Origin of the sequence: Pseudomethylobacillus aquaticus, from assembly GCF_003730115.1 — a bacterium.
Taxonomy (GTDB): Bacteria; Pseudomonadota; Gammaproteobacteria; order Burkholderiales; family Methylophilaceae; genus Pseudomethylobacillus; species Pseudomethylobacillus aquaticus.
The window spans coordinates 1-57,671 of the sequence record NZ_RJVP01000005.1; the positions used below are offsets into that span (position 1 = coordinate 1).

Consider the following 57,671-nt stretch of genomic DNA (forward strand, 5'->3'; position numbering starts at 1 on the left):
TGACGCAGATGGACGAGGTGACGCAGCAGAACGCGGCCTTGGTGGAAGAGGCGGCCGCGGCGGCGGAATCGCTGGTGGAGCAGGCCAACCAGCTGATGGAGGCGGTCAGCGTGTTCAAGGTGGATGGCAAAGTCAGCGGCATGGCGGGCAGCCAGAACGCCACCCAACTGTCGCGGCGCGCGGCCTAGGCCATCATCAGGCTGGCGTAGCGCGTACACAGGGCATGCAGGCCCCGATCAAACCCCGGCGTGAAAGTGCGCTAGACCAGGAAAGCGACGATGAGCAAGGCCTTACACATACGTGAACGCGAATTCAGTTTCACCGAGCAGGATTTCCGCAAGATCTGCAAGCTGATCTATCAGCATGCCGGCATCTCGCTGTCCGACGCCAAGACCGACATGGTGTACAGCCGCATTGCCCGCCAGCTGCGGGCAGGCGACTTCGACTCGTTCAGTGTCTACCTGGACCATCTGGAACGCCACGGCACGCCCGCTGACTGGCAGGCGTTCACCAATGCACTGACCACCAACCTCACTTCCTTCTTCCGCGAAGCGCATCATTTCCCCATCCTGATGCAGCATCTGCGCAGCGTGCAGGCGCCCATCGAGCTGTGGTGCTCGGCGGCCTCCACCGGTGAGGAACCCTATTCCATGGCCATTGCGGCGTGCGAGGCCTTCGGTACCCTGAAGCCGCCGGTACGCATCCTGGCCACCGATATCGACACCAATGTGCTGGCTACTGCCAGCCAGGGCGTGTACAGCGACGAGCGCATCGAAAACCTGTCCGAACAACGCAAGAAGACCTATTTCCTGCGTGGTAAAGGCAGCCAGGAGGGCCTGGTGCGCGTGCGCGAAGAGTTGCGTCAGCTGATCAGCTTTCGTCCGCTCAACCTGCTGGCAGAGCAGTGGGGGATACGTAGCCGTTTCGATGCCATTTTCTGTCGTAATGTGATGATCTACTTCGATAAACCCACGCAGTCGCAGATCCTCAACCGCTTTCCGGGGCTCATGAAACCCGATGCCCTGCTGTTCGCCGGACATTCCGAGAACTTCATGTACGCCAGCAATGCGTTCCGCCTGCAAGGCAAGACCGTGTATGAGCTGCGTGCCCAGCCCGGCAATGAACTGCATACGCCACGGCCGCCGCGCCTTGCCGCCGGTGCGCATACTGGAGTCGCCAGATGAACCCCGCCATCGCTGAACAACTGGCCAGTAATTTCTATTACGACCGCACCTTTGACAAGGATGCCGCCAAGATCCTGCCGGGTGAATTCTATTGCACCAACCAGGACATGCTCATCGTCACGGTGCTCGGCTCCTGCGTATCGGCCTGCATCCGCGACCGCGTCAGCGGTATAGGCGGTATGAACCATTTCATGCTGCCGGAAGGCAAGGGCGATGCCGACAACCCGGTATCCGAGTCCATGCGCTACGGCACCTATGCCATGGAGATCCTCATCAACCAGCTACTCAAGATGGGCGCCAGACGCGAACAGCTGGAAGCCAAGATCTTCGGTGGCGGCAATGTGCTGCGCTCGTTCACGGCGCTCAATGTAGGCGAGCGTAACGCGACCTTTGTACGCAAATTCCTGGCGGCAGAGAAGATCCGTGTGGTGGGCGAGGACCTCAACGACGTCTATCCGCGCAAGGTGTATTTCTTTCCACACACCGGCAAGGTGCTGGTGAAAAAACTGCGCCAACTCAACAACCACACCCTGGTGAAACGCGAACAAAGCTATGCCAGCAGTCTGCGCAGCAACGAGGTTGCCGGCGAGGTCGAGTTGTTCTGAACCGGCAGTTCAGGGAGCAGCTGATGAACATGTCACGCAGCGAGGGGGGCCATCATGGCCGATGCAGACTATCCAATTGAAACGGCGCGCAGAACCGCGAGCAAAAGCAAGATACGCGTGCTGGTGGTGGATGATTCAGCGCTGATTCGCAGCCTGATGAGCGAGATCATCAACAGCCAGACCGACATGCAGGTGGTGGCTACCGCCCCTGACCCGCTGGTGGCGCGCGAACTGATCAAACAGCACAACCCGGACGTGCTCACGCTGGATGTGGAAATGCCCAAGATGGACGGGCTGGATTTCCTGGAACGGCTGATGCGCCTGCGGCCCATGCCGGTGGTGATGGTGTCCTCGCTGACCGAGCGTGGCTCGGAGATCACCTTGCGTGCGCTGGAGCTGGGGGCCATCGATTTCGTCACCAAGCCACGCATCTCCATCGCCGAGGGCCTGCAGGAATACACCCAGCAGATCACCGACAAGATCCGCACTGCAGCGCGCGCGCGCATAGGCCCGCGTCGGGTCAGCCCGGGTGGCAGCCTGCCTGCTTTGCGCGACCCCTTGTTGAGCTCGGAGAAGCTCATCATCGTGGGAGCCTCCACTGGCGGCACCGAAGCCATCCGCGAATTCCTGATCCGCATGCCGTCGGATTGTCCGGGCATCCTCATCGCCCAGCACATGCCGTCCGGCTTCACCAAATCGTTCGCCAACCGGCTCAACAGCCTGTGTGCTATCGCCGTGAGTGAAGCCGAGGGCGAAGAGCGCGTATTGCCCGGCCATGCCTTCATCGCCCCCGGCCATGCGCACCTGCAACTGGCACGCAGCGGCGCCAACTACATCACGCGCTTGTCAGATGCGCCGCCGGTCAACCGCCACCGGCCATCGGTGGATGTGTTGTTCGACTCTGCCGCTGCACAAGCGGGCAAGAACGCCATCGGCGTGATCCTCACCGGCATGGGCAAGGACGGCGCCCAGGGCATGCTGCGCATGCGGCAGGCGGGGGCCTGGAACTTTGCCCAGGACGAAGCCAGCTGCGTGGTCTATGGCATGCCCAAGGAAGCGGTCAGCGTTGGCGGCGTGCATGCGGTACTGCCCTTGCAGGACCTGGCGGCGGCTGTGCTGGAGCATGTGGCGGCCTATCAAACCGATCGCGCAGTACGGGTTTAGCGGCTTACGGCGCACCGCAGGCGGGTGCGCCCTACCGCGGTGGGGCATGCGCCCCGACAGGTGTAATTAAGGTGACGAGCTAGAGCGTCAACAGGGTAGGGCGTCAATAAGCGCAGCGCATTGCGCCGTATGGTGTACCTCTTTCTGGATATGCTTGGACAATGCCGACCGTATAGTGACTTGTGCCGTCGTTCCCGCGCAGGCGGGAACCCAGGTAATTATGCTAAACCGGGATGTCGATTACGAGGCTAGCTATGCTCCCGTTTGAATGACGGTATTTATATCTTGCCGGGAAGTGCATATCACAGGTGATTGGCCTTGCCTGGGTTCCCGCCTGCGCGGGAACGACGGCGAAGCAGGTAGGGCGGACTCGCTTCAGCAGTCCGCCGAAACTAACTGTGTGAGCCGGTCTCGCCCGGCAGGCGAGCTACTTTCTCTTGTTTGCCCAAGAGAAAGTAGCCAAAGAGAAGGGCACCCCCTGCCAAGGCCTGCGGCTACCCTGCGCGACTCGGCCCGTCTGGCGGCTGCGCGGCCTGGTCGCTCACACAAGACGTGAGCGCCTGCGGACTTCAGACAGTGCTCGCCGAAGACCCCAGACGGGTCTGCGTTGCTCGGCTTGGCAGCAGGGGAGGTAAGTCAACACCACCTGATGTCGTCGTTCCCGCGTAGGCGGGAACCCAGGCAAGCAAGTTGATACCTTGCACACACATTCATCCAAAGCGCTGAACTGCCGTGCTTTTCAGTCTGAGCTTCACACTTAAGTTTGCAGGCAGGCTGCCGATAATACGGATGAAGACGCACTTCGCGTGCTGCATGGATGGAGTTCTGAATATGGCAAGTCCCGATACCAAATTTCTTGTGGTGGATGATTTTTCCACCATGCGCCGCATCGTACGCAATCTGCTCAAAGAGTTGGGCTATACCAATGTGGACGAGGCGGAGGATGGCGTGATGGCGCTTTCCAAGCTACGTAACGGCAATTTCGATTTTGTGGTGTCGGACTGGAACATGCCGAACATGGACGGCCTGACCATGTTGCAGCAGATCCGCGCCGATAGCGCATTGTCTTCCTTGCCGGTGCTGATGGTCACGGCCGAAGCCAAGAAAGAGAACATCATCGCCGCCGCGCAGGCGGGTGCCAGTGGGTATGTGGTCAAGCCGTTCACGGCGGCCACCCTGGACGAAAAGTTGAGCAAGATCTTCGAAAAAATGGAAAAAGCCGGAGCCTGAGCATGGAACAAGCCCTCAGTGCGAACACGCAGGACGCGCACCGTCCCATGCATGGCATGGAGAGTCAGGAAGAGATGCTTAACCGCATCGGCCAGCTCACCCGCAATCTGCATGACAGTTTGCGCGGCCTGGGCATAGACGGGCTGCTGGAGAAAGCGGCGCAGGAGATCCCGGATGCACGCGACCGTCTGGAATATGTGGCGCGCATGACCGAACAGGCGGCACAACGTGTGCTGAATGCGACCGATGTGGCCATGCCCATGCAGGATGACATCACCAAAGGTGCCCAAAATTTACACTCGAAGTGGCAATTATTGTTAGATGCCCCAGGGTTCAAGCGTGAATACGACGCGCTGGCGCGTGACACCCAGGCCTATCTGTTGGCCACCCAGCAACAGGCTGAAGAGACGCGCCAATTGCTGATGGACATCATGATGGCGCAGGATTTTCAGGATTTGACGGGCCAGGTGATCAAGCGCGTGACCGAGATCGCCCACAACATGGAACAGCAATTGCTGCAGTTATTACTGGATTACAAGCCATCGCATGCAGTTGGCATGAATGTTGCCAATAGTGTTATTGCCAATAGCGTTACTGCCAGTGGCGTCATTAGCAGCGGCGTTATTGCGAATGCCGATGCGGCAAGTACGCGCTTGATGAACGGTCCGCAGATCGACCCGACCGCCAGCCCGGATGTGGTACAGGGCCAGGCGCAAGTGGACGATTTGCTAGAACAGCTAGGCTTTTGATCAGGGTCAGTCGGGGTTTGAGAGCCGACCGGGTGACGCAGTCAAACGCAGGAATTAGCCGGGTTTTATGCTTCTGTTCCGGCTTTGGATTTTCGGTTTGTGCAGAATAATGAATGAGCAGACGCCCATTCAGCAAGGTCACAGATCGGTGATGTGCAGTAAATGCAGTGGTGGTATGGCAGTCTGGTTCGGTGCTTTTTTCTTGTGTAGTGGGTGTGTTTTTTTAACTTAAATTTAAGGGGTTATCATGAATAAGTTCTTTTTTGCAGTAAAGCGTTTCCTGGCTGATGAAGAAGGCGTTACCGCCATTGAATACGGTCTGATCGCAGCACTGATCGCCGTGATCATCGTGGGTACCGTTGGTAGCGTTGGTACCACGCTGGATGGCGTGTTCCAGACCGTGCTGACCTCCCTGGGCGGCGGCGCTTAATCAGCTTCATTTGCAGGGATGGCGTACACACGCGTTACGTTATCCCTGCAAATTCCTTTTTCGGATACTCACCGCAGTCTGGTGAGGTATGGCGAGGCCAAGCCATACCTCACTTGATTGATGTTTATCAACGCACTGGATAGTCAGCGATGCAAACGGTCTACCTCTTCCTGCTGGGTTTTGTGCTGGTGGCTGCTGTCAGTGACCTGTGGCGTTACCGCATCCCGAACGCCCTGCTGGTACAGGGCCTGCTGTGTGCCATCACTTTGCATCTGTTCATGGATACCGGGATGAGCTGGCAACAGGTGCTGTGGGGCATGCTGACCGGCCTGCTGGTGTTGCTGCCGTTCTATCTGTTCCGTGCCATGGGCGCCGGGGATCTCAAGCTGATGACCATGGTGGGCGCGTTCACCGGGCCGATGCTGATGCCGGATATCGTCATCAGTACCTTCATCGTGGGGGGCGTGATCGCCGCTGTGATGCTGACTGGCCGCCTGATCGTCAGCTCGGCGCTGGCGCAGCGTCTGGATGAACGTCTGGGTACGGCGATCTACACGCTGGAGCCTCAAAAGAAACAGCGCCTCAAGAAACTGCCCTACGGCGTGGCCATCGCGCTGGGCACCCTGATCGCCGTCAACCACGCACTGGTCGTACCAGCGGTTTAACATCGCCCTGTGCATCATGCGGCGCATGCCATCAAAGCGAAGTGATCCCCAGCATGGATGATGTTGCCCCGCCTGTAGACCGTTTGCCGGTGGCCCCCAGAAAGCTGGAGGAGACCGGGCTGGACCCTATCCTGATCAGCGAGATCATCGCCAAGATCGTCTACCATCAAGGCAAGACCCAGCTGACCCAGATCGTCAGCAAGATCAAACTGCCTGCGCCCATCGTCAGCCAGTTGCTGGACGAGATGGTCATAGACCGCATGCTGGAAGTGGTCAAGCGCGGCGTCAACGACGCCGAAGTGATCTACCAGCTCACGGACGGTGGCAAACAACGCGCCGAAGAGTACATGTCACGCTGCCGTTATACAGGCGCCGCGCCCGTCACGCTGGACGATTATCGCCAGCAGGTACAGCGCCAGTCGGTGCGCAACAACCGCGTCACACAGCAGGATATCCGCCATGCCTACGCTGGCATCACCCTGAACCCGGAGGTGATGGATTGTGTAGGTGCGGCCATGAATTCCGGCAAACCCCTGTTCATCTACGGCCCGCCGGGTAGCGGCAAGACCTATATCGCCGAAAAGCTGGACAGGCTGATGCCTGGCCTGGTCGCCATCCCGCATGCCATCGTGGTGGATGGCGAGATCATCCAGGTGTTCGACCCCTTGCTGCATCTCCCGGTGGCCCCGGCTGAAGCGGGCAGCAGCATAGAACGCCGACGCGATGACGAGCGCTGGCTGCTGTGCCGCCGCCCGCTGGTGCTGACCGGGGGCGAGCTCTCGATCGAGATGCTGGATTTGCGCTATGACGCCCGCTCCGGTTTCTATCAGGCGCCTCCGCATTTCAAGGCCAATAACGGCATCTTCATCGTGGACGACCTGGGGCGGCAGCAATCGCCGCCCGAGCAGCTCATGAACCGCTGGATCGTGCCCATGGACCGCCAGTATGACCACCTGGCCCTGCACACCGGCTACAAATTCACCGTGCCTTTCGACGTGACGCTGGTGTTCTCCACCAATCTCGCCCCTGAAGCGCTTGCGGATGAAGCTTTTCTGCGCAGGCTGGGCTACAAGATCTACGTAGGCGAGATGGCCGAGGCGGACTACCGCGTTTTGGTGCAACAGGTCTGCCAGCGCCGTCAGGTGCCGTTCGATGAAGCGGGCTTCCGCTACCTGGTGGACAACCTGCACCGTCCGTCTGCGCGCCCCTTGATGGCCTGTTACCCGAATGACCTGCTGGGGCAGCTGGTGGATTATTCCCGTTATTACGCGCTGGACCCGCTGATGCAGCCAGACAGGCTACGTCAGGCCTGGGACACCTATTTCTCCACACCGGGTCGACGCATGTGATGCAGCGCGACGCTGGCCTGGTATCCATGGTGATTTTGCCATGGCACTTTTGCCATGGCGCTTTTGTCTGGTTCGTATCCCTTCTTTCTTCGCTTTCTTTGCTTTCTTTTCTGTGCCCAGCGTTAAACGTTGAGTTTCAAACAGCGCATGCAGACTGCAGGCGCGGCGATGTAAGCCGGAAAACCCCGTTTGTTCCACGCTTCGTTGTGCGTGCGCATCCTTTAGCATCCTATCCAATTGCCGATAAAACATGACCGGTCCAAGCGTGTGCCGGAACGGATGCCGGGATGGGGGAAACGATGAAAGATACACGCGCATTATTATTCTTGTTGTTTGCCATCGTGGCTGGCCTTGCCGCCGTTTACCTGGCTTCGCGCTGGCTGACCGAGCGCGCCAGTGACGTTAATCAGATCGCGGTCGCCGCTCAGGATATCAATCTTGGACAGCGCGTCACGGTTGAAATGGTGCGCATGGTGGAGTGGCCGATCAGCAGCCGTCCCGATGGCGCGGTGTCCGATATCAAGATGCTGGAAGGGCGTGTGCTCAAGACCAGTCTGCTGCGTGGCGAGCCCGTGCTTGAGGCCAAGCTGGCACCGCAGGGCACGCAGGGCGGCCTGTCTGCCGTGATCGCCGAAGGCAAACGTGCCATCACCGTGCGCGTCAATGACGTGATCGGCGTGGCCGGGTTTGCGCTGCCTGGCAATTTCGTCGATATCATCGTCAACACCCAGACCGACGAGAACGGCAACCCGGGCAAGGATATCTCCAAGATCGTGCTGGAACGTATCCTGGTACTGGCTATCGCACAGGAAGTCGGCCGCGACGAGACCAAGCCGCGCGTGGTGAACGCGGTCACGCTGGAAGTCACCCCGCAACAAGCCGAACGGCTGGACCTGGCACGCAGCGTGGGCACCTTGTCGCTGGTGCTGCGCAATCAGGTCGATCCGGATCAGGCAGATACCGGCGGCATCACCAAACTGACGCTGCTGCAGGACAAGCACCCTGCGCCTGCGGCCCTGCCTCCTGCCGTGGTGGTCAGCAAACCGGCTGTGCGCGTAGCGAAACCTAAACCGGTCACGCCAGCCGTGGTCGAGCCGCCTGCATCGCCCCGCTGTGTCACTGTGGTGACTGGCATGCGCAGCTCACGGGAGTGCTTCTAAATGACCGTCGTCCCCCTGAACGGCGGTCGTCGCCACATGCTTCAGCGTGCTTGTTTGCCGAACGCAAGCCTAGCAAACGCAAGTCTAGCAAACGCAAGTCTAGCAAACGCAAGTCTAGCGAACGCAAGACGGCTGAACGCATGTCTACTGAGCGCATGCACACTGATATGGATGGTGCTGGCCATGCCTGCCTGGGCGGGTGCGGATGACTGGCAAAGCTGCGCCGGCCAGATGCGGCCCACCGAAAAACTGGCGCTGGCACATGGCAATTCGCATGTGTATCAAGTGCCGGGCGGTCACGCCATCGTCGGACGCACGCTGGGCAATCCGCAGGTGCTTGAAGCACGGCTGCTGGCACCGGATACCGTCTACCTGCTGGCTACCGATGTGGGCAGCACCAACATGCTGCTGCAGCTGGCCAACCAGCAATGTCTGAACATCGAAGTGGCGGTCGGCATGGATGCCAAAGGCTTGCAGCAGTCGCTGGCCAGCATCTTCCCCAATGAGACTGGCGTGCAGGTCAGCGCCGCCGCCGACACGCTGGTGCTGAGCGGTACCGTGCAGGATTCCATCACCGCCAGCCGCATCGTCGATCTGGCCGAAGCGTTTGTGCGCCGTCAGGTGCGCGCCGTGAGCAGCGGCTATGACGAGTCGCGCGACCCCAATGTGGCAGACCCGGCCAGCAGCGACAAGAACAACCCCATGCTCAACCAGCGTCAGCCCATCGTGCGAGGCACGCGTGTCATCAATCTGCTCAATGTGGCGGCCCCCCAGCAGGTGATGCTGGAAGTGAAGATCGCCGAGGTCTCCAAGAGCCTGCTGGACCGGCTGGGCGTGGACCTGGCCATTTCCAATAACAGTGGCGCAGTGGCCTATGCCTTGCTGTCCAAGTTCACGTCCGGCTTGCTGGGTGGCGCGATCGGGGCCAGTCGCGGCCCGGACCGGCGCGTCATCATCGAAGCAGAGAAACGCGATGGCCTGGTCAAGGTGCTGGCCGAGCCCAACCTGCTGGCCATCAGCGGGCAGGAGGGCAGTTTTCTGGCGGGCGGGCGCTTCTTCATCCCGGTGGGTCAGAACAACAACAACGGCACCACCACCATCACGCTGGAAGAAAAAGAGTTCGGTGTCGGCCTCAAATTCATTCCCACCGTGCTGTCGGACGGCCGCATCAACATCAAGGTGTCACCGGAAGTCTCCGAATTGTCGCGCGAAGGCATAGGCATCACGGCGGCTGGCCTCAACGCCACATCCATCCTGCCCCTGATCACCACACGGCGCGCCTCCACCACCGTGCAGTTGTATGACGGACAAAGCTTTGCCATCGGCGGCCTGATCCGCAATAACACCACCACCAACATCCGCGCGCTGCCTATTCTGGGCGAGATCCCCATCCTGGGGGCGCTGTTCCGCAGCACCAGTTTCCAGGAAGACAAGACCGAGTTGCTGTTCGTGATCACCCCGCGTCTGGTGGAAGCCACGCGTGAAGAGATCGCCCTGCCTACCGGAGGCGTCAATGCGCCAGGACGGGCCGAGCTGTTCCTGAACGGCAAGATCGAGGGCGCGCGCTCGCCCTTGAGTAGCCAGCCAGTGAGCAGCCAGCCTGTGCCGGGCCAAACATCGACGGCCGTTCCTGCGGCAGGGCAGTCTGTGCCGGCCACAGCGCCTGTAGTGGATACGCCAGTATCGCCCGCGGCTGCGCCAGTATCGCCCGCGGCTGCGCCGCCTGGCAGCCCGCCGCCTTCCCACACCGTTGAACCGGAAAGCGCGGACGACAGCACCAGCCCGCCTGCCAGTTTGCCCGCCAGTCCGCGCGTTAATCCACCCGGTAGCACAGGAGAAGCATCATGAAACAGGTCGGCATCGTGTTGGTCAGCATGATGGTGAGCGGCTGTGCCGCCACGTCCACCCCACATTTCGATGCGCAGTTCGGTGACAGTGTGCAGGCCGCCAAACAGCGGCAGGTGCTTTATCCGGCGGGTTATCAGCCGGCCTATCCTCAGCGGGGTCTGGACGGTAAGGCCGCCAATACCGCCATCGAGCAATATCAGAAATCCTTTGCGCAACCATCAGGCAGCGCTGGCAGTGCCAGTAGTGAAGCTGGCCGTAGCGGCAACTAGATGTCTTGATGGTATCCCGGATGTACAGGCTAGACATTCCCAGGCAGCAGCTGACGACACTTCTACCCCGGCAGGCGGGTGCGGTCGCCATCATGTTCGGTCTGACCGTGTTCCTGCTGTTCGGCTTCATGGCGCTGGCCATTGATCTGGGACGGGCTTATGTGGTGCGCAGCGAACTGCAGAATGCTGCCGATGCCGCCGCCCTGGCGGGGGCACGCGAGCTGAACCAGACACTGGCAGGCGTGAACAGCGCGGTCAGCACAGCGATTGCCATCGCTGCGCAGAATGAGGTGTTCTTCTCGGAGCCGGTCAGCCTGAGCAGCAGCGATATCCGCGTTGGCAACTGTCCGTCCGACAGCTGCATGGTGCCCATCAGCGCCGTCACCAGCAATGCGCTGGCACGTGGCAAGACCTTTCTGCGGGTGAGCATTCCTTCCGGTGACATCAATACCTTCTTTGCGCGCCTGCCAGCGGTAGCTGGACTGCCTGGCACCAGTGCACTGCAAACCTATGGTCTGGCTGTGGCGGGGCGCTTTGTTAATGACGTGACGCCCATCGGGGTGTGCGCGCTGGATCAGCTCAACAAGGGCAAGGTGCTGCCCAGTGGTGAACTGGAGCAATATGGCTACCGTCGCGGTATGTCGTACAACATCTTCACGCTGGGTAATCTGGCGGGCTTGCCTTCCGACCCCTATCTGATCAACCCGGTGGATGCGCCGCCTGCGGCCTGCAATTCCAGTAACTCCAGCGCCAATAACACGGCGCCCTTCGTGTGTACGGGCTCGTCTGCGGTGGTGACCGAGATCGTGCCCAACGTCACCAAGGTGTATGGCAACACCGGCTATTCCGCCGGGCCGATCGAGCGTGCGCTGAATTCCCGTTTCAACATCTATGGCAGTGGCAATAATGCGGTGTGCATTCCCTCGCAAGCTCCCCCGGACAGCAATATCCGCGATTACAGCGTAGGCCTGGGCTTGGGCGTGAGCCGTCCACCGTTCTGGATGGATCCACTGGACCCGACCACACCCAACCAGCAATCGGTCAATATCGTCGATGGCAGCGTCAGCATCAGCAGCAAGCATCATTATGGCGCGCTGTGGTCGTACAGCCGCGCGGTGCGGGCGGTAGGCAGCACCCCTAATGCCACCGCTGGCAGCAACTTCACCCCACTGGAGTGGGCCACCTTGTACCCGCTGGGGGCTTTGCCCGAGCTTAACTACCCCGGTGGCTCGCTAGGCACGCAAGGTTCACCTTATACCGAGACCAGTGGCAATAATTTCCAGTCACCTCCGACCAACGGGCCTGGCCTGGCCAATCGCCGCGTGCTCAACCTGGTGATCGTCAACTGCCATGTGGCGGCAGGGGGCAGCGGTTCCTGTCGTGAATTGCCGGTGCTGGGCATAGGCCGTTTTTTTATGCAGACACCGGCCAACTTGTCCGGCAACCCCAAGCAACTGCATGTCGAGTTCGCGGGCCTGATCGAGCCGGTGCCGCTGGACCAGATCAAGCTGTACAGGTGAATCCATGACGATGCCCCGATCAGCTATTAACACCACTACTCACCTTGCCAGACTTGCCAGTCAATCAAGGCAGCGCGGCGCCGCAGTGATCGAGCTGGCGATCGTCAGCATGGTCATGATGCTGATGGTGACCGGCATGATCGAGTTCGGACGCGTGTTCTGGTACGCCGATGCCTTGAGCAAAGCCACCCGCGCTGCGGCGCGGCACATGTCGCTGGCACCCAGGGCCACGCTTTACAGTGTCTCGGTGGCCGAAGCCAGGCAGCTGGCGGTGGATATCGCGCTGGCCGCCAATGTCAGCGGTAGTCTCAGCAGTGAAGATGTGGAGGTCAGCTGCCTGAACAGCAGTTTCAGCAGCGTGGGCTGTGCGGATGGTATCCGGCCCGAGAATGTCCGCGTGCAGATCAATGGCTACAGCATCGAGGTGGGTGGCTTGATGCCGTTCATGGGCGAGACGGCAGCGCGCATGGGCGTCATCCAACTCTCCCCTTCCACCACCATGCGTTACATGCCGAGCTGATGATGACCACTGTCCACCCATGTTATCCATATCGGCGCCTGCATCAAGGCGCTACCGCCGTGGAATTCGCCATTGTCGCCGTGCTGTTCTTTGTGCTGCTGTTCGGCGGGATGGAGTTCGGCCGCGTGATGTATGTATGGAACAGCGCACAGGAGATCACGCGGCATGCGGCACGTCTGGCTGCGGTGACCGATTTCAGTGATGGCGCGGCCTTGCTGGCCGTGAAGCAGCAGGCCCTGTTCGGCAGCGACAGCCTGCCGGGGGCGGTGGTGATCAATAGCGAGAACTTGCAGCTGCGCTACCTGAACGCGGCTGGCGACCTGGCCAGCCCCATGCCGCTCAGCCCCACCGATAACGTGTCTGCCTGCCAGGATGCGCTGCGCGTCAGTGAATGTATCGTCTTCGTGGAGGCCAGCCTGTGCGAGGGCCTGGCTTGCACGCCTTTGCAATATCAACCCATGCTGGGATTGTTCAGCGTGATGAATATCGACGTGCCGCTATCCAGCTTCCGCCTGCCGGTGGAAAGTCTGGGTTTCGTGCCGAGCTGATGAACATGAAGCGCTTATTAATGAAGTCGACTGCACTCCGCAAGCTAAAGGGGGTGGCAACATGAAAGCCCTCATCGTTTCCACCTCCACCATGGTGCTGGATGCGCTTGCCGCTCAATGTGCGCTGCGCAGCCCACCCGTGCAGGTCACGCGTGTGCAGGGCGGTATGGCGGAAGCCATCCCCGTCATGGAGCGCGATCCGGCCGATATCCTCATTGTGGATTTCGCCGGTGCCGTCTCGCAGACCGAGATGCAGGCCTTGCAGGCTCTGGGCCTGCAATTCCCGCGTGCCGACCTGATGCTGCTGGCCATGGATGAGTCCCCCGGCTTTCTGCTGCAGGCGATGCGCGCCGGGGTGCGCGAGATCCTGTCGTTCCCGCTGGACACGGCAGCATTGACGGCAGCGCTGGATCGAAGCGCCACCAAATACGGCGTCAAGGTCAGCCATCATGGCAAGGTATTGTCTTTCATCGCCGCCAAAGGGGGCAGTGGCACCACTTTTATCACCACCAACCTGGCCTGGCTGCTGGCGGCCAGCGGCCATAAGGTATTGCTGATCGACCTCAACCGCCCGTTCGGCGATGCGGTGCTGTATGTGTCGGACCGCCAGCCTACGGTGACGCTGGCCGATGTGTGCGCGCAGATCGAGCGCATGGATGCCGGTTTTTTGCAATCCAGCCTGGTGGACGTGGCACCCAGCCTGGGCATCCTGGCCGCCTGCCATGACGTGAGTGCGGCGGCTGATATCACCCCGGATCAGGTGGGCAGGATAGTGCAACTGGCCTGCCAGCATTATGACTATGTGCTGCTGGACACCGGCCGCGATATCGATGCCGTCAGCCTGCGCGCGCTGGACATGGCCGATCAGGTGTTCCCGGTGCTGCAGCTCAGTCTGCCAGCACTGCATGACGGTCAGCGTTTGCTGACCCTGTTCCGCTCGCTGGATTACACCCCCAAAAAAGTGCAGTTGCTGATCAACCGTTACAGCAAGAACGGCAAACTTGGACTGGAACTGGCCGAGCAGACGCTGGGCGCTCGCGCGGTGCAGATACTGCCGGACGGTGCGGCGGTGGTCAGCGATGCCATCGACCAGGGCTTGCCAGTCGAGAAAAGCGCGCCGCAGAGCACCATCGCCAAGGCCTTGCGCCAGTTGGCGCAGGACATCAGCGGCAGCGCCGTGCCCGAAAAGACCGGCTTGCTGGCGCGCATGCTGGCCAGAACCGGATCGCGTAACAAGCAGGACAGCAAGTGAGGAGCCCCGCATGCAGTTAAGAGAGCGTTTGAATGGCAGTGAGCCGCAAGTGCTACGTGCCGATCCGGCATTGAGTGGCAGCCATTACCAGCAACTCAAAAAGGACATCCATCAGGATGTGCTGGACCGCATCGATCTGGAACGCATGCAGAAGTTGTCCGAGGCGCAGTTCAAGACCGAGCTGAGCGGCCTGGTGGAGCGCCTGATCGACGAGCAGAACATGCTCATCAACCAGACCGAGCGGCGCAAGCTGGTGCAGGATATCCAGTACGAGATGCTGGGCTATGGTCCGCTGGAGCCGCTGCTCAACGACCCTACCGTGTCGGATATCCTGGTCAACACCTACAAGCAGGTGTACGTGGAACGGCGTGGACGGCTGGAGATGACCGACGTGATGTTCCACGACGACGCCCACCTGCTCAAGATCATCGAGAAGATGGTGTCACGCGTGGGGCGGCGTGTGGACGAATCCAGCCCCATGGTGGATGCGCGTCTGCCGGACGGCTCGCGTGTGAATGCCATCATCCCGCCACTGGCTGTGGATGGCCCGCTGTTGTCTATCCGCCGTTTTGCCGTGGTGCCGTTGACCATCAACGACCTGCTGGACAAGAAGACCCTGTCGCCACCGATGGCGCAGCTGGTGCAATCCATCTCCAAAGCCAAGATCAACGCCATCATCTCCGGTGGTACCGGCAGTGGCAAGACCACCTTGCTCAACGTGTTGTCCGGCTATATCCCCGAGGAAGAGCGCATCGTCACCATCGAGGACGCGGCCGAACTGCAACTGCGCCAGCCGCATATCGGGCGACTGGAGACGCGGCCTTCCAATATCGAAGGCAAGGGGGAGGTGACGCAGCGTGCACTGGTACGCAATGCGCTGCGCATGCGGCCGGACCGCATCATCCTGGGCGAAGTGCGCGGCCCGGAAGCGCTGGACATGCTGCAGGCTATGAACACCGGCCATGAAGGCTCGTTCGCCACTATCCACGCCAATACTCCGCGCGACGCGCTGGCCAGGCTGGAGAACATGGTGGGCATGTCGGATGCCAACCTGACCCCCAAAGCCACGCGCCAGCAGATCGCCTCTGCGGTCACCGTCATCATCCAGGCCTCGCGGCTGTTGGACGGCAGCCGTAAGATCATGAGCATCTCGGAAGTGACCGGCATGGAAGGGGACATGATTACCATGCAGGAGATCTTCGGCTACAAGCAGAAGGGTGTGGGGCCGGATGGCAAGGTGATCGGCCATTTCGGTGCCAGCGGGATCCGTCCCCAGTTCGCCGAGCGGCTGCGCATCTATGGCGCGGCCGTGCCCGACGCCTTGTTCGACCCGACCCGTATCTATGAGTGAGGGCGCTCACATGTTGACCGTGCACAAGCGGCAAGGAGGCTAAGGCATGGATACCTTGTTCTATGCCGCCGTCATCCTGGTGTTCGCCACCTTTGTATTGCTGGTGGAAGCGGCCTATATCTGGTGGCGATCCAATCACAGCAGCGAGGCCAAACGCATGCAGCAGCGGCTGCGCCTGCTGTCCGGCGAAGACCAGACCCTGGACGCGGCGGTGTCTATCCTCAAGCGGCGCTTCGAGCAGGAGACGGGCTTCAGTGCGCGCGTGCTGGCCTTGATCCCCAGTGCACAAAAGCTGGAACAGGTGCTGGCGCAATCCGGGCTGGGCTGGAGTTTCACGCGCTTGCTCGCCACCAGTGCCGGCGTGGCGCTGTTCTTCGTGGCGCTGAGCTGGCTGATGGGCCTGCCTTTGCTGCTCTGTTTGCTGTGCGGCCTGCTCACTGCCTGTTTGCCCCTGATGTATGTAGCAAAAGCGCGTGAGAAGCGTCTGGTCAAGTTCGAAGTGCAATTGCCGGAAGCGGCTGACCTGATCGGGCGTTCCCTGCGTGCCGGACATGCCTTCCCCAGTGCGCTCAGCATGGTGGGTGCCGAGATGTCGGAGCCCATCGCCGGAGAGTTCCGCATGACCTTCGACGAGATCAATTACGGCATCTCCATGAACGACGCCTTGCAGCATCTGGCCGAGCGGGTGCCGGTCACCGACCTGCGCTTCTTTGTGATCGCCGTGCTGATCCAGCGTGAATCCGGTGGCAACCTGGCCGAGATCCTGGCCAGCATCAGCAAGATCATCCGCGACCGGCTCAAGCTGCTGTCGCAGGTGCGCGTGCTGTCGGCCGAAGGCAAGATGTCGGCCTGGGTGCTGGGGCTGTTGCCCATAGGCGTAGGCACCATGATCAGCATTATCAATCCCAAATACATCTCTGCACTGATCACCGACTCCACCGGCCGCATGCTGCTGAGCGGCGCCATCGGCCTGATGCTGCTGGGTGCGGTGTGGATGCGCAAGATCATCCGCATCCGTGTGTGAGCTGGAACCCATACACGTGAGAATTCAACCATGACAAGACGGCCATGACGACACAACAGCTACTTTTTCTGGGCGTGGTATTCATCGTGGTCACTGGCCTGGCGCTGCTGGTGTTCAAGCTTCTGAATCCCAACCGGGTCACCCAGCGTGTGGCCAGTCTCAGTCAGCCGCAGCAAGCCGTGGAAGCCAGCAGTTCGGCGCAATGGGTGGAACGTGTGGCACGCGTGGCCGAACCGTTCGCCAAACTGTCGCTGCCCGAGCAGGACTGGGAGAAGTCTGTGCTGCGGCGCAGTTTCATCCATGCCGGCTGGCGCAGTCCGTCCGCACCGCGTGTGTATTTCGGCGTCAAGACCGCGCTGGCGCTTGGCCTGCCCTTGCTGTTCCTGCTGGTGGCGGGCCATGTGGAAGACATGTCACGTGACGATATGCTCAGCGTGCTGCTGGTGTTGGCGGCGGTGGGCTACTACATCCCCAACATCGTCCTGAGCCGCAGTGTGGAAGCCCGCAAACTGGAGATCTTCGAGAACTTCCCGGATGCGCTGGACCTGCTCACCGTATGTGTGGAGGCGGGCTTGAGTCTGGACAATGCGCTGACCAAGGTGGCGGGGGAGATCCAGATCAAGAGCGTGATCCTGAGTCAGGAACTGCAAATGGTGCTGATCGAGATGCGTGCCGGCTTCCCCAAGGAAACCGCCTTGCGCAACCTGGCTCAGCGTACCGGCGTGGAGGATGTGGACACACTGGTGGCGATGCTGATCCAATCCGAACGCTTCGGTACCAGCATGGGGGAGTCGCTGCGTGTGCACTCCGAAAGCCTGCGTGCCAAGCGACGCTTCCGCGCCGAGGAAGCCGCTGCCAAGATCGCCCTCAAGCTGCTGTTCCCGCTGATCTTCTTCATCTTCCCCACCTTGCTGCTGGTGATCCTGGGGCCGGCCTTCATCCAGATCTACAAAGTGCTGCTACCTACCTTCGCGGCGGCTGGCGGCGGCTAGTGGTGAAGGGTGAAAAGTGAAAAGTGAAAAGTGAAAAGTGAAAAGTGAAAAGTGAAAAGTGAAAAGTGAAAAGTGAAAAGTGAAAAGTGAAAAGTGAAAAGTGAAAAGTGAAAAGTGAAAAGTGAAAAGTGAAAACGGTACCGCCGTCGTTCCCGCGTAGTAGACGTAGGGCGTACCCGCTTGCGGTACGCCGCACTTTATCCACTGATGCGACAGCGGCTTGATTCGGCGGACTGCCTAAGGCGAGTCCGCTCTGCGCTGGCCGTTCAGGGTTGTAGCAAACGGGATATCCCCGAGCCGTCATTCCGGCGCAGGCCGGAATCCAGGCAACCAGACCAAACGGGGATGTGATCTGTGTGGCTCGCTACGCTCCCGTCAGAATGAGGCGCAGGTTTGGGTGACAAATTGAGGTGATAAATGCCAGCATGCAGTTCAGCGCAGTGCATTGCGCTTGCAAGCAGCTCTGCAGGAAGCCTTCAGCAAGGCCACCAAGACATCGTGCGACTGCGGGCCCTGTGTCGGATCAATGCTGCTGAGTCAGCATTTCAAGGACTGACCATCGTGTCAGGGGGTGTATCAACTGGAGAGGGGGCTGCGGGAGCCGCAGGGGCGACTGGTACCGTGCTATCCGGGGTGGGCATGGGCGCAGGCAATGTGCTGACGGGCACGGGTGCTGTAGTCACGGCAACCATGCCGGGCTGAGCGGCGGCAGGGGTTTGCACAGGCTGCAGTACGGAGCTGATACTATCGGCGCGGCTGGTCGTGAACGGCATGGTGGGCGGCATGCTGCTGGTCAGCAGGTCTATCAGGGTGGCATCCGGGATCAGGCTGTTGCGAGCGCCGTCTATGCCCATGATCTCCTGAATGTTGGCCCCGTACACGGAGCCCAAGCCCAGCAATCCATTCGGCCCGGTCAGCGGGCCTGCCAGCACTGGCGCATCATCCTGCATGAAACTGATGACAGGGAGTTCTGTGCTATCGATCAAGGCGACGATGTCAGCGCTGACATCCTGATGATTGGCATCCTGATCGTTGCCGGTCTCGGAAGGCAAGGTGCCAGAGGTCACGATGTCGGATGGCAAGTGCTCTTCACTGACGGCGGCTGTCTGAGCAGGTGTCTGCGCAGACACCTCTGGGGTGTCCACCTGACCGGCATCGAAACTGGTCGAGCTGGCTTCTTCGTTTACTGCAACGAGTTGTGCTGCTTGCTGGCTGGCCGTGTCAGCGCTCATTTCGACATTGTCGGCAAATGCCTGCGCTGTGATCAGAGCAAACAAACACCACAGCGCGAGCATGGAAAATGACACGGTACCGAGTAGCTTGTGATTTTTATTCATGGGCTTGTTTTCAGGTGAGATAGGTGACGGAAAAGATTTCCTCCCAGACCGCACAATCGATTGTAGAAGTGATGAATTAGGATTGCCAGCTAAATTGCAGGGCGACACTTGTGCAGATGGTTGCATTTGTGGAACTTCAAACTAACTGAAGCATGCTTTTTTATTAAAATCAATTATTTATATTTTTTGATGTAGAATATAATCGGTGGGCTAGTCTGGGATGTATCGAGCATAATCAGCCGCTATGTCATACTTGTTTGAACAGCTGCGGAACTGTCTGGCGGCTAACGTAAAGCGTCGCCGGGTGGCGCTTGGCTTGTCTCAGGAAGAGCTGGCATTCAACTCCCATATCGATCGAACCTATATCAGTCGCATAGAAAACAGCATAGGCAATGTTTCCTTGCGTATCGTATGCGAAATAGCCGAGTCGCTTAACACGGACCCGAGCGACCTCCTTAAGTGCATTGATGAGCCGCCGCAGTAGCGGTCACTGATGCGCTATTACCACCCCAGCCGCTGCTCATTGCCTGATCACGAGCAAGGACATATCTAAAGTCTTCAGTTCTCTGCTGGTTTTTAGCAGCCACTGCTACAAAAAAAGAAGATTGGGAGTGATCCGCTCAAGTCACTCCCAATCTTTAACTGCTTGCGCAAACGGTTGCTACTGCATCGCTACTATCATGAGTTCTGTCCCCACCTGTTTGGTCAGTGTCAGTACCGGCTTATAGTCGTCGCTGGACAAATCGTTGACCCTGCTTTCAAAAAGCTCCAGATCCACATCCACACGGCGGTTGAGCTTGCGACCTGCTGCTGTTTTGTTGTCGGCGATAAAACAGCTTGTGCAGTAGCTGGTCTTGATATTGCTGCCAGGCACGCCAGCTGCGATCAACAAGCTGCGCACGTGGACTGCACGTTGTTGTGCAATGTCTTTGTTGGCGTCTTTTTTACCCGAAACATCCGTTCTGCCCCGTACATGTACGGATTTGGCTTCGATGGCAAGAGGCAATATCTCGTTCCAGACTTGCTTGCCTGCCGGACCTAGTGTGGTTTTGGAGGCAGCAAAAGGAATCGTTCTGCGAACGACTGCAAACGCGGGTTCCATGATCATGCTGGTGGTGATCTCTTTGCTGGTCTCCTGGGCAGTACCAAGGTCTACGATTTGATGGGTTTCAGCACTCTCCGGCTCGTCGTTGCTCGTCATGGGCTCTGTCATTGCAGCATCTGCAACGGATTCAGTTGCTGCGGCTTGCGCTGGAGTAGCAGGCTGGGTTTCCATGGCGGCGGAATCGGGCCTGGATTTCATGCTGCAGGCGTTCAAGGCGAGTACACCACTCAACATGAGCGATATCAAAATTTGCGACTTCATAATTTCCCCGTAATAGTTAACAACCATCTTTATCTTGTAGTTTGCACATACAAGTCTGGTGCGTTAAGGTAAATGTGTTGATTATAATCCGCAATATTTTTTTACAGGAATCCTGAAAAAATAGGGTTCGGTCTTTGCGTAAAAGTAATTCTGATCTGTCATCACTGAGGTTGGAAATCTAATAAATATTTAATAATCATTTAGTTGTATTGTTTATTTATCAACTTTATACCCATGTGTAGGCATTTGTAGGCTATGGGTGTTGATCTTATGTTTAATGTGAATTCATTAGTCAGGCACTGGTTTTATGTTGTTGAAAAAATTAAGTAGTTTAGGCAGGCCGTATCCAAGCATGCTTTTGAAGCGCTACGGTTTGTCCGGCTTGCTGGCTAAATTCAATTCATGGAATGGAATAAAGTCCGATTTCAACCGCACGATCTTTACCAGATCGCGTTGGTCACATCGCTACACAGGCGGCGCGAAGCTGACGCGCAGAGCCCTGCTCAGAATGAGTTTTCCACATGTGGCGGTTAACACCTACAGCAGGAACATGCTGGTCTGGCGTGCAGCGGCATTAACGGTGTTTTTTATTGGCGGTTACTTCATCGCAGCCATGCAATATCGCAGCGTTTCGATCGCGGCGATGGAGCTCAGGGTGGATCAATCCCGAGATCACGCAGATCAATACTTGTCTGATGCGATCAATCTGCAAAAAAAGCTGGACGTGCAGCAGGTGGAGATCTCCCAGCTACATAGCCAACTGGACAAGCTGCATGCGGACCGCATCAATCTGCACAATGATCTGGTGTTCTATAAAAACCTGGCTGGCAAGAAAACAGAACTGGCAAGAATGAAAGCGGATGCCAGGGAGGCAGCTTTGGTTGCAAGCCCGGCCAGTTCTGTTTCCAGCGCGGTAGCCAAGCCTGAAGCGGCTGTGCAGGATGCCAGTCCGGTTGTTTTGAAAAGCTTTGCGGTGAACCGGGCGGCTGAGTCTGGTGAATATGCGTTCTCTATCCTGCTCGCCAAAGACTCCAATCAGGACAAAGCCATCAAGGGGGTGCTGAAGGTGACGCTGGTGGGCGTCGAGGTGGATAAAGTGGTGACCGTGCCGTTTGATGAGCCCAGGCCGTTCGTTGTGGATTTCAAAAAGTCCCAAAGGATCAACGGCGAGTTTCAGATCCCGGAATATTGGACTAACAGAAAGATACGCGTCAGCCTGCTTGAAGACGGAAACAGCAAGCCTAGCTACAGTTGGGTAAGCAAAGTGCCAGACTAAGGGGCAAGATCTTAGTGGGTCAAGATCAAAGCGCAGAGACACACAGACGTAAAAAACGCCGCAATGCGGCGTTTTTTTATTTGGCGGAGAGCGAGGGATTCGAACCCTGGGTACAGATTTAAGCTGACAATTTCTTCCAACATGCTGAATAAGCTGTAATTCTTGATTTATTTCCAATCGGATATCACTCAGCAGCCAGCTACTACCTCACAGAAGGGGATGCTAATCCGGCTTGTGGCGTTATGCCAGCCACGTTTAATGAAAAAACGAGCGCGTGCTAGCAAGCTGCTAGTCCTGGTTTGTTATGCCATGTGGCACATGGCCAGTGGCAACATGTAGGCGGGCCGAGTCGCAATGTTTGCGTTGATCATCGAAAAAGATATCCGCGCCAAATGCCTCCAGGAAGGGTCCCTTGTTCATTCCGGCGAGAAACAACGCCTCATCGATTCTGATCCCCCAGTGCCGTAAAGTCCGAATGACTCGCTCATGTGCGGGAGCACCGCGTGCCGTCACCAGTGCTGTTCTGATTGGTGAAGCATCTGCCGGATATTGCGATTGAATGGTATGCAATAATTCAAGAAAATGTTTGAAAGGCCCGCCTGGCAGAGGCTGGTTAGCAGCCTGCATTTCGTTGCTGGAAAAAGCTTCCAACCCTTTTTCCTTGTAGATTCTTTCCGACTCATCCGAAAAAAGTACGGCATCACCATCAAACGCGATACGTAAACCAGTCGAATCGCGATTTCGCAGCGTGGATGGAAGTATGGTCGCCGCTGCATAACCAGCATCCAGAACATTTCTCACGTCGTCTGGGTCCGCTGATAAAAAAAGATGCACCCCTAGTGCAGGCACATACCGAAACGCTGGCTCCCCTCCCGTAAACACGGCGCGGGTGATATTCAACTGATGATGGCGTATGGAATTAAATGCTCTGAGGCCAGTGTCAGCGCTGTTTCTGGATAACAGCACCACCTCGACATGGTGCTGTGTCGTAGCACTATCATTAAGCGACAGGAGCTTTTTGGTCAGGTTGAACGCAACGCCGGGTTGCAAAGGCACATCTTCGTGGGTGATCTGATAGTTTGAGTAAGCCTCGAGCCCCTCCTGTTCATAGACCTGATGACTTTCTGTCAGGTCAAACAAGGCTCGCGATGCAATACCAATGGTCAAAGACGGGCGACTATCTGCGCGTGACATGCTTGTAATTCCTTGAGTTTGCTGCTTGATTGTCAGGTGTCATCAAACGCATGCTAGCCAACTCACAACGCATCTCGTCATGCCCATGTGCTGCCATGCATATTCCATCAGAATGATAGTCCACTGGCTCGCTTCACTCTTCGGGCCGCTGCTTCTTCAGGGACGGTCTGGTTGTCCAGGGTGACCAGGGTGAAGCGGGCTTTGGCCCGCGTGATCCCGGTGTAGAGTAACTCACGCGTGAGTACAGGATTCATTTTGGGGGGCAGTACCAGCAAGGCATGTTCAAACTCAGACCCCTGAGACTTGTGCACGGTCATGGCATACACGGTTTGGATGTGATTAAGACGGCTGGGTGAAACCCAGTGCACAGCGTCATCCTTGCCGATGAAAGCCACCCGCAAACCCCACGCGCGGCCGCCTGCAGCGTTGAGCGGATAATGCAAGGTCAAACCGATATCGCCGTTCATCAAGCCCAGACTGTAATTGTTCTGGGTCACGAGTACTGGTCTGCCAGAATACCAGGGCTGGTTAGTTGGTATCAGACCTTGTCCTGCCAGTGCGGCTTCAATCTTCAGGTTCAGCCCTTCCACACCAGCATCGCCGTTTCTGAGTGCACATAGCACCTGGAATTGGCTATATTCGGTCAGTAAACTGCGTGCCCATTGGTCAAAGGTATCGAGATCCTCGTCCAGAGTGGGTTGGCTTGAGGACATCCGGCTGAAATGAGCCGCATAGCCTGAGCCTATCACCTGGTTCGTCGGTTTGCCGGCAAGTTGTTGCGTAAGTGTTTGAAGATTGTCAGTAGGAAAATGCAGGTAGTGGATGTCTTTGTACGCTCCGTGCCAGACGGCGCGCATTGCCGCGATGTCACCCAGATTGACCGCACGCGCCAGTTGGCCTATGCCACTCGCGTCACTAAAGCGGTGACTCTTGCGCAACATGACAACGTGCTGGGAAAGGGCATCACCTGCCGTATTTTGCAGGTCGCTAGGGATGATCTCGCCGGTCATCTGCTGTATCCAGTCTATGGTACTCGGCAGATAGTTTCCCTGTTCTGCGCGTAGGCAAAGTTCACCGAGAATGGAACCAGCCTCGACAGAGGCTAGTTGATCCTTGTCGCCTATCAGTATCAATCGCGCATGCTCAGGCAACGCAGACAGTACCGATGCCATCATGTCGAGGTCAACCATGGACGCTTCATCAATGATGAGCAGGTCTACAGGCATCGGATTGCGCGCGTTGTAGCGAAACTGTCTGGAGTCACGCTGCGGCCCCAAAAGGCGATGCAGGGTACTCACTTCGCTGTCCAGATGCGCTTCGACCCTGGTCCGCACTTCAACCGGCAAGCTGGAGATAGCGGATGCAATCGCCGATTGAAGGCGTGCGGCTGCTTTTCCGGTGGGGGCCGCGAGCCGGATGGTGAGTGGAGTGGCCTTGTTGTCAGCAAGCGCCAGCGTTTGTAAAAGCGCAATAAGACGCACCACCGTAGTGGTTTTTCCTGTGCCAGGCCCGCCAGTGATGACGCTGAACGCACTGCGCGCTGAAATCGCACAAGCCAGTTTTTGCCAGTCTGATTCAGGGCCTTGATGCGCAGTAAACAATGACGTGAGTGTGGCTTGGAACAGGGCTTGATGCCGAGTAAGCGTTGCTGCTATGGACGCAGTTTTCGCCATCCGCTGCTGAATCATCGACTCGATATTGCGCTCATGTTGCCAGTAGCGCCTGAGATACAAACGCGGCCCTACGAGTACCAGTGGCGTATTGCCAGTGCCGCTTCCCACTATCTCCGCATGGGCGAGACGCTGGATCCACGCGGCATAACCTATCTGCGTCATACATTGCTGCAGAGTCACGCAACCGTATTGGGGGTCATCCACGAGTAGACTGGCATTGACCGGGAAGATACTATCCGGATCGTCAAAACATGCTTCAAGATCAAGGCAGACGTGCCCTCGACCCAACTGATAGCTGACCAATGCGGCCGAGAACAGCAGAGCAGGGTCCGCATCCTGCGCTTCGTTATGGATGAATTTGGCTAGGGCATAGTCCACATCACGAAATCCACCAGCCTCAACCGCTGTGCTCAGCATACTCAGCATCGCGCTGGGTTTCTGCATCACATTGAGGTGATAGCGGAGTTCAGCCTGCAGTTCATTCATCATTTCAGCTTGCTGCATGCTGTTCCTCCTTGCAGAAAAGCGTATCCATTGCATGCATCAGGGCAAGCGGAGGGCGCTCGAAATGCACGCCATGACTACTAGAGGCCACCCCCCTCAGAAATAGGTACACTGCCCCTCCTATGTGCTGGTCATAGTCATAATCTTTGAGACGCGCTTTCAGATGGCGATGCAGCGCGAAAAGGTAGATCACGTATTGCAACTCATAGCGATGCGCGAGTATGGCATCGCCAAGTGCCGATTCGCTGTAGGCCTGTTCATCCACCCCCAGCCAGTTGGATTTATAGTCGGCAACGTAATAGCGCCCTTCATGCTCAAACACCAGATCGATAAATCCTTTCAACATGCCATTGATCTGTCGGGATTCGAGGGCTGCTCTGGGGCGATGCGGCAAGCTGTACTGCATGACCAGGCGATCCAGTTCAGGCAAGTCCACCGAGTTGACTTCGAACCAGAACTCCATTTCCGCCTGATAGACTTGCAAATCACACAGTCGTACGCTGCTTATACCCTTAGTCGAGCAAGGCAATGGGGTAAGCAGAATGGCATGAATCCAGCGTTGCAGCGTATCCCGCCAGCTCAGCCAGTGCAGCACCGGGCTGTGCCGCTCAATGGCTGCTTGCAGTCCAGTGGCATCGCTGGTTGCGGTTGAAAAGCCAACATGGGCAGCCCACTCCAGCAGACTGTGAAGAAAGGTTCCCGCCTCGGCGCCTTTTGGGAAGCGGTGAAAGGCACTGCTTGTCGCAGGGGCCATGCTGGGCGAGGTGGTCGCTTCGCTTGCCATTTCAAGCAAATTATCCAGTTGAGGCGTGTCGTTGACGGGTGACATGGCATCTGGTTTGGATTCTGCGTAGCGCAAACTGGAGTAACTGCTGATCCACCATTGCTCATTAATTCGTCGTTGTACAACACGTGCCCCGGTAACATCGGGGATGGCGTCGTTTGATCTGTACGCCGCCATGCTGCTGGTCTGATCGGTCGCAGGGTCATGCGTGTACACGCCAATATCGGGGGCGTTGCTCGCTAACCGGGTGATTGAATCCGCATAGCTGACGTTGTCGCCGCTTATTTGTGCGCCAACCAGATGATCAAGTGCGTTCGGATGACATTTCGACACATCACCTAACGCAACCCAAGTGAAGTGTTGTGCACGTGTCATCGCCACATAGGTTTTGCGAATGTCTTCACCTAGCCGATCTACTTCGGCACGCGCCTGTATTTCCTCATCCAGTTGCATACTGACCTGCAACTCGCCTGCGTCGTTATGCCATTTCACCAGCCGGTAGGATTTGTTGTCGATTTTTACCGGCTTGCACAAAGACAAGTAGGGCGCAAACACCAATGGAAATTCCAGCCCTTTGGACTTGTGTATGGTGATCACTTTCAACAGGTGCGCATCGCTTTCCAGGCGCAGGCGCTGTTCCTCATTACTGCCGTCAGGCGCTGCGCACTGCTCGGTCAGATACCGTATCAAGGCCCGTTCCCCTTCCAGATGCACGCTGGCTTGCTGCAACAACTCCGCGATGTGAAGCAGGTCGGTGAGGGTGCGCTCGCTGCCATGTTCTGCATCATGGCGTTGTTCCAACAGGTAGGCGCTGCATTCAAAATCGTTCATCAAGCGCCGCAGCATGGGCAACACACCCGATTGCTGCCAAACCGAATGGTAATGCTTGAATTGCAGGATGCGCTCTTCAAGTAACTGCTCATTAGTGTTCAGCGCATCCAGTACCTGATAGCTCAGATGCAGGCTAGGAGAGGCCAGCGCACTGCGTATCAGCCTGGTGTTCTCCGGATGCGCACATGCCTCTAACCATGACAGGATTTCCGCTGCGGCCGGGCTATCAAAAACCGAATCCCGATCTGACAGGTAGACGGATCTGACGCCCAGGCGCTGTAACGCGCTTCGCACCTGACCAGCTTCATGCCTGTCGTTCACCAATACCGTGATGTCGGCAGGCGTTAGCGCGATGAGATCGCCGCTGGATACGCGGAACCCCGCCCTGCCGGCCTGCCCCAGTTGTAGCCAGTGCACAATCTGTGCTGCACACAGTTGCGCGATTTCGATCTGGTAGGCCTCTTTAGAATAGGCTTTCGTGCTTGTCGGGCAGTACAACAGCTGGAGTGCCTTGGGTGGTTGGCCCTCTACCTCAAACGTATCCTTGCGGCCGTGTGCCTGCACAGCCTGGAAGGGAACCGGATTCTGTTCTGGAGTACGAAATAAAAACGTCCCTTTTGACGATGGCAAACTTTCTGCCAGGGAGAACAGTTGATTGCTGGCGCTGACCATGGCCTGCGTGGAGCGGTAATTTGTCCCTAAGGTATACAAATGCGTTCCAACTGCACTGCGCGCGGTCAGATAAGTGTAAATGTCGGCGCCTCTGAAGGCATAGATCGCTTGCTTGGGATCCCCGATGAGCACCAGTGCGCAATCCCGTCGTTGCTGTGCTGTTTGATAAATGCGGTCAAAGATCCGGAACTGCATGGGGTCGGTGTCTTGAAATTCGTCAATCAATGCCACCGGGAACTGACTGCGCACCAGCTTGGCCAGTCGTTCCGCATTGGGGCCATGTAAGGCCTCATCAAGACGTGCGATGAGATCGTCAAATCCCAGTTCCGAGCGACGCCCCTGGATCTGCTGAAACCGCAGGCTTATCCATTTGGCAGCATGACTCAGCAAGCCCGGTGTCGGGTCGGGAAGGGCGTCTTGCGCTGCCTTGAGCGCAGCGAAGGCGGTAAATGCCGGATGGTCAGGTGGCTCGCCTATCCATGCTTCACGTATGCCTTGCGGCGTCAGTCTGTGCCAGGCGCTAGCGTTAAGTTCCAGGTGATCGCTAGTTGAGCTTGCCCACGCTTTCAAACTGTGCAGCCAGGCTGAGTACCAGCGTTCCTGGATCAGATTCGCTTTGCACTGTTTGGATAGTCGAGCCTGCTCAAACAGCGACTGGAGTTCATCAGGCCACACATCCCAGCCTTGTTTCATGATGGCGAGTTGCGCCTGTTTTTCCTTGTTGAATTGGTGGATATAGGTGCTGAACTCGCCCACCTCCGGCAATTGGTCCACAAAGCCGATCAAGTTGCGGACGATCTTGAGCAGCTCCTGCGGACTTGCCCAGTGTTTGGACGCCATCACGTAGTGCTCTGTCGAGAGTGGGTAGTAAAACTCTCGCCAGTAATCCTGCACGACCTCTTTAAGAAGATCACCTTGATTGGTCACCAGGTTCTGGTTGAACAGGCTGAGGCTGTCAAAGGCATGCTCGCGCAACATGCGGTTGCACCAGGCATGGATGGTCGAAACGGCGGCTTCGTCCATCCACTCGGCGGCAATCTCCAGCGCATGCGCACACGCTGGCCATTCGGGCGCCGCGTATTCATTGCGGATCTGATTCAGAACCGGGTCGGGATCACCGGTTACCTGATCGCGAAAATGACGTGCAGCTTCCGACAGGCGTGCCCGAATACGATCACGCAACTCTTTGGTTGCTGCTTCCGTGAATGTGACCACCAGGATTTGAGGCGGCGTGAGCGCACCACCAGAAAACGCATACTGGTCACGATGTCCCAGAATGAGCCGGAGATAAAGCAGTGCAATCGTGTAGGTTTTGCCTGTACCGGCGCTAGCCTCGATCAGATGGCTGCCGGTGAGCGGCAGGGTGAGCGGGTCAAGAATGGGGGTCATGGTCAGCTCGGCTTGTTATTGGTGGTGGCGATCACACTGGCGGATTGCAGTAGAGGTTGCAGAAGCTCATCGCATAGCAGAGAAAAATCACCCTTCGACCATAATGCTTCAAAGTCCGGGTAGGCAAGTTTCAGGTAGGGCGATAGCCCCACTTCGCCCGGACTATCGAAGCCCGGCTCATAGATCTTTCTGCCTCTGATCGCCGCGTCGATTTGGCTTGGGTCCGGCTGATCCCGTATGACCTGCCCACCGGATTCCAGCCACTTGAAGCCAGTTTTGATCGCGAGCGGCAGTGGCTTGGCGGACCCCTTTTGCCAGGCATCTAGCAGGGTATGAAAGTACTGGCGCGCTGTTGCAACATCGAGCGCGGCAAGCTGGATAGTCACGTCCTGACCTACGATCATCGTGGTGATGGGCGTTCCATCCAAATGCCCGGCAAGGTGCAACAGCCAGTCGCGAACCAGTGCATGACAACGCGCTTGCTTTCGGGCTTGATCAGCGAGTTTGCTGGCGGAGATGCTGATGCGGCAACGCGCATCTGCATGATGGTAGAGCGAGGACACGCGGTCCTCAACACGCACTGACATGTGCTCTAGCAGGAACACTTGATCAATCACGACATCCTCAGTTTTGGTGGGCCAGGCCTGCAATTGCTGGTCGTAACGCTCGAACAAGGCATCCACCAGTGCAGTTAATTCCTGCTTGATCAAGCTTGAAGCGGTGCCAAATGGAAGATCGCCGCTGCGTTCCAGACGTTGCAATGAGCTTGCCATAGCGTCGGCTTCATTTGCCTGCATCGCCCGTGCATCAAGGCGCGTTGCAATCAAGGTGTTGAGAAAGCCCCAGCGTGTCAGCGCATCTAAGGTGAACGGTTCGTGATCTTCGTCCGGGTCGTCCTGCCGATTTAAGTAAACGCCTAAACGCTGCTCGTAAAAATATTGACTGGGGTTGCTCAGAAAGCGTGCCAAGGCATGCAGTGAGATCGCTGCTTCCGGTCGCAGGGGAGTCAGTGGCGGCCCGGATTCAGTGGAATTCAATGGGTGCAGCCATTCTTTCGCGTAGCTGAACAAGGGCCCGGAGCCGGAGAAGTAAGCAAGGCTGAACGGGTGCAGCGGATGAGCGGTGGTCAGTGCCTGGCTGACCTTCATCTTCGCATCGTCCAGACGGCGCCAGCCGTTATCAAGATGATCGCGCAACTGACTGACCAGAACCGATGGCGGAATCTCGCTATTGTCGTTCACATTGAAGCCCACCCAGCTGATGTACAGCCTATCCCGCGCTGAAAGCAATGCCTCCAGAAACATATAGCGGTCGTCTTCGCGGCGTGATCGATCGCCTACGCGCGGATCAGTCGCCATCAAATCAAAATCCAGTGGTGGACGGCTGCGTGGGTAGTCGCCATCGTTCATGCCGAGGATACAGACCATTCTGAACGGCACAGCGCGCATGGGCATCAAGGTGGCAAACGTCAACCTGCCCGCCATGAAGCGTTGTGACAGCGAGGGTTGATCCAGTTGTGCCAGCCAGTGTGTCTTGACCACTGCCAGCGACAGCGTTTCCTGCATGCCCGCGGTCTTGCAGCTTTGCGTTAACCGGTTCAAGCTGGTTTGCAGTTCCAGAAGGTGGGCGGTGTCCGTGCTTGAACTGCTCTGGAAAAAGTCGTGAATCAAGCGCTGCCCACGTTCCTGCCAGGCTTCTGCGGTGGTGGGTTGTGCCAGCTCGACTAGCCAGTGTTCCAGCGTTTCGATCAGCATGAACAAGGGGCCGACCAGGGCAGCGTCCAGACCGGCCACTTCACCCTGAGGTTCGATGTCGTGCCAGGACCGGTCCTCGCGGTCGGTTGGGTCCGCCCCCACGGCATAGCCCAGCAGCATCCGTTTGAGCCCATGGGACCAGCTGTTCTGTGCCAATTCGCCATTGAAAAAGTACTGCCTGTGTTTGCTGTTCAGGCCCCAGCGTATACGGGATTGATCTATCCAGCGTTCCAGGATAGCCAGGCCGTCCTCGGTGATACCGAAACGGGTCCGCACGGCAGGGACATCAAGCAGATCAAGCACATCGGCCGCGGTGAGCCGGCTTTCCTGCAGATTCAGCAGGTAATTGAGCGCGCGGAACACCGGGGCGAGCTGCCCGTTGCCAAGATCGCTGATGGAAAACGGGATATAGCGATCGTCGCTGATATCAAGTTGTCCGAACACGGCTTGAATATGTGGAGCGTAGCGTTGAATATCCGGCACCATCACAATCATGTCGCGCGGCCTGAGTGTCTCATCGTGGTTGAGCGCATCCAGTAGTTGGTCATGCAGGATTTCCACTTCCCGTTGTGGACTGTGCGCGATATGAAAGCGGATGGATGTGTCCGCGCTCGCGTCCAGCGCTGCCCAGTGCTCGCGCGTTTCCGTGATGTTACGGAGCTGACGGATATCTTCTTGCAGCTGGTTGAGCAGGCAGGACGTGCCATGCGACTCGAACAGGTCGATCTTGTGACCCGATTGCAGGAACAGGTCGCGGTACTGTTGCGGCTGATCGAGTTCATCCAGCAAGGCAACGTAGTCACGCCCCAGCTTCCCCCAGGCCGCCAGCAGCGGATGGCTGGCAATGTGCATCGAATCGGCCGCTTGCAACGGGGCCACGGTGTGTTTCCGCGCATGGCGGCCCGCATGCTGACGTGAATAATCCCTAGCCGAGATCACATCGGCCCAGTAATGCTCGCATGGGTTCTGCACGCACAGGAAGATTTGCGCATGGCGTGACAAGGCCACCAGAATCTCCAAGGTTTGTTTGGGCAGCGAGGACAAGCCAAACACCGTGATACGGCGTGGCAGTTTGGCTGGACGCGAGCTGAGGCTGGACAGAGCCTCTGTGCAGCGTACATGTAGCGCAGCACGGCTGGTGGTCTGGAGCTCGCCCATGTCAGCCAGCAATTGCCGCCACAAGATGGCTTGCCAGCGTTGCTCTGCCTGCAAGGGCGTTTCCATCAATTGGGTATTCAGTAGCACGTCACGGCCTGTTGCCCAGGCATGCATCCAGTCGGCACGGTATACCTGATATTGATCGAACAGATCTGCGATCTTTTCAGCAAGCTGATAACGTTTGATCAACTCGTCGTCGTGAGCGAGAAACCTCGCCAGTGGGGCGAATTCTGGCAAGTGCGTCAATGTCGGGATCAGGCGCATCAGACGCCACACCATCAGGCGTTTATCAAATGCGGATTCTTCCGGGACAGCGGCTTCCCCCAGTACAGCGCGGTAGATCTGCCAGACAAAACTGGACGGCAGCTTGGCATCGATCGCAGCGGCAACCCCTATGCCGCCAAGCCCGTCCGTACTTGCGGAGCTGGCCAATGAGAGTTTTAACCACTGTGCGATGCCATTGCTCTGCACCAGAATGATTTCATTCTCCAGAGGTGCTAGCGGGTACTGCTGGTACCAGCTGATCAGCAGTTGGCGCAGTGATTCAGGCTTGTTTCCATGGACCACCATGAAGCCAGGTTCAATAGGGAGTGATGACAAAATATCTCCTGCAAGGGGTGTGGGCTTGCTACCAGCCACTTTTATTTTGAGCTCGGTCGTCGTGACGACGGTTAAAATGCAATCCTTTGGATGCGACCAAGCGTGCCTCTTCTGCCTGACTTACGCTGACATTCATGGCAAGCCTCAATCCCAATACGGCGGACAGGCTGTGTTTATGCAACGCTGGAGTGACGCGTTTCCATGCACCAATATTCAACATCATGTTCGCTTGAGTCATTCAAAACAGCAGTATGCCCAAGTACAGGCTCATTAAGCGAGCCTCGCAGTTCCCTATAAAAGAAGTTCCCTGTAAAAATAGGATCGTCTGTTCTCCCGAGTGGCTGTTGCGCGGTTACTGATAAAGCCTGGCCAGCAGGGCGACTTCGTTTTTGATCGTTTCCCGTAACGAGGCTGGTGCAATCACTTCCACCTGGGCACCATGTCTGAGGATGTCCAGCACAAGCTCACGGCTATCGTTAAAGGGGACACGCAGTTCATAGCGGCCATCTTCCAGCACCTTTGATTGCTGCTTGGCATGCCAGCGTTCAGCCGAAACCCAGCGTGCACGTTCCTTTGAAAAAATCAGCGTGGCCCATTGAATGGCACGGCCAGTGAAAATGCCGTAGCCAGTGCCTAGCACTTCATTGAGTTGTGCATCGCTGACATCGGCAGACGCGGTTTCCAGTATTTCGGCATTGCGTATGGCATCGAGCGAGAAGTTACGGATGTCGTTGCGCAAGTGACACCATGCGTCCAGATACCAGTTGTTGCGGTAGTACACCAGCCGCTGCGGGGAGACTTCGCGTTCAGTCAGGTCGTCCTTGCCGCGCGCATGATAGCGAATGAACAAGCGCTTTCTGCGCAACAAGGCAGACCCGATGGATTGAAAATGGTCCAGATGGAATTCTCTGAACCCCACGTTTTCAAACTTGATCCTGCGCTGCACCTCCTCGACGGCATTGTTGCCTGTGCCCAGAATCCCGGTCAGCCTCGCCAACAAGGGTTTGATGTGCGGCCCCAGCAGACCGCCACTATCGAGGTGACTCAGCAGATGCTGCATGGTGAGCAGCGCATGTATTTCTTCCGCCTTGAACCATAAGCCAGGCAGCTCGTATTGCTGGCCTACCAGCTTCTGGGAGCGATCAAACTGGTAACCTCCCAGTTCGCGGTTAAATACGATGGGCGCATTCAGGCGGTCCTTCATGAAGGCCAGGTCGCGCTTCAACGTGGCGCGGGAGACTTCAAGGCGTGTCATCAGTTCATTAAAACTGATGACCTTGTGGGAGTTAAGTAGGTCGTCGATCTGATAAATGCGCTCGTTCATGCGTATAGCTCCAGGGTCATGCAGCGAGCCTCCACAATGACATAATCGGCAGCAAGCAACAATTGCAAGTGACTGGGTCAGTGCGCTTGCATTTTACGGTGAGCCATTCCGGCTCATCTGCTCAGACAGGATTTGATATGAAGTTGATCGATACACTTTTTGATGGCGCACTGGATATCGTTGGCGATGTGCATGGCGAGTATCAGGCTTTGATGAATCTGCTGGAACACTTGGGTTATTCGCTGGAGGGCGATCACCATGACGGTAGACGGTTGGTGTTTCTTGGTGACCTCTGCGATCGCGGGCCGGATAGTGTTTCCGTGATGCGCCTGGTGCGCAAACTGGTCGATAGTGGAAAGGCGCAATGCCTGCTGGGCAACCACGAGTTGAATCTGCTTAACCAGGCACCTAAAGTTGGCTCAGGATGGTGGTTTGAAACACGTTACCACTCCGACACGCTGATCTATGGTGAATGCGTGCGTGCAAGCGCCCAGGATAAAGCCGAGATACTTGAGTTTTTGTCCGCATTGCCACTGGCACTGGAGCGCAGCGATCTGCGTCTGGTTCATGCGGCCTGGGAAGACAGTAGCATTTTGCAGCTTAGGCAGATGGCGGCAATGCCGGTGCTGGAGGCCTACCACTGGTTTGATCAACAGACGGTGCTGCAGGCTAGCCAGGAGGACCTGCTGGCAGGCAAGCAGATGGAGTTGGCTAACATCCAGATGGAGAACGTGGCGCTCGTCCCGCAAGGAATCAAGGCCTTGCCTCGCTACCAAGTATTAAAACAAAACGGTAACCCGGTTCGGGTGCTCACTTCCGGGGTCGAGCGCGAAGCTGAGCAAGCGCATTTCACCAATGGCGCCTGGCGTTTTACGCATCGGGTAGCCTGGTGGGAGACCTATCAACATCCAGTACCTGTTTTGTTCGGCCATTACTGGCGGTCATTTCAGGGCAGTGCCCATGCCGTGGTCATGCCGGGTGCCATCCAAGCCTTGCCATTTGCATGGATGGGGAAGGGGGCCACGTTCTGTCTCGATTATTCTGTCGGCGCACGCTACAAAGAAAGGAAGCGCCGCTTGGCAGTGCCCGCACAAAGTGCCTGCAGGCTGGGCGCGATGCGCTGGCCCGAGCAGGCACTGATGTTTGATTGCGGCACGACATTACAAAGCCAAAAATAGCGGCTTGTATATCACCCCTGGTTTTCGGGGTTCCATTCTTCCCAGATCTTGGTGGCGATCTCCTCGTACTGGACATCCGTAATCTCAAGATCTTTCCCGAACCAATACTGAAAAACATCGACCACGCCGGCCTGCAGCGCCTCAATTGAGTGGATGTCTGGCTTGAGCTTCATGATGTCCCTGGCTTCCGGGTCATATTCATCAGTATTCGTGACACAGTTGATGTTCATGGGGTCACATTCAAAAAGAATGCGGCTTATGTTGTCGACGGACATAGGGGGTTCCTCAGTTAATCGGTTGAAAAAGTTTGAAATCAATGAACGGCGTTGATGCAGCAAGTTGTGCTGATGCAAGCCTGACAAGGCTAAGCACATCAACTTCTAGGCCGACATCCTTGCCAGGCTGGCAAAAGATGTCATCGCGCACTGTGTAGCCTTTCCTGCAGCCAGCTTAAAAGTCTGGGCGCTGGTTGGTAATTAGCTTCACCGTAAACGCGTTTTGCGTTTGCTAACCGGCTGACAAAATAAGCAAGGGCACCAACCCACCCAAGCTTGAGCAACATGTCCAGGTTTGAGATTCGGCCATCGTCGTCTGTCCTGAAAATAAACAAGATGACAAAGAATGCCGAGACCAGAAAAGCGTAGCGATAAAACATCGTTAACAACGCCTCTGCTGGCGTAGCGGCGTGATGAAAACAAGTCAGTATTTCCTGACCCAGTTGATGTGCAAAAGCCAGACACAAGATGGGCAGCAGCATCCACTGATAGAAAATGGTATCGGCGTGATCGTCATAAGGCGCAAATGCGAAAATGGCTCTAATCGATATCCACAAGACCAGCGTGCTCATCGCCGTTAGCAAATCCAGTTTGTCACTGAAGATGACCTTTTCATTTTTTAATCCTGCACGCAGATGGCGAACATAGCCGTAAGCAAACACAAACCAGGCCAGGATGACCACAACACGTTCAAACGCTTCTACCAGACCGTCCATGGACACTCCTCAGTTTTGAAAGTGAGAAGCTTGAGGCCTGTGGGGCTCACAGAGAGAGCCTGTAATGGACTTGTGTCCTATTTTCTTGTTTGCATGCTTTTATCCTTGCGGGCTCATTCTATGAGCTAGCAAGGTAATTATGCTGTGACTCAGACCACTTACTTGGGCTTGAAACGCGATGTACTCCTTTGATGATCGGCTGGACGCAGACATGAGGATGGATCTTACCTTGACCATTGATGAGCTTCCCAATACCCATACAAACGAGGACCCCGATGGCTTGCTGTTATATGGTCGTACCAAACCACACTGGCTATTGGCAGGGCATGAGCTACCTTTACAGAACCGAATCGATGGCCTTGAAGACGCATGCGAGCAGGAAAGCCCGGCATTAGAACCCCCCAGCCTGCAACAGCCGACAGATCAAGGCCACCAGCCAGACAGCAAAAGCAAACCTATGCACTCAATATTCAAATTCATCGACCAGCAGTTCAGCGGCTTTGTCGGGATGGGGGCTTTTAAGGAGCTCATCTACCGGCAGGCGGCGTTATTCAGTATTCAGCAAAAGCGTTCCAAGGTTGGGCTGAATGGATTGCTTTCCCCCAATCGGCATATCGTGTTTGCCGGTAACCCCGGCACCGGGAAAACAACCGTTGCCCGCGTATTGGCCAGTGTTTATCACAAGCTGGGTATCTGTCGGGAGAACAAGTTGGTCGAGACCGACCGAAGTGGCCTGGTGGCGATGTACCTGGGGCAAACGGCAATCAAAACCAGAGAAGTGGTTGAATCAGCACTGGGTGGAGTTTTGTTTATCGACGAGGCCTATTCCTTAACCGAACAAGATTCTGATGATTACGGAACGGAAGCGATCGATACCCTGGTGAAAATGATGGAAGACCATCGCGATGACCTGGTTGTGATCGTGGCGGGCTACGGCGAAGAAATGGACCGGTTTGTCCGTTCCAATCCCGGCCTTAAATCACGCTTCAGCAAACGTATGCATTTCCCCAACTACACGGCCAGAGAGCTTTGCGAGATGCTACTTAAACTGATGAAGCAGCATCATTACGAGATTGAATCCCAGGATCAAATCGAGCGGCTACTGGAGCAGCGGTTTGCGCAAGAAATCAAGAATCAGGGCGATCAGTTTGGTAACGGTCGGTTTGTTCGCAACATGTTTGAAAGCATCGTTGAAAGCCAGTCGTTCAGGCTCATGAAGCAAGCAGACTTTACGCAGCAGGAACTCAGCGTTTTGCAGCCGCAGGATTTTTGTTAGCAACATGGTTGTGGAGAGATTGAGCGAACATCCAATCAAAACTGAGACATAAAATAATTGAACGCCAAATACTTTGTAAATTTACAGTATTTAAAAAGGTAAATACCCCAATTGGGGGAGGTGCAAACTCATAATGATTACTAGACACTGATGTGCAAGTTAAATCCCGCCCAGCCCTGCCTTCGGGCTGTGGCTGAATGCGGGATGGGAACTTGGACCGACGTTCTTATCAAAAGCGCCTGTAAAAAAAACGCTTAAAAACATACAAATTAATTTTAGTGGGGTTGGTGGCAGGGTATGGATATTGTTTCAATAGGGTTGGCAATCATTGCGGGATTCGCTTTCGGCTATCTTGTTTCGCAGGACAAACCCAACAAATTGGCACGTGCTTTGACGGCGGCGATAAAGTCTTTACGGGCTTGCGGAGCGTAGCTTTTGAGGTTGTTTTTGTTCATTGTTGTTCCTAACTTTAAACTGCTTTAAATTTATTCTGGTATCAACATAAGCAAATGCTCGGTGACATATTCGCCTGCGGTTTTGGGGTCATAACTCAGCGCTGTGCGTAATAGCGGGTTCATGTCGGTTAAAAAGCCTTTGTCGGCCAATTTGTGTTGCATGGCCTCGATAAAGTCTGCACGCCCTGTTTGCGATTGCTCTTGCCGCATGTAATGTTGAAACGCGTCAATAATCTTAGTTGGGCTTACTGGCACGGGTGATTGTGTGAGCGCCCAATAGAGGTCAAATAAGTCGCGCCCACGGGTGCGCTGGAATAATGCACGCATTTTGGTGCCTAGCATTTCGTGAATATCAAAGCCTCGCACTGTGGTTTGTTGTGTTTGGTTGCGCAGTTGCAGTGCAAAGGGTAGTTGTGCGATGGGTTGGTATGGGGTGCGCTCAGTGGCGTTAACCTCTAGCACAATTTCAAGCGGTTTGCCGCCAGGGTCGGCAATGGATGAAATGTGGTAGATTTTGCGCAAGACTTTGGATGGCTTGACGGCGTTTCTGATGGCTAGCTTGATGTCTTGCCATGCAGAAAATGTGGGCTTGCCTAGCGTGGTTGCCAGCACACGGCGAATGGCTTTGCTGATGTGGTCGTCTGGGCGATCGCCCACAATCACGAGGTCAATATCTTCACTGTAACGTGAGGCTGGGGCAAGGTGTACTTTGTGTAACAGCGTGCCACCGCGCATGGCGATTTGTTCTTGTAGAAACGCATCATTGAACAATAGGATCATGGTTTGGCAGAGCAACAGGTCTTGCTCCACTTGGCGCAGATTAGGCCAAGGCACGGCTTGCTGGTGTTCGAGAATGTCGCGTTTGGTGAGTTGCAGCATTAGATCACCCGCATGGCGTTGATGATGACGTTAAACGTGGTTTCAACTGGCATATCGCGCTCTGCTGTGATGCCCAGTGCCAATGGCACATTTTTTTTGGTTTTGGGTAACCAATCGGCCACGGCTTTTGCTAGTTTGTCTGCCCCCGCATGCTTAAAAATAAAACCCAAGCGCTGTGCTGAGGCAAGCTCGTTTTCAGCCGCTAGTGTTTTGCGCAACTCACCGACGCGCATTAATGGCAACATGGGTTGGATGGTTTCTGCTGCGCGCTCTATGCCACCAAGGCTACCCGCGTATCTGACTAAATCCAGTGCGGTGGTTTCTGGCGTGCTAACCTTGAGCGGTGCGGCGGCATTGGGGACTTGTTGTGTGAGTGATTTGGCAATGTGAGACTTTGTGAAAAAGCTTAGCCGAACCCTGGAAAAACGAATGTTGCGTATGGGTGCATCTGTTATCACTTGTGTTTCTTGAACGGCTTGCGGGCTTGCGCCATGCATCGCGGCCGCAGACTGTAGCGCGACATAATAAGGGCGGCCTAGCCAGGTAAAGTAATCATCCAGCCATAAATCCACAGGTGGCGCGCCCATCATGCGATGTTCAGGCGTAACGATTAAAAAATATGACTGGCGCGGCGTGACTCTGACCACAAGCTCACCAAGGCGTAATAATTGGTTTTTGGCGGCAATTTCGGATAAGCCCGTGGCTTTGGTCAGCGCATCCATAGAAAACGAGACGATGCCTATCCCCAATTGTTTTTCTATAAATTGTTTTGCTGAGCCTTGCATACTATTCCTGATGCTGTCACATTTATTTTCAAACGTTTTAATATTGTAGCGATAAACGCTACGTTAAGAAAATGATTGGAATTATTTAGTACGTGCTTTTTTACCACTTTGCACAATGGTCAATAGCTGTTTTTAGCTTAGCGTTGGTGAAAACAGTATTCCGGGGGCTTATCGTTTCGAGATCCAAACGATACCAGGTGGTGGTAAGTTCTCGGTATCTGGAAATGGATCTAAAGAGTCAGCAAAGATTGCATTTGATTACTTTAAAGCAAATGCGAACAGGGTGAGTGGATCGATAAAAGTCTCAGAAGCGGATTTTCATTTGCAGATTGTAGACCTTCAAAACCAAGGTTCGCCAGATGCAACGATTCTGTCCACGTTTATCGCACTTTGTTCAGTTGCTTTGGCTAAGCCTTTGCAGAGCCAGATGGTGGTCACTGGAGACATGAGCCTTGGTGGAACGATCACTCAAACTAGAAGCCTTGCTGAGACTTTGCAAATAGCTTTTGATGCTGGGGCAAAAAGAATTCTTCTGCCTATGTCAAGTGCGGTGGATATACCTACCGTACCAAGTGAGTTGTTTGCGAAATTTCAAATTAGTTTTTATTCTGATCCAGTAGACGCTGCTTACAAGGCTATTGGCGTCGACTAATCGTGATGTCTTGAATGGTGTGGGATTTTATATTTTTGAGGGCAGAGACACATCAAGGTGCAAGACCCAAATAAAAAACGCCGCAATGCGGCGTTTTTTTTATTTGGCGGAGAGCGAGGGATTCGAACCCTCGATACAGATTTAAGCCCGTATGCTTCCTTAGCAGGGAAGTGCCTTCGACCACTCGGCCAGCTCTCCGTTTACTACGCTGATTGCGACTTGTTGCTTGCACAACGCTGAACAGCAGAAGCATGTTCAGGGGGCGTACGATACGCGAATACGCCCGAAAAATCAAACGATAATCAGGCCTTATCCAGCCCGAATGCCTTGTGCAGCACGCGTACTGCCAGTTCCATGTATTTCTCGTCGATGACCACGGCGATCTTGATCTCGCTGGTGGAGATCATCTGGATATTGATGCCTTCTTCCGCCAGGGTCTTGAACATCAGGCTGGCCACACCCACGTGCGAGCGCATGCCTACGCCAACGATGGACACCTTGGCGATCTTCTCGTCACCGGCGATCTCGCGCGCGCCTATGTCCTTCTGTTTGTCACGCAGCAAGCCCAGTGCCTTGTTGAGCTCGTTCTTGTGCACGGTGAAGGTGAAATCGGTGGTGCCATCCGCGCCGGTGTTCTGGATGATGATGTCCACATCGATGTTGGCATCGGCGATCGGCCCCAGGATCTGATAGGCGATGCCCGGACGGTCAGGCACGCCGAGCACGGTGACTTTGGCTTCGTCGCGGTTGAAGGCGATGCCGGAGATGATGGGTTGTTCCATGTTGTCTTCTTCCTCAAATGTAATCAGCGTGCCGTCGCCTTCTTCCTCGAAGCTGGACAGCACGCGCAGCTTGACCTGGTATTTGCCAGCGAACTCGACCGAGCGGATCTGCAGCACCTTGGAGCCCTGGCTGGCCAGTTCCAGCATCTCTTCAAAGGTGATGGATTTCAGGCGACGCGCTTCCGGCACCACGCGCGGGTCGGTGGTGTAAACGCCATCCACATCGGTGTAGATCTGGCATTCGTCGGCCTTGAGTGCTGCGGCCAGCGCCACGCCTGTGGTGTCCGAACCCCCTCGGCCCAGCGTGGTGATGTTGCCGTGCTCATCCACGCCCTGGAAACCGGCTACCACGACCACATTGCCGGCATCGAGGTCGGCGCGGATACGCTCGTCGTCGATCTTGAGGATACGTGCCTTGGTGAACGCGCTATCGGTGACGATGCGCACCTGCGCGCCGGTATAGCTCCTGGCTTTGACGCCCAGGTCCATCAGTGCCATGGCGGTGAGGCCGATGGTGACTTGCTCGCCGGTGGAGACCATCACGTCCAGTTCGCGTGGGTCCGGGTCCGGCATGATCTCTTTGGCCAGGGCGATCAGGCGGTTGGTTTCGCCGGACATGGCCGAGACCACCACCACCACCTGATGGCCGAGTGCCTTGTAGCGTGCCACCCGGCTGGCCAGGTTCTTGATGCGTTCTGGGTTGGCGACCGAGGTGCCGCCGTATTTCTGTACGATGAGGGCCATAGTGTTGGTTACTTACAATAGATGCTGCTTGATGAGTGGTGATGCGTCGCTTGTGATGGAATCGCGGTTAATAAATAGCGCTTATGCAAGTTGTTGTTGTACCCAGGCAGCGACACCTGCCAGCGCTTGCGGCAGTTTGCTGGCGTCCGTGCCACCGGCCATGGCCATGTCGGGACGGCCACCGCCCTTGCCGCCGACTTGCGTGGCGACAAAGTTGACCAGGTCGCCCGCTTTCAGCTTGCCGGTCAGGTCTTTGCTCACCGCGGCGACCAGACTGACCTTGTCGGCTTCGGTGACCGCCAGCAGCAAGGCGCAGGAGCCCAGCTTGTCCTTGAGCTTGTCTGCCACTTCGCGCAGGCCCTTGGCGTCCACGCCGTCCAGCTTGGCGGCCAGCAGTTTGATGCCTGCCACCTCTACCGCCTGACTGACCAGATCATCGCCCTGGCTGGCAGCCAGTTTGGATTTGAGGCGTTCCAGTTCTTTCTCGGCAGTGCGCAGTGATTCCAGCAGCGCGCTAACGCGCTCGGCGGCTTCTGCTTTGGGTGCTTTTACGGCATCGGCGATGCGCTCCAGTTGCTGTTCCGTGCTGGCGATCAGGGCCAGTGCGGTGTCACCCGTGGTGGCTTCCACACGGCGCACCCCGGCGGCAACGCCGGATTCTGCATACAGCTTGAACAAGCCGATATCGCCAGTACGTGCCACGTGCGTGCCGCCGCACAGTTCGCGCGAGCTACCGATATCCAGCACGCGCACTTCGTCGCCGTACTTCTCGCCGAACAGCATCATGGCGCCAGTTTTTTGTGCGGATTCGATGTCCATCACCCGCGCTTGTGTGGCGGCGTTAGCGAGGATCTCGGCGTTGACGCGCTGTTCCACCTCATGGATCTGCGCGTCCGTCATGGGGGCGTTGTGTACAAAGTCGAAGCGGGTCTTTTCGCTGTCCACCAGCGAGCCTTTTTGCTGCACATGCTCACCCAGCACTTCGCGCAAGGCCTTGTGCATCAGGTGGGTGGCGGAGTGGTTGCGCATGGTGCGGCTGCGTGCGATGAGGTCCACGCGTGCCTGCACACGGTCGCCCACTTTCAGCGTGCCGGTTTTGAGCACGCCATGGTGGCCGAACACGCTGGCCTGGATCTTTTGCGTGTCTTCCACAGCAAAGATGCCGTCTGCGGCCTTGAGCTCGCCACGGTCACCGACCTGACCACCGGATTCGGCGTAGAACGGCGTGTTGTCCAGCACCACCACACCCAGCTCGCCTTCGCTCAGGCTGTGTACGGCAGCGCCATCCTTGTACAGCGCCAGCACGGTGCCAGTGGCATCCAGCGTGTCGTAGCCGTGGAAGGTGGTAGCTTGGCCATCGTATTCCAGGTTTGCGGCCATCTTGAATTTGCCAGCAGCGCGGGCTTGTTCTTTCTGACGTGCCATGGCGGCGTCGAAGCCTGCAGTATCAACAGTGACGCCACGTTCGCGGCAGATGTCGGCGGTCAGGTCGAGTGGAAAACCATAAGTGTCGTGCAGCTTGAAAGCGGTGTCGCCGTTGAAGGTCGCATTGCCGGACTTGGCCATCCCGGCCAGTTCGGTTTCCAGTATGGCCATGCCGTTCTCTATGGTCTCAAAGAAGCGTTCTTCTTCCTGACGCAGGATATCGGTCACGCGTTGCTGGCCCTGGGTCAGTTCTGGGTAGGCTTCGCCCATCTCGGCCACCAGGTCAGGCACCATCTTGTGGAAGAAGGCCGCGCGGGCCCCCAGCTTGTAACCATGGCGGATGGCACGGCGGATGATGCGGCGCAGCACATAGCCACGGCCTTCATTGCCGGGGATGACGCCATCGGCGATCAGGAAGCTACAGGCACGGATATGGTCGGCCAGCACTTTCAGTGAGTTCCCCAGGTACATCTTTGTCGCGTCTGCTTTGTCGCCGTCCTCGCCAGCGCCTTGCCTACCTTCATGGTATGTCGCGTTGCTGGCTCCTTGGCTTCGCGCATCCATCGCCAAATCTGTGCCGGGTAACAGATCTTCTCGCTTTGTGACTCTGGCTGCAGCGGCGATCAGGGTCTGGAACAGGTCGATCTCGTAATTGGCGTGCACGCCCTGCAGCACGGCGGCGATACGCTCCAGCCCCATGCCGGTATCCACCGAGGGCTTGGGCAGCTTGTGCATGACACCCGCTTCGTCGCGGTTGAACTGCATGAACACATTGTTCCAGATTTCGATAAAACGGTCGCCGTCTTCATCCGGACTGCCTGGCGGGCCGCCCGGGATGTGCGCGCCGTGGTCATAGAAGATCTCGGTACAGGGGCCACAGGGGCCGGTGTCGCCCATCATCCAGAAATTGTCAGAAGCGTAACGCGCGCCTTTGTTGTCGCCGATGCGGATGATGCGCTCGGCAGGCACGCCGATCTCCTTGTGCCAGATGTCGTAGGCTTCGTCGTCTTCGGCGTAGACGGTGACGGTGAGTTTGTCCTTGGGCAGCTTGAACACCTCGGTCAGCAGTTCCCAGGCGTAGCGGATGGCGTCCTGCTTGAAGTAGTCACCAAAGCTGAAATTGCCCAGCATCTCGAAAAAGGTGTGGTGACGTGCAGTGTAGCCCACGTTTTCCAGATCGTTATGCTTGCCACCGGCGCGTACGCACTTCTGGCTGCTGGCGGCGCGGGTGTAAGCGCGCTTGTCAAAGCCCAGGAACACGTCCTTGAACTGGTTCATGCCGGCATTGGTGAACAGCAGTGTGGGGTCGCCTGCGGGCACCAGCGAGCTGGATGCCACCACCTGATGGCCTTTGGAGGCGAAGAAATCCAGGAAGGCCTGGCGGATCTGTTTACTGCTGGGCTTGCTTTGCATACTTAAACCTTGGCTTGCATCCAATGTCATTGGTGTTGATCCGGGTTTACTCATCGTCCCGGACCGCGTCTTTGTTCTGTTCCAGCGCCAGCTGTTTGAGGGCCTGCCGGATCACCTCCACCCCAAAACCACGGCTTTGCAGAAAGCGCGCCTGTTTGGCCCACTCTTCGCGGCTGGCTGGCGCGGCTGCATACTTTTTGCGGCAGATGGCACAGGCATACGCCAGCTCATCCTGCTTCAAAGAGGCCACCGCCTCGTTGATCAGCGTATCGGCCACACCATGTTCACGCAGTTCCTGCGCCACACGCTGGCTGCCATAACGTGATTTGCGCGCATGCACCAATTGCTCGGTGTAGCGCGCATCTGACAACCAGCCGCGCTGCTCGAAATCTTTCAGCAATGCAGGCAGGTCGTCCTGTTCTGTGACAAAGGCGCTGAGCTTCTGTTGCAGCTCACGCGCCGAATGTTCACGTCGTGCCAGATAGCCCAGCGCACGTTCGCGCAGGCTACGCGGCGGTTTACTCGTCGACTTCCTCATCCGGGCCTACGGTCTTGACCAGGCGATCCAGATGCGCGACCGAATTGGCGCGGATCTTGGCGTCGATCTCGTCGGCCATCTCCGGATGTTCGCGCAGATATTCGCGCGCATTGTCCTTGCCCTGGCCGATCTTCTCGCCCTTGTAGCTGTACCAGGCACCGGCTTTTTCGATCAGCTTGAGGTTGGCACCCATTTCGATGATCTCGCCTTCACGCGAGATGCCTTCGCCGTACAGGATGTCGAATTCGGCTTGTTTGAACGGTGGCGCGACCTTGTTCTTGACGATCTTCACGCGCGTCTCGGAGCCGATCACTTCGTCGCCCTTCTTGATGGCGCCGGTGCGACGGATGTCCAGACGTACCGAAGCGTAGAACTTCAGTGCGTTACCGCCGGTGGTGGTCTCGGGGTTGCCGAACATCACGCCGATCTTCATGCGGATCTGGTTGATGAAGATGACCATGGTGTTGGTGCGTTTGATGTTGCCGGTCAGCTTGCGCAGCGCTTGCGACATCAGGCGAGCCTGCAGGCCCATGTGTGAATCGCCCATCTCGCCTTCGATCTCGGCCTTGGGGGTCAGCGCGGCGACGGAGTCAACGACGACGATATCCACCGAGCCGGAGCGCACCAGCATGTCGGCGATCTCCAGTGCCTGTTCGCCGGTGTCCGGTTGCGAGATCAGCAGTTCGGAAACATCGACACCCAGCTTTTGTGCATATTGCGGGTCCAGTGCATGTTCCGCATCGATGAACGCCGCCACGCCGCCCAGCTTTTGCATCTGTGCGATCACGGACAGGGTCAGCGTGGTTTTGCCGGACGATTCCGGACCGTAGATCTCGATGATACGACCACGTGGCAGGCCGCCTATGCCCAGTGCGATGTCCAGGCCCAGCGAGCCGGTGGAAACCGGCTGGATGTCATCGGCGATGTCGGTGTCGCCCATGCGCATGATGGAGCCTTTGCCGAACTGTTTTTCGATCTGCGAAAGTGCCGCCGCCAGTGCCTTGCTCTTGTTATCGTCCATGTATCTTTCCCTGTCTGATTGATGCTTGCGGGTGGCGAAATAAACCGCCAATTATTTCATAAATCAAGCGCTAAGGACAGGCGCAACAAGCCTGCCAATGCTGTTTTTGCCGACTGCAGGCGCACCGCAGCACGATCGCCTGCGAACTGCATGGTCTGGCTTTCCAGATGCCCATCACGGCTAGCCCAGGCAAAGCAGACCATGCCCACCGGCTTATGTTCGCTGCCGCCGCCCGGCCCGGCGATGCCGGTGATGGCCGCGCTGATCTGTGCCGTGCTGTTCACGAGCGCGCCGCTGGCCATCTCCAGCGCGGTCTCGGCGCTGACAGCGCCATGCTGCACCAGTGTCGCGGTGTTGACGCCCAGCATCTGCTGCTTGGCGAGGTTGCTGTAGGTGACAAAGCCGCGGTCGAACCAAGCGGAGCTGCCAGCGATGTCGGTGATGGCCGCCGCGACCAGGCCGCCAGTGCAGGATTCGGCCAGCGCAAGCTGCCAGCCGCGACGCTGCAAGGCCAGCCCCAGCGCGGTGCTCAAGTCTAGAAGTTCAGCGTCAGCCATTGCAAACCCATCAGGCTCAGGATGCTGTAAACCGCTGCCAGCATGTCGTCGAACATCACGCCGAAACCGCCCTTGAGGCGTGCATCACACTGGCGGATAGGGAAGGGCTTCCACACGTCGAACAAACGGAACAGCGTGAAGGCGATCAGCCACCACCAGGCCTGATGTGGCGTGAATTCCAGCACCAGCAGGAAGGCCACGATCTCGTCCCACACCATGCCGCCGTGGTCCGCTACGCCCAGTGCCTGGCCGGTGCGGGCGCAGGCCCACACGCCGAGCACGAAGGCCAGTGCGATCAGCACGTAGTGTTGCCACTCCGGCAACTGCATGAGCAGCAGGAACAGCGGGATGGCGACCAGCGTGCCTACCGTGCCCGGTGCAAGCCGTGACAGGCCGCTACCGAAGCCCAATGCGATGAAATGAGCCGGGTGCCGCAGCAGAAATCGCAGGTCAGGCGGTACGCTGTTGGCTGGCATGTTGTTATGTTCCATGAGGCGGGTCGTCCCTAAGCCGGGCTGGCCTGGTTGAAATGGTCGTAGCCATGCTGGCTGAGCTGCATGATGATTTGATCGAGGTCGCGCACCATCAGGCCAGGCGTCGCCGTGACCTGGCCTATGCAGCTGACCGGCAAGCCAAGCAGGCCTGCCAGCTTGGCGATCTCGCCGTGATTACGTGTGGGTGCGGTGAAACACAGCTCATAGTCATCACCGCCGGCCAGCACCATCTGCTGCACGGCAGGGTCTGTCATGCGCTGATGCATCAGGCGTGAGATGGGCAGGCGTCCCAGATGGATCTCGGCACCTGTGCCTGAGGCTTTCAAGATATGCCCCAGGTCCGCCAGCAGACCGTCAGAGATATCGATGGCGCTATGCGCCATCATGTTGATGAGCAGCCCCAGTTCCACGCGCGGGGTAGGCTGATGCAGCGCACTGATGCAGCTTTCCAGCTCCTCTGCGCTCAGCGCATAGCGCTGTTGCAGTGCGGCCAGCGCCAGTGCGGCGTTGCCCAGCGTGCCGGACACCCAGATATCGTCACCGACCTTGGCACCGCTGCGCTTCAAGGCCTTGCCCGGGGCGACTTCGCCCATGATCTGCACGCTGATGGCTAGCGGGCCGCGCGTGGTGTCGCCGCCGATCAGGTCTACCTGATAGCGGTTCGCGCAGGCAAACAGGCCTGCACTGAATGCGCTCAGCCAGGCCTGGTCGGCTGCGGGCAATGCGATGGCCAGAGTGGCCCATTTGGGCAGTGCGCCCATGGCAGCCATGTCGGACAGGTTCACCGCCAGACTCTTCCAGCCCAGCAGGCGCGGGTCGGCGTCAGGGAAGAAGTGCGTGCCAGCGACCAGCATGTCCGCCGAAACCGCCAGCTGCATGCCCGGTGTGATGTCGAGCAGGGCGGCATCATCACCTATCCCCAGTGTGGTGTGGCGGGTGGCACGCCTGAAATGGCGGGTGATCAGGTCGAATTCGGGGGAGGTGGTCATGGTCTGGGGGATCTGGCTTTCAGCTGGCGGGCTTGACGGCGGATTTGGGGCGGAAGGCGTTGACGATGTGTTCGCGGGTTTCGATATACGGCGCACCTATCAGATCCAGACAGTAAGGTACGGCGGCGAAGATGCCATGCACCAGCGTGTTGCCGGCCTCATCCTTGAGGCCTTCCAGCGTCTGCGCGATGGCCTTGGGTTGTCCTGGCAGGTTGATGATGAGGCTTTGCTTGCGGATCACCGCCACCTGGCGCGACAGGATGGCCGTGGGCACGAAATTCAGGCTGATCTGCCGCATCTGCTCGCCAAAGCCCGGCATCTCCTTGTCGGCGACGGCCAGTGTAGCTTCCGGCGTCACATCGCGCAGTGCCGGGCCGGTGCCGCCGGTGGTGAGCACCAGGTCGCAGCCTTCATGATCGACCAGGTCGCGCAAGGTGGCTTCGATTTCCGGCTGTTCGTCCGGGATGACGCGTGCGACGGATTGCCAGGGCGTCAGCAGGGCCTGGTCCAGCCAGTTGCGCAGGCTGGGGATGCCCAGATCTTCATAGACACCGCTGGAGGCACGGTCGCTGATGGAAACGATGCCGATGCGAATGAATTGTTTGCTCATATTGGAGGTCTACGCTGTGAGTCTGTTGCTCGATTGAGTACTGTTGCGGCGAAATGCAGCAACTGAAGCCTTCAACCATTTATCATACCATCGTGTCGGTATCAGGCCGACCACCCCAGGAGAGGATATTCATGCGCCGTTTAGTGTGTTCGTTGATGTTGGTAGGACTTAGCTTGCAAGCCTGGGCGGCGGATAATCCGTATACCAAGCATTATGTCGACCGTTCACAGGCAGGCTTGCCGCTGCAGCCCGATCCAGCCGGGCCCAAGCTGTTCCGTGGCACCCAGAAGGATGTCGATGCCCAGAAGATGCTGGTCAAAGGCTATGACCTGATCGGGGAGGCGGCCTTCAATGCCACTGAAACCAGTCCGGAGCTGGCACTGGAGCAGGCCAAAAAGATCAAGGCAGATCTGGTACTGGTGTACGGCAGTGTGCTGACCAAGACACCGACCAGTGTGCAGCTCGATCAGTTGCGTGCGCAAAGCAAGGCAGGCGAAGCGCTTGATCTGAAGGAGGATACGCCCATCTATCAGTACGGGGCTTCCTACTGGGTCAAGCTGGCACCGCCGCTGATCGGCATCCATGTCAATGCCAAAGCCAGTCAGGATCAGGGCTTGAGCGTGATCGCCGTGGTGGAGGGCTCGCCTGCAGAGCAGGCAGGTATGCGTCAAGGCGATGTGGTCACTGCCATCGGGGATTCGGCCATCGTCAAGGTGGAAGCCTTGAGTGAGGCCGCCAAACGCTATGCAGGCCAGGCAGTGCCGGTGTACTGGTTGCGTGAAGGCCAGGTCATGCAATCCACCCTCAAGGTCAATACGCGCCCATAAGGGCTGTCCATGTCACGCTGGACTACCTGAACCGGAAAATGGCCGCTTGACGGCCATTTTTTTGCCTCAGATTTGCGCCTGACTTGCGTTAGACTGTAGTCAAGTTCATTACGCATCGCTGCCATTCACCCTCTTATGATGATCGAATCCATCCTCAGTCAATATCAACAACAAGGCGGGGATCCGGCCGGTTTGCTGGCCGAACTGGTCGCCGAGATCCGTCCGCCCCGACTCTCCCAGACCGACCACGCGGTGCATGCATTGCAGGCGCTGTGTCATGTGCTGAATGCCGATGCTGAAAAAGCCGCCTTGCTGCGCACGGCCATCCTGCAGTTGCTGGGTGAGCGTAAGCCACTGTCGCTGCTGGTCGATTCCGGTGTGCAGCCCAGCAGTGGCTTCTTTACCGAGCTGGCGCGCCGCATGGGCGACAAGATCCTGCCCGCCGCTATCGACCCGGGCTATCTCAAGGATCTGTTCAGCCTGATCTTCACGCGCCGTGACGACGACGTGTGGGTCAGCGCAGTGACGGATGGCGTGTGGTTGCAGTTGCTGGAGGCGCTGGATTTTGCCCAGGCGCCCGCTATTGCGGTGCAGTCCTGCAATGAAAGCCTGGTGGAAGCCGCACAGGTGTTGTCCTACCGTATCGCGGCGGCAGGCTTGGAACCCGAGCTGATCCGCAACCATCCAGAGCTGGAGAACCACCGTTCGCCCTTCGTCATGCAGAATCAGGAATTGCTGGCCAGCTTTGCAAGCACCACACAGGATGTGGAGCAGTTCCGTCATATCGAAGTCATGCTGGACCAGTGTCGCAGCGTCATCGCCCGTATCCGCCGTAACAGCTCGCAGACCGGCACCAGCATCCGGCTGACCTTTTTGCTGCAGCGTTTGACCCAGCAGCTGGTGCGCCTGCAGGCGCTGCTGGGGTTGATCGCGGGGAAAGGCGATGCCGGACAGCCGGCACGCTATGTGCAACTGTTCAAACTGCTGGTGCATGGTGAGTGCCACAAGAATGCCATCCGCCTGCACTGGCGCGAGAACATGGAGCTGCTGGCGCTGCGCGTGACCGAGAATGCCAGCCGCACCGGTGAGCACTACATCACTGAGACGCGCAGTGAATACTTTTCGCTGATGCGCTCTGCCATGGGGGCGGGCCTGATCGTGGGGGTGATGGCCATGATCAAGCTCATCACGGCTGGCCAGCATCATGCTCCATTGACCGAGGCGATCCTGTTCAGCCTGAACTACGGGCTGGGATTCGTGCTGATCCACATGCTGCATTTCACTGTGGCGACCAAACAGCCGGCCATGACGGCGGCGGCGATCGCAGCCAGCATCGATAACAGTGAAAGCCGTTCGCGTAACATGGACAAGCTGGTGAATATCATCGCGCAGACCATGCGTAGTCAGATCGCCGCCATCTTTGGCAATGTGGTGATCGCCATCCCCACGGCGATCGCGATCGGTGCGCTGGTGTATCTGGTCACCGGCGAGCATTTCGTTTCCACCGAGAAGGCGGGCCGACTACTGGCCGATATCGACCCTGTGCACAGTGGGGCACTGATCTATGCGGGCGTGGCTGGCGTTTGTCTGTTCTTGTCCGGCTTGATCGCGGGTTACCACGATAACCTGGCCATCTACGACAAGATCCCGCAGCGCCTGCGTGCCCTCAACTGGTTGCGGAGCTTGCTGGGCCGTCCGCGTCTGGACAGGCTGGCCAGCTATGTGGAGAACAATCTGGGTGCGCTGGCCGGTAACTTCTATTTCGGCTGCCTGCTGGGTGGCATGGCCGGCATCGGTGTGTTGCTGGGCTTGCCGATCGACATCCGCCACATCACGTTCTCGTCGGCGTTCTTTGGCTTCTCGTTAGTGGGCACTGACTTTGTGCTGCCACTGCAAGTGCTGTGGCTGTCCATGCTGGGCATCCTGCTGATCGGTGCGGTGAACCTGACGGTGAGCTTTACGCTTGCACTTTATGTGGCGATGAAATCACGCAAGGTGAGTTTTTCGCACTGGCGCTTGTTGCTGCGTACGCTGGCTATCCGGCTGTGGCAGAACCCGCGCCAGTTCCTGTTGCCACCCAAGCGCATGCGCACGCCAGCCGCAGACGAAGTTGCGGGCGTGACAGCAGCAGACGGCAAAGTGCAACAGAGCACGCAAGGGAGCGCGCATGCGCGCGCGCCAGATGCAGGTGAACGCGCGCCGGAGAAGAAGACGGTGATACGGTTGAATCATTAGCGCCTCAGCCCTCACAAAACACATCAGCGATCGCATATCGCGGACACCAAACGAAAATGACGCCTTTACTGGCGTCATTTTGTTTTCTACAGACTGGCTGATTAGTGGCTGGTCGCTTACTGACTGGTCTGCTGGCTAGTCCGGGCCTGGGGCTGAACTGGTTTCGGCCTCAGAAGTGCCAGCCTGATGCGTTTCCACCACTTCACGGATCACACGGAACAGTTCACGGCTACTTTTGGGGGGCTTATTCGCACTGAGTTCGCGCTGGCTGTTGCGTATCAGCGTGCGTATCTGCTGACTGTCCACCTGTGGGTAGCGGGCGATGAATTCAGACAAAGCGTCAGGCTCGCTCAGTAGTTGCTGGCGCAACCGCTCCAGTTGGTGGAAGTGCGCATTCTCGGCGGTGTGCTTGCCCTGCCAGCGTTGCAACTGATCCACGATAGGGGCCACGTCGATCTCGCGCATCAGGCTGCCTATGTACTGACGCTGGCGTCGGATGGCGCCATTGGCGGTGATTTTTTTGGCATCGGTGACCGCTTGCAGCAGCTTTTCCGGCAACTCCAGCTTGGTCAGCTGGTCTTTGGAAAGGGTGATCAGGGTTTCGCCGATGTGTTGCAGCTCATCCATGGCTGCTTTGCGTTTGGTTTTGCTCAAGGGCGCGTTGTCGGCGTCATCCTCACCCATGGTTGTCTCACTGGCTTTCATAGTGGGATATGATAACAGCTTTTTTCTGAGAGCCTTTTCGTGAGCGAGCCGCAATTTAGTTATTCCCTGGAACAATTGCAGCAAATGAGCACCGAGGTGCTGGCGATGACCCGGGCGGCGGGCGCCAGTGCCGCCGAGGCGGAAGTGAGCCTGGGCACCGGTCAGAACGTATCGGTACGCATGGGCGCGACCGAGACCATAGAATACAACCGTGACAAGGGCGTCTCGATCACCGTCTATTTCGGCCAGAAGCGTGGCCATGCCAGCAGCTCGGATCTTTCCTCACAGGCCCTGCAGGACACCGTGAACGCGGCCTGCAACATCGCACGCTATACCGCCAGCGATGATTATTGTGGTCTGGCCGACCCTGCTCTGATGGCGAGTGACATCCCGTCATTGGATCTGCATCACCCCTGGACCTTGACGGTGGATGAGGCGCTGGAACTGGCGCAGCGCACCGAAGCGGCCGCACTGGCGGTGGATACGCGCATCAATAATTCCGAGGGTGCTACGGTCTCCACCTACGAAGGCATGTTCGTGTATGCCAACACGCATGGTTTCTGTGCGGGCTACCCCAGCTCGCGTCATAGCCTCAGTTGTTCAGTGATCGCCGAGCATGAAGACAGCATGCAGCGCGACTATTGGTACAGCACGGCACGCTGCGCGCAGGATCTGCAAGCCGCCTATCATGTGGGGCGCGTAGCCGGTGAACGTACGGTGCGCAGGCTCAACCCGCGTCGCGTGAAAACAGCGCAGGTGCCGGTGTTGTTCGAGGCGCCATTGGCGTCCGGGTTGATCTCCAGCCTGATCTCGGCGGTATCAGGGGGCAATCTGTATCGTCAGTCCTCCTTCCTGCTGGATAGCCTGGGCAAGACCGTGGCATCGCCGCTGCTCACCATCACGGAACAGCCGCATCTGCCACGCGGTCTGGCCAGCGCGCCCTTCGATAATGAAGGCGTTGCAACGACAGCGCGTACTTTGCTGGATGGCGGTGTGCTGCAAGGCTACGTATTGTCGAGTTATTCTGCTCGCAAGCTGGGCATGCAGACCACCGGCAACGCAGGCGGGAATCACAATCTGATCGTGTCACATGGTGATCTGGATATGACGGGCCTGCTCGCTGCCATGGGCACTGGCTTGCTGGTGACAGAGTTGCTTGGACATGGCCTGAACATGGTCACCGGCGACTATTCGCGTGGCGCTGCCGGTTTCTGGGTAGAGAACGGGGTGATCGCTTACCCGGTCGAGGAGATCACCATCGCCGGTAATATGCGCGACATGTTGTTGCAGATCGTCGCGATCGGTAATGATGTATTGACGCAAGGCTCCAAGCAGGTGGGCTCCATCCTCATCGAGCGCATGACGGTGGCGGGGGATTGAGGTCGCGGCAGTCGGGTCGCGGCAATCGGGTCGCGCCGCGCAGATTGCTCGCCATGCCATGGCCTGAATGCGCTGGACCTGAATGATAGAGATGAAAAAGCCCCATGCATGGGGCTTTTTCGTTTGCTGCTGGCTGCTACCGGGCTGGGCCTGGTGCTGCTTGATATAGCTGTTTGGCTTAGTTGCTGCTTGCTGTGGCAACCGTCATTTCTGTTGCGGTTGTCTCTTGTTTACTCGTCTCTTGGCTGGTCTTTTGATTGCTGGTCGTTTGTTCAGCCGTGGTTTCGGCTTTGGGCTCTTCAACGATCACAGCCTGTTCTTCGGCTGGTACCCTTGCTGTTGCTGCATGTTCAGTGGCTTCTACAGCGCTAGGGCTGGTCTCGTTGGCTGCTGCAGAGGAGGGTGCTTCTGAGCTCGCGGCTGGTGAACTGGAAGCTGGTGAACTGGCTGCTGGAGCAGGCTCTTTTGCTTTTTCAGCTGGCAGATCTTCGCCATATTCGTCATCGTCATCACGCGCTCCGGCAACGCCATCGTTGATCTGATTCTGACGGCGCTGCAGATAAGCATCACGCATGAACGCATAAGGGTCCAGCGCAGCATCATCCAGCAAATCGCTGGCAGGCAGATATTGGGCGCGCAGGTCGATGAATTTAACGACACGTGCCTGGTTACGTGTTGCGACATGGTCCACGTAGCCGATCGGGTCAAACAGGGCGGTGTCGACCGCGAAACCTGCCGTGTCACGCAGTGTGCTTGGGCCTATGAATGGCAGCACGATGTAAGCGCCGCTGCCTACGCCCCAGTGGCCCAGCGTCTGGCCGAAATCTTCACTGTGCTTGGGGATGCCGTCCATGGAAGCGACATCGATCAGCCCCAGCACGCCTACCGTGCTATTGATCACCACTCGACCCAGGTCATCCATGGCGCGATCGAACTTGAATTGCAGCAGGTTGTTGACTGCCGTCACGACAGTCCCTAGGTTGCTAAAGAAGTTGTTGACGCCGGTGCGAATCGGGCTGGGCAAGACCGCCTTGTAGGCGCCAGCGATCGGCTTGATCACCGCCTTGTCAGCGGTGTCATTGAATTTGTATACGCCGCGATTGAATCCTTCCAGCGGATCCTTGTTGGCTTGACTGGCGCAACCACTCAATACGAGCGCCATGACCAGGGTGGCGACTAAACCGGAAGCATTGATGCGCATACGTGATATCCATCTGGTAAAAAATTGAGCCAACTATAAATTGCGCTATCAATACACTTTACGCGCTATTCATCGAAAATACTTTAACCGAGCCATTTGGGCTTGTCTACTTTTATCCATGCGACACCCCAATGCGGGGGATATGCGCCCTGGATAGAGGCTTGCTAGACGCCTTGCGACCCTGCTTCTACTTTGAATACTGGGGCGAGATCGCCGCCAGCCTTCAGGCGCTGATCACCAGAATGCAGGTCGCGGCATACGTTACTTGTTGTCCGGCACGGATCTTGGCGGTTTTGCGCAGTTCCACTGCGCCATCCACCTTGACCAGGCCTTGAGCGACCAGCGCTTTGCCGCTGCCACCACTATCAGCGCAGCCGGTCAGCTTGAGCAGGTTGCATAATTCGATGTAATCGGATTGCAGTTGGAACTGGATGGGTGTGTTCATGATGGCATACTCAAGTGTCGCTCAGCGAGGTTTTCAGCTTTGGCTGCAACTGTGGGACAATACGTTGTGCTTTACCCATCACTATCATCGCCACTGTTGAACAAAACGACCAGGTTAAACGCCAAGCTGAAGAAAAAGAAAAGCCGCATCGGCGAACCGGCTGCGGCTATCTGTTACAACAATTTATCACCAATTACTTGGTGCCCAGAAGAGGACTCGAACCTCCACATCTTTCGATACTAGTACCTGAAACTAGCGCGTCTACCAATTCCGCCATCTGGGCGATGGGTCAATCAAAGAACGCGCATTCTATAGGAAAGACACACTTTGTCAACGAGAAAAAAACAACGCAACGCAGATCCACACGCACAGCGTGAAGCAGAGAACTACGCCAACCCACTACCCAGCCGCGAGTTCATTATGGAAACCATGGCAGAACAAGGCGTTCCTGTCATGGTCGAGGTGCTGTACGAGTTATTGCACATCGCGGAAGAGGAGCGCGAGATCTTTCATCGCCGCCTCAACGCCATGGAGCGTGAAGGCCAGATCATCCGTAATCGCAAGGGCGCTTTGTGCATCGCAGAGAAGATCCACCTGATCGCCGGCCGGGTGCATGGCCATGCTGAGGGCTTTGGTTTTCTGATCCCGGACCAGGGCGGCGATGACATCTTTTTATCACCACGCGAGATGTCGCAGGTGCTGCACGGCGACCGTGTCATGGTGCGTCCAGCCGGGCTGGACCGTCGTGGCCGTCCGGAAGGGCGCATCGTCGAGGTGCTGGAACGCAATACCAACAAGCTGGTGGGCCGGGTGATCCGTGCGCATGGCGTGACCATCGTGGCGGCAGAAGACAAGCGCGTGAATCAGGACATCCTGATCCCGTATCATCTGGACATGAACGCCAAGGACGGTCAGGTGGTGATGGTGGAGTTGACCGATCAGCCTTCGTCCTCTGCCAAACCCATGGGCAAGGTCGTCGAGATCCTGGGTAACTATGCCGATTCCGGCATGGAGATCGAGATCGCGCTGCGCAAGCATCAGCTGCCCTATGAGTTCAGCCATGCAGCCGTGCAGCAGGCTGAAAACTACCCCAAGCTGGTGCAGGCCAAAGACTGGAAAGGCCGTATCGACCTGCGCGAGCTGCCGCTGGTCACCATAGACGGCGAAACCGCGCGTGACTTTGACGATGCGGTCTACGCCGAGCCACAAGGCAAGGGTTGGCGTCTGGTGGTGGCGATCGCGGATGTGAGCTTCTATGTGAAGCCGGGCGATGCGCTGGACAAGGATGCTTATGAACGCGGCAACTCGGTGTATTTCCCGCGCCGTGTGATCCCGATGTTGCCAGAGGCACTATCCAACGGCCTGTGTTCGCTGAACCCGGATGTAGAGCGCTTGTGCATGGTGTGCGATATGCAGATCGACGCGCTGGGTGCGGTCAAGCGTTACCAGTTCTACCCATCGGTGATGCGCTCCAAAGCGCGTATGACCTACACCCAGGTGTTCGACATCATCAGCCACCCGGACGGTGAGCTGGCTAAACAATATGCCTGGCTGGTGCCGCATGTGGGGCATCTGTACCGCCTGTACCAGATCATGCTCAAGGCGCGCGAGCAGCGTGGTGCCATCGAGTTTGAAAGCGGCGAGACCATGATGGTGTTCGATGACAACGGCAAGATCGCGCGTATCGACCCGGTCAAGCGTAACGAAGCGCATCGTTTGATCGAAGAGTGCATGCTGGCCGCCAACGTGTGTGCATCGGACTATCTCAAAACCAACGAGCACCCGGTGCTGTACCGTATCCACGAAGGCCCCACGCCTGAAAAGCTGGAAGCACTGCGCACTTTCATGGGTGAGTTCGGCTTTGGTGTAGGCGGTGGGGATACCCCGCATGCCAAGGATTATGGCAAGTTGCTGGCGCGCATCAAGGGCCGTCCAGACGAGCAGTTGTTGCAAACCGTGTTGCTGCGTTCCATGCAGCAGGCGGTGTACAGCCCGGACAATATCGGTCACTTCGGCCTGGCTTACGAGTCCTACACCCACTTCACCTCGCCGATCCGCCGTTACCCGGATCTGCTGGTGCATAGAGCCATCAAGGCAGTGCTGGAAGGTGCGCAGTACCGTGCCGGTAACTGGCATGAGCTGGGCAAACACTGTTCCATGACCGAACGTCGTGCCGATGATGCCACGCGGGATGTGCAGGCCTGGCTCAAGTGCTATTACATGCAGGACAAGATAGGCGAAGTGTTCGACGGCACCGTGGCGGGTGTGACCAGTTTTGGTTTGTTCATCGCGCTGGACGGGGTGTATGTCGAAGGCCTGCTGCATGTCACCGAACTGGGCAACGATTACTTCAATTACGACAAGGCG

General features: G+C 57.2%; 51 protein-coding genes and 2 tRNA genes (1 of these 53 running past the window's edge). 28 read left to right on the plus strand and 25 right to left on the minus strand.

The features are described from left to right. The 19 genes from ED236_RS09320 to ED236_RS09410 form a co-directional block, all read left to right on the plus strand. On the plus strand, positions 1-188 hold a 188-nt coding region (locus tag ED236_RS09320), incomplete at its 5' end, for a hypothetical protein (RefSeq protein WP_205125671.1). Positions 189-278: 90 nt separating this feature from the next. Continuing rightward, positions 279-1,184: a CheR family methyltransferase gene (locus ED236_RS09325; protein ID WP_123237712.1), complete on the plus strand. Its 906-nt coding sequence runs from the start codon at positions 279-281 to the stop codon at positions 1,182-1,184. Continuing rightward, positions 1,181-1,789: a chemoreceptor glutamine deamidase CheD gene (cheD, locus tag ED236_RS09330; RefSeq protein ID WP_123237713.1), complete on the plus strand. Its 609-nt coding sequence runs from the start codon at positions 1,181-1,183 to the stop codon at positions 1,787-1,789. The genes ED236_RS09325 and cheD overlap by 4 nt, the downstream gene beginning before the upstream one ends. Positions 1,790-1,843: 54 nt before the next feature. Further along, on the plus strand, positions 1,844-2,953 hold the full coding sequence (locus ED236_RS09335; RefSeq protein ID WP_123237714.1) for a protein-glutamate methylesterase/protein-glutamine glutaminase: 1,110 nt from the start codon (positions 1,844-1,846) through the stop codon (positions 2,951-2,953). Between the two features lie 831 nt (positions 2,954-3,784). Next, entirely contained in the window at positions 3,785-4,183 is a 399-nt protein-coding gene (gene cheY / locus ED236_RS09340) for a chemotaxis response regulator CheY (protein ID WP_123237715.1), read from the plus strand. A 2-nt stretch (positions 4,184-4,185) separates the two neighbouring features. Then, a complete protein-coding gene (cheZ, locus tag ED236_RS09345; RefSeq protein WP_193726090.1) occupies positions 4,186-4,932 on the plus strand; it encodes a protein phosphatase CheZ in 747 nt (248 codons plus the stop codon). A 247-nt stretch (positions 4,933-5,179) separates the two neighbouring features. Continuing rightward, positions 5,180-5,362 carry a Flp family type IVb pilin gene (locus tag ED236_RS09350; RefSeq protein ID WP_123237716.1) on the plus strand — a complete coding sequence of 61 codons (183 nt, stop codon included), beginning with the start codon at positions 5,180-5,182 and terminating at the stop codon, positions 5,360-5,362. Positions 5,363-5,511: 149 nt separating this feature from the next. Beyond that, on the plus strand, positions 5,512-6,027 hold the full coding sequence (locus ED236_RS09355; RefSeq protein WP_123237717.1) for an A24 family peptidase: 516 nt from the start codon (positions 5,512-5,514) through the stop codon (positions 6,025-6,027). Positions 6,028-6,080: 53 nt separating this feature from the next. Next, positions 6,081-7,376 (plus strand): YifB family Mg chelatase-like AAA ATPase, encoded by a 1,296-nt coding sequence (locus ED236_RS09360; protein ID WP_123237883.1) that lies wholly within the window; start codon positions 6,081-6,083, stop codon positions 7,374-7,376. A gap of 299 nt (positions 7,377-7,675) precedes the next feature. Then, a complete protein-coding gene (gene cpaB, locus ED236_RS09365; protein WP_123237718.1) occupies positions 7,676-8,536 on the plus strand; it encodes a Flp pilus assembly protein CpaB in 861 nt (286 codons plus the stop codon). A gap of 183 nt (positions 8,537-8,719) precedes the next feature. Then, positions 8,720-10,384, plus strand: coding sequence for a type II and III secretion system protein family protein (locus ED236_RS09370; RefSeq protein ID WP_162299603.1), 1,665 nt, complete (start codon positions 8,720-8,722; stop codon positions 10,382-10,384). Next, positions 10,381-10,653, plus strand: coding sequence for a hypothetical protein (locus ED236_RS09375; RefSeq protein WP_123237720.1), 273 nt, complete (start codon positions 10,381-10,383; stop codon positions 10,651-10,653). The genes ED236_RS09370 and ED236_RS09375 overlap by 4 nt, the downstream gene beginning before the upstream one ends. A gap of 20 nt (positions 10,654-10,673) precedes the next feature. Then, positions 10,674-12,173 (plus strand): TadE/TadG family type IV pilus assembly protein, encoded by a 1,500-nt coding sequence (locus ED236_RS09380; protein WP_123237721.1) that lies wholly within the window; start codon positions 10,674-10,676, stop codon positions 12,171-12,173. A gap of 4 nt (positions 12,174-12,177) precedes the next feature. Further along, complete coding sequence (locus ED236_RS09385; protein WP_123237722.1) at positions 12,178-12,693, plus strand: TadE family protein; 516 nt, start codon at positions 12,178-12,180, stop codon at positions 12,691-12,693. A gap of 59 nt (positions 12,694-12,752) precedes the next feature. Next, positions 12,753-13,241, plus strand: a complete 489-nt coding sequence (locus ED236_RS09390) for a TadE/TadG family type IV pilus assembly protein (RefSeq protein ID WP_205125672.1) — start codon at positions 12,753-12,755, stop codon at positions 13,239-13,241. A gap of 61 nt (positions 13,242-13,302) precedes the next feature. Further along, complete coding sequence (locus ED236_RS09395; protein ID WP_123237723.1) at positions 13,303-14,493, plus strand: CpaE/TadZ family protein; 1,191 nt, start codon at positions 13,303-13,305, stop codon at positions 14,491-14,493. Between the two features lie 10 nt (positions 14,494-14,503). Beyond that, positions 14,504-15,844: a TadA family conjugal transfer-associated ATPase gene (locus tag ED236_RS09400; protein ID WP_123237724.1), complete on the plus strand. Its 1,341-nt coding sequence runs from the start codon at positions 14,504-14,506 to the stop codon at positions 15,842-15,844. A gap of 46 nt (positions 15,845-15,890) precedes the next feature. Beyond that, positions 15,891-16,868, plus strand: a complete 978-nt coding sequence (locus ED236_RS09405; RefSeq protein WP_123237725.1) for a type II secretion system F family protein — start codon at positions 15,891-15,893, stop codon at positions 16,866-16,868. Between the two features lie 44 nt (positions 16,869-16,912). Further along, a complete protein-coding gene (locus tag ED236_RS09410) occupies positions 16,913-17,860 on the plus strand; it encodes a type II secretion system F family protein (protein WP_123237726.1) in 948 nt (315 codons plus the stop codon). Between the two features lie 545 nt (positions 17,861-18,405). Here the strand turns inward: ED236_RS09410 and ED236_RS09415 are convergent. Next, entirely contained in the window at positions 18,406-19,197 is a 792-nt protein-coding gene (locus ED236_RS09415; protein WP_123237727.1) for a hypothetical protein, read from the minus strand. Positions 19,198-19,441: 244 nt separating this feature from the next. Here ED236_RS09415 and ED236_RS12810 point away from each other — a divergent pair, with 244 nt between their 5' ends. Continuing rightward, positions 19,442-19,681 (plus strand): helix-turn-helix domain-containing protein, encoded by a 240-nt coding sequence (locus ED236_RS12810; RefSeq protein ID WP_123237728.1) that lies wholly within the window; start codon positions 19,442-19,444, stop codon positions 19,679-19,681. A gap of 177 nt (positions 19,682-19,858) precedes the next feature. On the opposite strand, the gene ED236_RS09425 is transcribed toward ED236_RS12810, so the two are convergent. Next, entirely contained in the window at positions 19,859-20,590 is a 732-nt protein-coding gene (locus tag ED236_RS09425; protein WP_123237729.1) for an OmpA family protein, read from the minus strand. 280 nt (positions 20,591-20,870) lie between these two features. Between ED236_RS09425 and ED236_RS09430 the strand changes: the two genes are divergently transcribed. Further along, entirely contained in the window at positions 20,871-21,839 is a 969-nt protein-coding gene (locus tag ED236_RS09430) for a DUF6776 family protein (RefSeq protein WP_148042280.1), read from the plus strand. A 288-nt stretch (positions 21,840-22,127) separates the two neighbouring features. On the opposite strand, the gene ED236_RS09435 is transcribed toward ED236_RS09430, so the two are convergent. The 6 genes from ED236_RS09435 to ED236_RS09455 form a co-directional block, all read right to left on the minus strand. After that, entirely contained in the window at positions 22,128-23,033 is a 906-nt protein-coding gene (locus ED236_RS09435; RefSeq protein WP_123237731.1) for a 5'-nucleotidase, read from the minus strand. Positions 23,034-23,140: 107 nt separating this feature from the next. Then, on the minus strand, positions 23,141-25,210 hold the full coding sequence (gene recD / locus ED236_RS09440; RefSeq protein ID WP_205125673.1) for an exodeoxyribonuclease V subunit alpha: 2,070 nt from the start codon (positions 25,208-25,210) through the stop codon (positions 23,141-23,143). Then, complete coding sequence (gene recB / locus ED236_RS09445; protein WP_123237732.1) at positions 25,197-28,886, minus strand: exodeoxyribonuclease V subunit beta; 3,690 nt, start codon at positions 28,884-28,886, stop codon at positions 25,197-25,199. Before recB ends, recD begins: the two co-directional genes overlap by 14 nt. A 2-nt stretch (positions 28,887-28,888) precedes the next feature. Beyond that, positions 28,889-32,398 carry an exodeoxyribonuclease V subunit gamma gene (gene recC / locus ED236_RS09450; RefSeq protein WP_240032104.1) on the minus strand — a complete coding sequence of 1,170 codons (3,510 nt, stop codon included), beginning with the start codon at positions 32,396-32,398 and terminating at the stop codon, positions 28,889-28,891. A gap of 28 nt (positions 32,399-32,426) precedes the next feature. Continuing rightward, positions 32,427-32,636: a hypothetical protein gene (locus tag ED236_RS12395; RefSeq protein ID WP_148042281.1), complete on the minus strand. Its 210-nt coding sequence runs from the start codon at positions 32,634-32,636 to the stop codon at positions 32,427-32,429. Between the two features lie 114 nt (positions 32,637-32,750). Next, positions 32,751-33,722, minus strand: coding sequence for a helix-turn-helix transcriptional regulator (locus ED236_RS09455; protein ID WP_240032106.1), 972 nt, complete (start codon positions 33,720-33,722; stop codon positions 32,751-32,753). Between the two features lie 137 nt (positions 33,723-33,859). Between ED236_RS09455 and ED236_RS09460 the strand changes: the two genes are divergently transcribed. Next, the gene (locus ED236_RS09460; protein WP_123237735.1) at positions 33,860-34,900 is read left to right on the plus strand and encodes a metallophosphoesterase; all 1,041 of its coding nucleotides are present in this window, start codon (positions 33,860-33,862) and stop codon (positions 34,898-34,900) included. Between the two features lie 11 nt (positions 34,901-34,911). Here ED236_RS09460 and ED236_RS09465 read toward each other — a convergent pair whose 3' ends face one another. Next, positions 34,912-35,175 carry a hypothetical protein gene (locus tag ED236_RS09465; RefSeq protein ID WP_123237736.1) on the minus strand — a complete coding sequence of 88 codons (264 nt, stop codon included), beginning with the start codon at positions 35,173-35,175 and terminating at the stop codon, positions 34,912-34,914. A gap of 140 nt (positions 35,176-35,315) precedes the next feature. Next, positions 35,316-35,891, minus strand: coding sequence for a hypothetical protein (locus ED236_RS09470; protein ID WP_123237737.1), 576 nt, complete (start codon positions 35,889-35,891; stop codon positions 35,316-35,318). 229 nt (positions 35,892-36,120) lie between these two features. On the opposite strand from ED236_RS09470, the gene ED236_RS09475 reads away from it, so the two are divergent. Beyond that, complete coding sequence (locus ED236_RS09475; RefSeq protein ID WP_162299604.1) at positions 36,121-37,167, plus strand: AAA family ATPase; 1,047 nt, start codon at positions 36,121-36,123, stop codon at positions 37,165-37,167. 485 nt (positions 37,168-37,652) lie between these two features. Here the strand turns inward: ED236_RS09475 and ED236_RS09480 are convergent, their stop codons facing one another. Both ED236_RS09480 and ED236_RS09485 read right to left on the minus strand, forming a co-directional pair. Then, on the minus strand, positions 37,653-38,501 hold the full coding sequence (locus ED236_RS09480) for a nucleotidyl transferase AbiEii/AbiGii toxin family protein (protein ID WP_123237739.1): 849 nt from the start codon (positions 38,499-38,501) through the stop codon (positions 37,653-37,655). Then, positions 38,501-39,286 carry a type IV toxin-antitoxin system AbiEi family antitoxin domain-containing protein gene (locus ED236_RS09485; protein ID WP_123237740.1) on the minus strand — a complete coding sequence of 262 codons (786 nt, stop codon included), beginning with the start codon at positions 39,284-39,286 and terminating at the stop codon, positions 38,501-38,503. The genes ED236_RS09480 and ED236_RS09485 overlap by 1 nt, the downstream gene beginning before the upstream one ends. A gap of 190 nt (positions 39,287-39,476) precedes the next feature. Here ED236_RS09485 and ED236_RS09490 point away from each other — a divergent pair, with 190 nt between their 5' ends. After that, positions 39,477-39,938, plus strand: coding sequence for a S16 family serine protease (locus tag ED236_RS09490; protein WP_240032120.1), 462 nt, complete (start codon positions 39,477-39,479; stop codon positions 39,936-39,938). Between the two features lie 104 nt (positions 39,939-40,042). Here the strand turns inward: ED236_RS09490 and ED236_RS09495 are convergent. The 9 genes from ED236_RS09495 to mog form a co-directional block, all read right to left on the minus strand. Continuing rightward, positions 40,043-40,136 (minus strand) — tRNA-Ser (locus ED236_RS09495). Positions 40,137-40,240: 104 nt separating this feature from the next. Beyond that, complete coding sequence (locus ED236_RS09500) at positions 40,241-41,464, minus strand: aspartate kinase (RefSeq protein ID WP_123237742.1); 1,224 nt, start codon at positions 41,462-41,464, stop codon at positions 40,241-40,243. An 81-nt stretch (positions 41,465-41,545) separates the two neighbouring features. Then, positions 41,546-44,302, minus strand: a complete 2,757-nt coding sequence (gene alaS, locus ED236_RS09505; protein WP_123237743.1) for an alanine--tRNA ligase — start codon at positions 44,300-44,302, stop codon at positions 41,546-41,548. 46 nt (positions 44,303-44,348) lie between these two features. Next, on the minus strand, positions 44,349-44,840 hold the full coding sequence (recX, locus tag ED236_RS09510; RefSeq protein WP_123237744.1) for a recombination regulator RecX: 492 nt from the start codon (positions 44,838-44,840) through the stop codon (positions 44,349-44,351). Continuing rightward, positions 44,821-45,861: a recombinase RecA gene (recA, locus tag ED236_RS09515; RefSeq protein ID WP_123237745.1), complete on the minus strand. Its 1,041-nt coding sequence runs from the start codon at positions 45,859-45,861 to the stop codon at positions 44,821-44,823. The genes recX and recA overlap by 20 nt, the downstream gene beginning before the upstream one ends. Before the next feature lie 56 nt (positions 45,862-45,917). Next, positions 45,918-46,418 (minus strand): CinA family protein, encoded by a 501-nt coding sequence (locus tag ED236_RS09520; protein WP_123237746.1) that lies wholly within the window; start codon positions 46,416-46,418, stop codon positions 45,918-45,920. Then, complete coding sequence (locus tag ED236_RS09525; protein ID WP_193726091.1) at positions 46,397-46,894, minus strand: phosphatidylglycerophosphatase A family protein; 498 nt, start codon at positions 46,892-46,894, stop codon at positions 46,397-46,399. The genes ED236_RS09520 and ED236_RS09525 overlap by 22 nt, the downstream gene beginning before the upstream one ends. A 29-nt stretch (positions 46,895-46,923) precedes the next feature. Beyond that, positions 46,924-47,901, minus strand: a complete 978-nt coding sequence (gene thiL, locus ED236_RS09530; protein ID WP_123237748.1) for a thiamine-phosphate kinase — start codon at positions 47,899-47,901, stop codon at positions 46,924-46,926. Between the two features lie 19 nt (positions 47,902-47,920). Continuing rightward, positions 47,921-48,511: a molybdopterin adenylyltransferase gene (gene mog, locus ED236_RS09535; RefSeq protein WP_123237749.1), complete on the minus strand. Its 591-nt coding sequence runs from the start codon at positions 48,509-48,511 to the stop codon at positions 47,921-47,923. A 173-nt stretch (positions 48,512-48,684) separates the two neighbouring features. On the opposite strand from mog, the gene ED236_RS09540 reads away from it, so the two are divergent. Together ED236_RS09540 and ED236_RS09545 are read left to right on the plus strand one after the other, a co-directional pair. Next, positions 48,685-49,338 (plus strand): PDZ domain-containing protein, encoded by a 654-nt coding sequence (locus ED236_RS09540; protein ID WP_162299605.1) that lies wholly within the window; start codon positions 48,685-48,687, stop codon positions 49,336-49,338. Positions 49,339-49,476: 138 nt separating this feature from the next. Continuing rightward, positions 49,477-51,573 carry a site-specific recombinase gene (locus ED236_RS09545; protein WP_123237886.1) on the plus strand — a complete coding sequence of 699 codons (2,097 nt, stop codon included), beginning with the start codon at positions 49,477-49,479 and terminating at the stop codon, positions 51,571-51,573. A gap of 135 nt (positions 51,574-51,708) precedes the next feature. Here ED236_RS09545 and yjgA read toward each other — a convergent pair whose 3' ends face one another. After that, on the minus strand, positions 51,709-52,257 hold the full coding sequence (yjgA, locus tag ED236_RS09550) for a ribosome biogenesis factor YjgA (protein WP_240032108.1): 549 nt from the start codon (positions 52,255-52,257) through the stop codon (positions 51,709-51,711). 60 nt (positions 52,258-52,317) lie between these two features. On the opposite strand from yjgA, the gene pmbA reads away from it, so the two are divergent. Continuing rightward, complete coding sequence (gene pmbA / locus ED236_RS09555; protein ID WP_240032109.1) at positions 52,318-53,658, plus strand: metalloprotease PmbA; 1,341 nt, start codon at positions 52,318-52,320, stop codon at positions 53,656-53,658. Between the two features lie 178 nt (positions 53,659-53,836). On the opposite strand, the gene ED236_RS09560 is transcribed toward pmbA, so the two are convergent. The 3 genes from ED236_RS09560 to ED236_RS09570 form a co-directional block, all read right to left on the minus strand. Next, entirely contained in the window at positions 53,837-54,859 is a 1,023-nt protein-coding gene (locus ED236_RS09560) for an MlaA family lipoprotein (protein ID WP_123237753.1), read from the minus strand. A 223-nt stretch (positions 54,860-55,082) separates the two neighbouring features. Continuing rightward, entirely contained in the window at positions 55,083-55,304 is a 222-nt protein-coding gene (locus ED236_RS09565; RefSeq protein ID WP_123237754.1) for an RNA-binding S4 domain-containing protein, read from the minus strand. 198 nt (positions 55,305-55,502) lie between these two features. Next, positions 55,503-55,587: transfer RNA gene (locus ED236_RS09570), tRNA-Leu, on the minus strand. 44 nt (positions 55,588-55,631) lie between these two features. Here ED236_RS09570 and rnr point away from each other — a divergent pair. Continuing rightward, a protein-coding gene (gene rnr, locus ED236_RS09575) for a ribonuclease R (protein ID WP_123237755.1) crosses the window boundary here: on the plus strand, positions 55,632-57,671 show its 5' portion. Its footprint extends 399 nt past the window's final position; 2,040 of the gene's 2,439 nt are visible here — the first part of the coding sequence; the start codon lies at positions 55,632-55,634; its stop codon lies beyond the right edge, outside the window.

Coding starts and splice junctions, on each gene's coding strand:
- ED236_RS09325 (WP_123237712.1), top strand. CDS start 279: ATGAGCAAGGCCTTACACATACGTGAACGCGAATTCAGTTTCACCGAG.
- cheD (WP_123237713.1), top strand. CDS start 1,181: ATGAACCCCGCCATCGCTGAACAACTGGCCAGTAATTTCTATTACGAC.
- ED236_RS09335 (WP_123237714.1), top strand. CDS start 1,844: ATGGCCGATGCAGACTATCCAATTGAAACGGCGCGCAGAACCGCGAGC.
- cheY (WP_123237715.1), top strand. CDS start 3,785: ATGGCAAGTCCCGATACCAAATTTCTTGTGGTGGATGATTTTTCCACC.
- cheZ (WP_193726090.1), top strand. CDS start 4,186: ATGGAACAAGCCCTCAGTGCGAACACGCAGGACGCGCACCGTCCCATG.
- ED236_RS09350 (WP_123237716.1), top strand. CDS start 5,180: ATGAATAAGTTCTTTTTTGCAGTAAAGCGTTTCCTGGCTGATGAAGAA.
- ED236_RS09355 (WP_123237717.1), top strand. CDS start 5,512: ATGCAAACGGTCTACCTCTTCCTGCTGGGTTTTGTGCTGGTGGCTGCT.
- ED236_RS09360 (WP_123237883.1), top strand. CDS start 6,081: ATGGATGATGTTGCCCCGCCTGTAGACCGTTTGCCGGTGGCCCCCAGA.
- cpaB (WP_123237718.1), top strand. CDS start 7,676: ATGAAAGATACACGCGCATTATTATTCTTGTTGTTTGCCATCGTGGCT.
- ED236_RS09370 (WP_162299603.1), top strand. CDS start 8,720: ATGCCTGCCTGGGCGGGTGCGGATGACTGGCAAAGCTGCGCCGGCCAG.
- ED236_RS09375 (WP_123237720.1), top strand. CDS start 10,381: ATGAAACAGGTCGGCATCGTGTTGGTCAGCATGATGGTGAGCGGCTGT.
- ED236_RS09380 (WP_123237721.1), top strand. CDS start 10,674: ATGTACAGGCTAGACATTCCCAGGCAGCAGCTGACGACACTTCTACCC.
- ED236_RS09385 (WP_123237722.1), top strand. CDS start 12,178: ATGACGATGCCCCGATCAGCTATTAACACCACTACTCACCTTGCCAGA.
- ED236_RS09395 (WP_123237723.1), top strand. CDS start 13,303: ATGAAAGCCCTCATCGTTTCCACCTCCACCATGGTGCTGGATGCGCTT.
- ED236_RS09400 (WP_123237724.1), top strand. CDS start 14,504: ATGCAGTTAAGAGAGCGTTTGAATGGCAGTGAGCCGCAAGTGCTACGT.
- ED236_RS09405 (WP_123237725.1), top strand. CDS start 15,891: ATGGATACCTTGTTCTATGCCGCCGTCATCCTGGTGTTCGCCACCTTT.
- ED236_RS09410 (WP_123237726.1), top strand. CDS start 16,913: ATGACGACACAACAGCTACTTTTTCTGGGCGTGGTATTCATCGTGGTC.
- ED236_RS09415 (WP_123237727.1), bottom strand. CDS start 19,197: ATGAATAAAAATCACAAGCTACTCGGTACCGTGTCATTTTCCATGCTC.
- ED236_RS12810 (WP_123237728.1), top strand. CDS start 19,442: ATGTCATACTTGTTTGAACAGCTGCGGAACTGTCTGGCGGCTAACGTA.
- ED236_RS09425 (WP_123237729.1), bottom strand. CDS start 20,590: ATGGTTGTTAACTATTACGGGGAAATTATGAAGTCGCAAATTTTGATA.
- ED236_RS09430 (WP_148042280.1), top strand. CDS start 20,871: ATGTTGTTGAAAAAATTAAGTAGTTTAGGCAGGCCGTATCCAAGCATG.
- ED236_RS09435 (WP_123237731.1), bottom strand. CDS start 23,033: ATGTCACGCGCAGATAGTCGCCCGTCTTTGACCATTGGTATTGCATCG.
- recD (WP_205125673.1), bottom strand. CDS start 25,210: ATGCAGCAAGCTGAAATGATGAATGAACTGCAGGCTGAACTCCGCTAT.
- recB (WP_123237732.1), bottom strand. CDS start 28,886: ATGACCCCCATTCTTGACCCGCTCACCCTGCCGCTCACCGGCAGCCAT.
- ED236_RS12395 (WP_148042281.1), bottom strand. CDS start 32,636: ATGACTCAAGCGAACATGATGTTGAATATTGGTGCATGGAAACGCGTC.
- ED236_RS09455 (WP_240032106.1), bottom strand. CDS start 33,722: ATGAACGAGCGCATTTATCAGATCGACGACCTACTTAACTCCCACAAG.
- ED236_RS09460 (WP_123237735.1), top strand. CDS start 33,860: ATGAAGTTGATCGATACACTTTTTGATGGCGCACTGGATATCGTTGGC.
- ED236_RS09465 (WP_123237736.1), bottom strand. CDS start 35,175: ATGTCCGTCGACAACATAAGCCGCATTCTTTTTGAATGTGACCCCATG.
- ED236_RS09470 (WP_123237737.1), bottom strand. CDS start 35,891: ATGGACGGTCTGGTAGAAGCGTTTGAACGTGTTGTGGTCATCCTGGCC.
- ED236_RS09480 (WP_123237739.1), bottom strand. CDS start 38,501: ATGCTGCAACTCACCAAACGCGACATTCTCGAACACCAGCAAGCCGTG.
- ED236_RS09485 (WP_123237740.1), bottom strand. CDS start 39,286: ATGCAAGGCTCAGCAAAACAATTTATAGAAAAACAATTGGGGATAGGC.
- ED236_RS09500 (WP_123237742.1), bottom strand. CDS start 41,464: ATGGCCCTCATCGTACAGAAATACGGCGGCACCTCGGTCGCCAACCCA.
- alaS (WP_123237743.1), bottom strand. CDS start 44,302: ATGCAAAGCAAGCCCAGCAGTAAACAGATCCGCCAGGCCTTCCTGGAT.
- recX (WP_123237744.1), bottom strand. CDS start 44,840: ATGAGGAAGTCGACGAGTAAACCGCCGCGTAGCCTGCGCGAACGTGCG.
- recA (WP_123237745.1), bottom strand. CDS start 45,861: ATGGACGATAACAAGAGCAAGGCACTGGCGGCGGCACTTTCGCAGATC.
- ED236_RS09520 (WP_123237746.1), bottom strand. CDS start 46,418: ATGGCTGACGCTGAACTTCTAGACTTGAGCACCGCGCTGGGGCTGGCC.
- ED236_RS09525 (WP_193726091.1), bottom strand. CDS start 46,894: ATGCCAGCCAACAGCGTACCGCCTGACCTGCGATTTCTGCTGCGGCAC.
- thiL (WP_123237748.1), bottom strand. CDS start 47,901: ATGACCACCTCCCCCGAATTCGACCTGATCACCCGCCATTTCAGGCGT.
- mog (WP_123237749.1), bottom strand. CDS start 48,511: ATGAGCAAACAATTCATTCGCATCGGCATCGTTTCCATCAGCGACCGT.
- ED236_RS09545 (WP_123237886.1), top strand. CDS start 49,477: ATGATCGAATCCATCCTCAGTCAATATCAACAACAAGGCGGGGATCCG.
- yjgA (WP_240032108.1), bottom strand. CDS start 52,257: ATGGGTGAGGATGACGCCGACAACGCGCCCTTGAGCAAAACCAAACGC.
- ED236_RS09560 (WP_123237753.1), bottom strand. CDS start 54,859: ATGCGCATCAATGCTTCCGGTTTAGTCGCCACCCTGGTCATGGCGCTC.
- ED236_RS09565 (WP_123237754.1), bottom strand. CDS start 55,304: ATGAACACACCCATCCAGTTCCAACTGCAATCCGATTACATCGAATTA.